Origin of the sequence: Streptomyces sp. CHD11 (assembly GCF_018638295.1) — a bacterium.
In the GTDB taxonomy this organism is placed as follows: Bacteria; Actinomycetota; Actinomycetes; order Streptomycetales; family Streptomycetaceae; genus Streptomyces.
Genome location: NZ_JABTTS010000036.1, coordinates 1 through 57,156 on the forward strand (window position 1 = coordinate 1; position 57,156 = coordinate 57,156).

A 57,156-nucleotide genomic window follows, 5' to 3' on the forward strand; every position below is an offset into this window, starting at 1 on the left:
GCTGGGCTGGCGTTTGGGCTTGGGCACGAGCGCGGGCGCGGGCGATTGCGGTGGCCACGGCCGAGGCGGGGGCAGGGGCGGGGGCGAGGATCGGAACGGGGGCGGGAGCGGGAGCGGGAGCGGGGGCAGGAACGGGGGCAGGAGCGGGAGCGGGAGCAGGGGCGAGGATCGGAACGGGGGCAGGAGCGGGAGCGGGGGCAGGAGCGGGAGCGGGAGCGGGAGCAGGGGCGAGGATCGGAACGGGGGCGGGAGCGGGAGCGGGAGCGGGGGCAGGAGCGGGGGCGGGAGCGGGAGCGGGGGCAGGGGCGAGGATCGGAACGGGGGCGGAGGCCGGAACTGGGGCGAGGGCGAAGCCCGTTGCGGCTCGGGGGCCGGGCTGGGGAGCCGGTTCCAAGGCCGGGGCCGTGATGTCGATCAGGGCCGGGTCCGGTCTGTCACCCGCCGCATCCGAGTCCAGGTCCAGGGCCAAGTCCGGGCCCGGATCGTCACCCGCCGCTTCCGGGCCCGGATCCAGGTCATCCGCCGACCCCGGGTCCGGTTCATCCGCCGTATCCGGGTCCGGCGAGAAGGGGCCGGTGGGGGTACGGACCTGGCTGGAGCCGTCGGGGAAGACCTGGAGGACGAAATGGGTGGTGCCGGGGCCGTCGTTCACCGTGGCCTCGACCGGGGCGCCCCGCAGCTCCGCGTACTGCTGCAGTCTGTCCAGTACGGCCTCGTGCACGGACCGGCCCGGGACGCCGGCCAGGGGTTCCCCGTCGATGTCGGCGACTCCTTCGTCGGAGAGACGCACTTCGAAGCGGGCCGTGGTCACTGTCACTGTCTCTGTCCTCCTCATGCGGTCGGAGCGGTGGGGCCGGAACCGGTGGGCTCCGGGCTCGGCGGTGTCGTCGTGGGTGTCGGGGGCGGAACGCCGATGCCCTGGTACAGGGCGAACCGGGCGCGGATGCCCAGGACGTAACTGGTCGCCTCCTGGGTGGACGGCAGTCCTCTGGCCTCCCGGACGGCGTCCATCCCGACGTGGTAGGCGGCCAGGCTCAGGTCCAGGACCGTGCCCGTCGCCTCGCCCGCGTCGATCATCTTCTGGGCCTCTCCGGCCAGATCGCACATGTAGCGCCCCTGGGCCATGATCGAATCGGCCGCGTCCAGGGCGGAGACCTCGTCGTTGTCGTCGTCGTCCTCGCCGTAACGGTCGAAGACGTCGGGCGGCAACTGCGACAGACCCTTCTCGCCGTCCTCGCCGGCCTTGGAGGCGTCGAAGCCGGACTCCTGCTCGATCTGGGCGGCGATGACGACCGGGCCGATGGCGTCGCACAGTTCGCCGGCATCCTCGATGGGGTCCGCCAGCCCTTGCGGGACGGTGGAGGGGTCCAGTTCCCCCGCGCCGTCACCCCGGGCGATACCGATCACCCGTTCTCCCTCGGGTACGTAGCGGGATGTGTCGCCGCCCCCCTGAAACAGCATGATCAGGGCGATGAGTGGGGCGAGTAGCACGCCGAACCCACCGAAAATGATCAGAATCACCACGGTGCCGACGACGACCAGGGGCGACAGGAGACAGCCACAGCCGACACCCGCGATCGCCGTGTCCCTGACAGCGGTCGAGGCGCCGCCTTCCGTGCCCGCGCTCACGTGTACCCGCCTTCTCCCTCACTTTGAACCGAGCCGCCCGAACGGCCCGTTGTGCTGCCCGACGAGCACGTCAGAACGCAACGGGCCCGCACGCCAATGGGTTCAAACCGATGGAAAACAGATGATCCAGAGCAGCCGAAGTTCAAGCGGAGAAGGGGGCGGAGCACCCATGGGCACTCCTGCCGCGTCGTCGCCGAACCCGCAGGCATGGGTGCGAGGGCCGCAGCCCGTGCAGCCGCGACCGTCGGCCCCGCCTCGCAGCGATACTTCCGGTCCCGGCCCCGTCGCGGCCCCGGCGGCAGGCGGGCCGGAGACAGCCGCTTCGCCGGTGCGGGGTGCGACCGCGAGGCCTGCCCGGACGGCCGGAGCGACGACGCCACCCGACCGCGGACCCGCGCGACGGCGGAACCCGCCACCCGCCGACGGAGCACCGTGGGCGGACCCGAAGCGTCGTACCCCGTCACGGACTCGGTCGCGGAACGCGGTGGGGTGGGTGAAGGCACACGGGGGCGCCGGCGCGACCTCGCTGGCCGAGTCACTCGGCGGGGTGGACATAGGCGCCCGCTGGCCGGAGCCCTCGCGGGGGGAACCCCGCCGGGTCATGCTGGTGGGCCGGACCAGTGCCCACGGGCTGCGATCGGTGTCCCGTGCCCTGGGCGCCATGAACGACGGGAAGGCCCCTCAGGGGCTCGACCTGCTGGGCGTGGTCCTCGTCGCCGACGCTCCCGGCCGGCTGCCGCTCAGCCTGCTGCGCCGTATCCGGGTGATCCGCTCCGTCACCCGTGTGCACCGGGTTCCGTGGATCCCGGCGTGGCGGGTGGGCGGAGACCCGAAGTATCTGCCCCGGCAGCTCACCGCGCTCACCGAGATCGTCGGCAGCGGCGGCGGCGAGGGGAGGGATTCATGACGACGCGCCTCGCGGGCCTCGTACAGGCCGACGACGTGACGTTGCCCCCTTACACCCCGACCTCCGACGCCCCGTACATCCTCGACGTCCTCGCCTGGTGCGTCTCGGCGGCGGGAGTCGCCGGGCTGCTCATCGTGGGCATGCAGATGGCACTCCAGCTGCGCCGCGGCGAGATGGGTGAGGGTGCCACGTACTTCCGGGGTGCCTTCTTCGCCGTCCTCGGCTGTGTGCTCGCATCGAGCGCCGGTCCTCTCGTCTCGTACCTCGGCGACCTGTCGCTCCAGTGAACAAGCTCGGTCCCCGGGCGCTCGTGTCCCGGACGGCCCGCCCGGTCTCCAGTCCCCCATGCCGTTGGTGACCACCACTGATCACACGGCACCACCCTCCCTCGGAGTTGCTCATGTCCCTGCTCGAAGTACTCGACCATGCCACCGCTCTGCTCGCCGCCGACCCGGCCGCGCCCGGCGGCGAGGATGGTGGTGGCGATGGTGATAACACAGTGCCCAACCCGGATCGCAACGCTCCGGCGCAGTTGACCGCGAAAGTCAACACGGTTCTGGGCATAGCCGCCTGGGCCGGTACCGCCGCCGGAGTCGCCGGAGTGATCATCACCGGCACGATGATGGCCGTCTCCCTCAAGCGCGGCGAGAGTTCGGAGCACATGAGCCGCCTCGGCATGGTGCTGGGCGGCTGCGTCCTGGTGGCCACCGCCGGGCACGTCGTCCAGTTCGTCTTCGCGTGAGCCGGCGGCGATGGGAATGTTCTTCAGCCAAGCACGCGGAGAACGGCGCCCAGAAGCGCCGGGGCCCTACTGGCAGCAGCGCGGCTGGCAGATGTCGGCAGTGTTCCTCGGGGTGGTGGTGGTCCTGAGCGGCATCGTGGCGCTGACGTCGGACGGGGACGCCGCCGGCGGCCGAGGCGACCCGGGCGGCACGAGAACGGTCGCGGGTCCGTCGGAGAGCCCCCTGCCGGGGGCCGGCCGGCCGGAGGGGTGCCGTACGGACGACAGCGCCGGGGACACGCTGCCCAAGGCCGTGCCCGACGACGTCGAGTGGCGTGCGCTCAACGTCGTGCGGTTGCCCGTGTCGGCGTCTGCCGGGCCCACCCGGACGGACGGCCCGCTGTGGTGGTGCTTCGCGCACACGCCCGCAGGCGCGGCGCTGGCCGCCCACATCATTCCGGCGCAGATGACCGGGCCCGACTGGCGGACCGTCATCGAGCGGCAGCTCGTGGCCGGCCGCGGGCGCGACATGTTCAAGTTCCAGCGCTCCCTCATCGGGGACTCCGCCGCCGACGCGTACGAAAGCTCGGAGTACGGCTCGTACAGCGGGTTCTCCGTGCTGTCGTACTCGGAGGAGAAGGCGTCCGTCGAGCTGGTCATGAAGAACGGTCAGTCGTACGGGAGGTCCACCATCACCCTGCTCTGGCACGGCGGCGACTGGAAAATCGTGCCACGCGGCAACGGTTCTCTGTATACGCCGGTGGAACAGGTACAGAGCCTCGAGGGCCGACTTCTCTGGGGGAGGCCGGAATGACGTGCGACACCGGCAATCCCCTCGGCAACTTCTTCAAGGACTTCTTCGCGTTCCTGGGCAATCCCGTCGGGACGATCCTCGACATCATCGCGAGAACCATCCTGGCCGCCGCGATCGATGTGTTCGGCGGGCTGGCCACGTCCATCCCCACCCTGCCGGGCAATGCCCAGGCCTCCCACGAGGTGAACTCCCAGACACAGTGGCTCGTCGTCTATCTCGCGGTCGGCTCGATTCTCTTCGCCTCCGCCCGCATGGCTCTGGAGCGGCGCGGCGACGCCGGTCAGACCGCGCTGAAGGGAATCCTGCGGGTCGTTCTCGTCTCAACTGCGGCCACCAGCATCGTCACGGCGGCCGCGGCGGCGTCGGACCACTACGCCGACCACTTGTTCAACGCCGCCCTGATAAAGACCCTCGAGGGGACGGGCGTGTGCAGCCCGAACCGCCTCGAGGGCTTCCTGCTGCTGATTCTCGCCTTCCTGCTGCTGATCTCCGCGATCATCCACACGATCCTGCTCTATGTGCGTCTCGGGGTCATGATCCTGCTGCTCGGCACCCTGCCGCTGGCCGCGGCGGCCTCGATGACGGACTGGGGTTCCGGCTGGTGGCGCAAGCACATCGGCTGGATGATCGCCTGGCTGTTGTACAAACCCGCGGCCGGACTGGTGATGTACGCCGGCATGACCATGACGTCAGTGGGCTCCGACCCGGTCAACGCCTATGGCGACGGGGCCCTGACCGATCTGGACACCGCCACGCATACACGGATCGCCGGTATCGCCGTGATGCTGCTGTCCGCCGTCGCCCTGCCCGCGCTGCTGAAGCTCGTCGTGCCCGCCACCGCCGCCCTCGGCGGGGCCTCCGCCATGTCGGGTGCGATGTCCTCGGCCGGCGGCGCCATGGCATCCGGCGCACGTTCGCTCGGCTCCCGGGCCTCGGGAAGCGCGGGCGGCGGAAGCGGCGGCACCGCGGGCCAGAGTGGTCCGCGCGGGGCGTCGGGCGCGTTGGGCGGGGGCGGCTCCTCCGGCTCGTCCGGCTCCTCCGGCTCCTCCGGTTCGGGCGGAAGGGCCGGGCCGACCGGTGCGGGTGTCGCGAGCGGGCCCGGTGCCTCGGGAGCGGGCGCGGGCGGTGGCGGCGCGGCCGGCGGTGCGGCGAGTGGTGCCGGGCGGGCGGCAGCGACCGCGGGCGGACCGGCCGGTGCCGCCGTGGCGGCGGCCGTGACCGCGGCGCAGATCGCCGGCCGGACCGCGTCAGGCTCCCTGGACGGCGCCGACGGGGACCGGGGGCACAACCGGTGACCATCTGACGGCGGGCGCCGCCCGCGACAGCCCGCGGCCCGCAGCCACCCGCCGTCCCCGGACCCCCGACCGCGACCGCCGTACCGCGGCGCCCCGCCACCGGTCTCCGGTCCGGGCCCCGAACCGGCCGTCGGACTCCCCCCTCCCGTCGTCACCGGGAGTCCGGCGGCCCTGTCCCGTCCCCGCCGCTCGTCCTTCCCGCCCCTTGTCCCCGTCCACCCCGTCCGCCCCGTACCCCCACACACTCCACGAAGGGAAACCGGACCTCCATGTCCACGGAAGCCGTCACCCATCCGACCTACGGGAACTGGCGCCGCCCGAGACGGCCGGGGCTCGGTCCGCTCGGGCTCGTCGGCACCTTCGGTGTCTTCGGCGGCCTGGTCGTCACCCTGCTCGCGTCGCTCATCTCGCTGTACGCGGCGCTGGTCGTGCTCGTCCCGGTCGCCCTGTTCGTGGCGCCGCTCGCCGTCCGTACCCAGGACGGGCGCAACGTCTACCAGTTGCTCGCCCTGCGCATCGGCTGGCGGCGGCGCAAGGCCAAGGGCGCGCACATCTACGTCTCCGGCCCGCTGTCCGCACGGCCCGGTGGACGGTTCCGTCCCCCCGGCCTGCTCAACAAGGTCACCGCGTCGGAGGGCCGGGACGCCTACGACCGGCCCTTCGGAGTGCTGCACCACCCGGCCCGGAACCTGTACACGATCGTGCTCGGCTGCGATCCCGACGGCGGTTCCCTGGTCGACCCGGACCAGGTCGACGTCTGGGTGGCGCTGTGGGGGGAGTGGCTGGCCCGGCTGTCCCACGAACCGGGTCTGCGGGGTGTGTCCGTGATCGTGGAGACCGCGCCCGACCCGGGCACCCGGCTCGCCCACGAGGTACTGCCCCGCATCCACGAGGACGCGCCCGCCGCCGCTCGCGCCGTGATGGAGGAGGTCGTCGAGCGCTATCCGTCCGCCTCGTCGGAGATGCACACCTACGTCAGCCTCACCTACGGCGTCCCCGCCGGACAGAAGCGCAAGAAGGAGGACGTGATAGCCGACCTCTCCATGCGCGTCCCGGGACTGCTCAGCGGGCTCGTCTCGGCCGGGGGCGGAGCGGCGTACCCGCTGTCGGCCGAGCGGATCGCCGAGGTGGTGCGCGTCGCCTACGACCCCGCCGTCTCCGCCGACGTCCTCGACGCCCGTGCCCGGCACGGCGGTACGGGCCTGGAGTGGGACGACGCCGGACCGGCCGCCGCCGTCGAGACCGTGGGCAGTTACCAGCACGACTCGGGGGTGTCCCGGACCTGGCTGATGACGCTGGCGCCCCGCGGCACCGTACGGTCCTCGGTGCTGCGGGGGATGCTGGAGGCCGCGCCCGGTACCCGCCGCAAGCGTGTCGCGCTGGTGTACCGGCCCGTCGATCCGGCCACCTCGGCCCGGATCGTGGAGGCGGACCGGCGCGCGGCCCAGTTCATGGCCACCTCCGGCAAGGGCATGGTGCAGGCGCGCGCGGCGTCCGAGATGCGGGCGGCGGAGCAGACCGCGGCGGAGGAGGCGTCGGGCGCCGGCCTGGTGGAGTTCTCCCTGATGCTGACGGTCACCGTGGACACCATGGAGGAACTGGCCGACGCGAGTGTGACCGTACGCAATCTGACCGCCGCCTCACGGGTGCTGATGCGGCCCGCCGACCGGATGCAGGCCGCGGCGTTCAGCTGCTGCCTGCCGGCCGGGATCCTCCCCTGGGAGCAGACCCTGATCCCGCACGAACTGCAGGAGGCGCTGTGAGCCGGCGGAGTGAGGAGAAGAGGGCCGAACGCGCCGACCGGCTGGCCGAGCAGCAGGCGGCCGAGGCGCTTCGCACAGGGCACCCCGGAGGGGATCCGTCCTTGGCCGGGAAAGCGGGAAAGACCGGGAAAGCCGGGAAGACCGGCCGGAAGGGATCTCCGGACGGGAAGGCCGGGAAGGCCGGGAAGGCCGGGAAGGCCGGGAAGGCCGGGAAGCAGCGGCGGGGCGCGGAAGGCGGGCCGGGCGGGATGGCGGCGTCCGAAGCCCCGCACGGCGGCGACGGGAAGCCGTCCCGGCGCCGGCAGCTGTACGTCCCCGACCGTGGCTGGTACGGGCCCGGTGGCGGACGCGTCGGCTACATGGATCCGCCCACCATGTGGCGTGCCACCACGGTGCAGGCGTGCGGCATGTGGCCCTTCGCCGCCGGTTCGGGTTCGCCCATGACCGGTGTGCCGCTCGGCCAGCACCTCTTCACCGGCGCCACGGTCTGCGGCGACCCCCTGAACTGGTTCACCCGGGCCCGCTACATCTCCAACCCCTCGCTGTTCATGCTCGGCATGCCGGGGCTGGGCAAGTCCACCCTCATCAACCGGATGCTGATCGGCCTGGCCGCGACGGGTGTCGTGCCGCTGGTCCTCGGCGACCTCAAGCCCGACTACGCCGACACCGTCCGCGCGCTCGGCGGGCAGGTGATCTCCATCGGCCGCGGCCGGGGCGGTATCAACGTCCTGGATCCCGGTGCCATGGGTGAGGCGGCGGCCAGGATCGGCGGCGAGGCGGGCGAGGTGCTGAAGGCCGAGACGCACGGCCGTGTGCTGAACATGGTGGCCGCCCTGATCACCATCGTGCGCGGCCGTCCGATGGACGACCACGAGCAGTCCGTGCTCTCCGCCGTCCTGCACCACCTGCGCGAGCGCACCTCGCCCGGACGACCCGCGCTGCTGCCGGACGTGCTGCGGATCCTGACCGAGGGCCCCGCTCGGGTGCGTGCGGTCACCCTCGACCGCGGCGACGACGCCCGCTACAGGGACGCCGTCGACCCCCTGCACCGTTCCCTGCTCGGCATTCTCGACGGCCCGCTCGGTGACACCTTCGCCTCACCGACGTCCACCCGCATCGACCCCTCCGCGCCCGCCGTGTGCATCGACATCTCCGGTATCGGAGAGGCCGACACCCAGCTCACCGCCGCCGCGATGCTCGCCGCCTGGTCCGACGGGCTCGGCACGGTGGCAGCCTCGCACGCCCTCGCGGACGCCGGGCTGGAGCCCCGCCGCTGGTTCTTCACGGTGCTGGACGAGCTGTGGCGCCCGCTGCGCGCCGCCTCCGGCATCGTCGACCGCATCGACGCGCTGACCCGCCTCAACCGTTCCCTCGGCCTGGGCGACGCCAAGATCACCCACACCCTCAAGGACGCCGAGGCCCTCGGCACCGACTCCGACCGGGCCAAGGCACGCGGCTTCGTCGAACGGGCGGGCATGGTGGTCTGCGCCGGACTGCCGAAGGCCGAGATGGAGGATCTGGGCAAGGTGGTCGGACTGTCCCGGCGCGAGATCGAACTCGTGTCGTCCTGGTCCTCGCCCCCCGGCTGGGGGGTCACCGGGGAGAACGAGGAGCCCCCCGGCCGGGGCCGGTTCCTCATCAAGGTCGGCGGCCGGCCCGGCATCCCCATCAAGGTCGCCATCACCGACGCCGAGCGCCGTCTGCACAACACCAACACCCGCTGGACGCCGAACGAGGAGGCCGTCGAGCAGGCGGTGGCCGGCACCGTCGCACAGGTCCGGCGCGCCGCCCAGCAGGGTGGCTTCGCCGTCCCGGGCGCTCCGGGGGGACCGGGTGCGCCCGGCCTGCCCGGACGTGCCGGGGCCGGGGCGGCCGGGGGGTGGACCGTATGAGCGCCCCCCGCGCCACCGGGATGCACGAGCAGCTGCCCTGGGCCATCGTGGCCCTGGCCGGCGCCGGACTCACCCTGTTCAGCCTCGTCTGGTCCGGCGGCACCCTGGGGGCCGGGCTCAGCGGTCACGGCTGGCAGGCACCGCCCTTCGCCATGTCGACGATCGCCCGGATGGCCGACGTGGGACCCGCGTCGATGTGGCCCCAGGCTCCGCCCGCCGCCGTCTACGCGGGTATGACCGGTCTGCTGGCGGTCCTCGCGGTCCCGGTCGCCCTCGTCGTCGGACTCCTGCTGAACCGCGCCGCCCGCCCCAAGGGGCTGGCCGGGCGGCGGGAACTGGCCGCCCTGTGTCCCAAGGGCATCGAGGCAAGGGCCCGCGAACTGCGGCCGTCACTCGAGGGCCGTGACCGGCTGCACCCCGACGAGACCGGCAACCTCCTCGGAAATCTGTCGCCCAAGGGGCCGGAGCTGCGCAGCAGTTACGAGGACGTGGAGCTCGATCTCATGGCTCCCCGGGCCGGCAAGTCCACCGGTATCGCCGTCCCGCGGGTCCTGCGCGCCCAGGGGGCCGTACTGTTCACCTCCAACAAGTCCGACGTGTACGCCGTCACCCGCGCGGAGCGCGAGAAGGCGGGCACGGTCTGGACGTTCGACCCGCAGGGCATCGCCCACGCCCCGCGCGCCATGTGGTGGAACATGCTCGGCGAGTGCCACACCACCGAGGGCGCCCGCCGTCTGGCCGGGCATTTCGTCGCGTCGGTCAACGACGACACCGCCAAGAAGGACTTCTGGATCTCGGCCGCTCAGAACACCCTCACCGCCCTGTTCCTGGCCGCGGCCCGCAACCGCGCCCCGGTGCAGGAACTGCTGGCCTGGCTCGCCGACCCCGCCGACCGCACGCCGGTCGACCTGCTCCGCGACGCCGGTCTGATCGCGATGGCCGAGCAGTTGCAGGGCACGGTGCGCGGCGCGGTGGAAACCCGGGACGGCATCTACGAGACGGCCCGGCAGACGGTCGCATGCCTGCTCGACCCCGAGATCCTCGCCTGGGTCACACCCGATCCCGAACTGCCCGAGTTCCGTCCCGGCCAGCATGTCCTCGGCCGGGACACCCTGTTCCTCCTCTCCAAGGACGGCGGTGGTTCCGCGGCCGGCGTCATCGCGGGCCTCGCGGACGCGACCCTGCGGGCGGGGGTGGTCGCGGCGGAGTACATGGGCGGCCGTCTCGACCCGCCTCTGACGGCGGTGCTCGACGAGGCGGCCAACGTCTGCCGGATCGCCGATCTGCCCGACCTCTACTCGCACTTCGGCTCGCGCGGCATCAGTGTCGTGACCCTGCTGCAGAGCTACCGGCAGGGGGCCCGGGTGTGGGGCGAGGTGGGCATGGACGCGCTGTGGAGCGCGGCGACCATCAAGCTCCTGGGCGCGGGACTGGACGACGCCGACTTCGTCCAGAAGGTGTCCACGCTGGTGGGCCAGCACGATGTGCGCACTCCCACGATCTCCCGCGCCAAGGACGGTACCTCGCGGTCCTACTCCTACCGCCTGGATCCGATCCTGCCCCCGGACCGCATCCGCGCTCTGCCCAAGGGCACGGCTCTGCTGCTGGCCACCGGCGTCAAACCGGCGCTGATCCAGTTGCGTCCCTGGTACAGGGAACCGGGTGCCGACGTCATCTCCGCGGCGGCGAAGGCGGAGACGGCGGCCATCACCGAACGGGCCGCACGCCGTCTGCTGCCGGGCGTGCACCTGTCGAAGCCGGGCTCCGACGACCGCTGGAACCGCGCCCCGAGGTGACCCCGCGCAGCAGCAGTTCGGCCGGACCGTACCGGGTCCGTGCCATGAGCCGTGAGCCCGCGCCGAGCTGGACGGCGTACAGCACCACGCAGCCCGCCACGACGGTGACGGTGCCGGCCCGGTCGTACAGCCCCAGGCCGTAGCCGGTGAACACGAGGGAGAGCACCAGTGACTGGGTGAGGTAGTGGCTGAGGGCCATGCGTCCGGCGGCGGCCAGCACTTTGGCCACTACCGGGCGGCAGGCGTCGGCCAGCAGGAGCACCCCGCAGGCGTAGACGACGGTGAGCGCGGGCGCGGTCAGTACCGTCACCGCCTGCCCGACGTAGAACCAGCGGCTGTCCAGCGGTCCGTTCGCACAGCAGGCGGCGACCACACCGCCCGCGAGTCCGGCCGGCAGCCAGCGCAGGGCCACGGCACGCAGCCAGGCCCGGTCCCGCCCCCGCCGCTCCGCCACGCCCGACCTCGCCGCCGCGAGCCCCGCCAGCATGGCGGCCAGATGGACGGGCGCGTACAGCACGTCCCTGCCGAGCGCCCCGCGCAGGTCACGCAGGTGGACCGCCACCACCGACGGCGCGTCACCGCGATGGGCGGCGATCCGTTCGGTGACCGCGGGCGGGTACGGGCCGGTGAGGGTGAACGGTTCGGTGAGCGCGACGGTCAGCAGCCCGTATCCGAGGAGGAGTACCGAGGGGACGGCCAGCAACACGGCCGCAAGGCGCAGCGCGGCCCGGGGGGTGAGCGTGCGCAGCCCGTACAGCACGAGCGCCAGCGCCCCGTACGTCATCAGGATGTCGCCGGTGTACAGCAGTACGGCATGGACGGCACCGATCGCCAGCAGGGCGGTGGCGCGCCGCAGATGCCGGGGCGCGAAGGAGGCACCGGCCCATTCGGCGGACCGCTTCTGGAGCACGAAGCTGTAGCCGAAGAGGAACGCGAACAGCACGTGGAACTTGCCGGTGACCAGCACGTTCACCACCCAGGCCGCCACCTGGCCGGACCGCGGGGCCCCCGGGCCGCCGCCGAACAGGGTGTACGGACCGGCCATCATCAGCGCGTTGACCAGCAGGATGCCGAACAGGGCGAAGCCGCGCAGCACATCGAGTCCGGGAACGCGCCGGGGGTCTTCGGGCGGGGCGGTACCGCCGCTCATCCCGAGACCCTGATCCCGGCGCCGAACACCAGGACCGAGCACACGAACCACCCGAAGGACGGTGCCAGCAGATGTCTGCGCGTCCACAGCCGGGCCTGGGCGGGGCGTCGGCGCGCGTAGACGACGGGGATGTGGCCCCCGACCGGCGGCACACCGTAGAACGGGCCCAGTCTGCCCAGTTCGAGGAGGTACTCCAGGCCGTGGTGATCGAAGAACATCACGTACCCCTGACGTCGTCCGCCGCCGGAGGCTCGGGCGGTCACCCTCCCCATCACACGCTCCCCCCGCGCCCAGAGACCCGCGGCCGTCACCACCGCCCGTACGCCGAGGCACAGAAAGCCAAGGCCGGCCCCCGTGCACAGCGCGAGCAGCACCACCTCTGTGTCCATCACTCCCCGCTCCTTGGCGTCCCGGCCTTCCGGTCTCACCGGCAGGCACCTCGGTGGACACAACGGGCCACGTCGCCGGGCTGGTTCACCCGCCCTTGAACCTCCGGGCCGCACCGCCGCGTTGTGTGGACATCCACCGCCGGACACGCAGGAAGGGAGCTTCGGCACCGATGAAACGGACCCCGCGCGCACGCGGCCTCCGCATGGCCACGACCGCCGCCCTGGTCTGCGCCCTGACGGCTTCGCTCCAGCAGCCCGCCGTGGCCGAGCCCGCGACGCTCCCCGCGGTACGCGCACAGCTCGAGGAGCTCTACCACGACGCGGAGGTCGCCACCGAGAAGTACAACGCCGCCGGGGAGAAGGTGACCCGGCAGGCGGAGCGGGTCCGCCTGCTGCAGACCCGGGTCGGCGTGACGAAGCGGAAGCTGGCCCGCCTGGCCTCACAGGCGGGGGCGGCGGCCCGCAGCCAGTACCGCGGTGGCGGACTGCCCGCTGAGGTGCAGTTCGTCCTGACCCACGACCCCGAACACGCCCTGGACAACGCGTCCCTGACCGCCCGGGTCCACTCGGGCACGCGCCGCTTGATGACCACCCTGGCAGACGCCCACGACGAGCTGCGCGGCCTCAGCGACGACGCTTCCGACGAGCTGGAGCGCCTGCGCGGGAACCGCCGCGCGATGGCATCCCACCGCAAGACGGTCCAACGCCGCATCGACACCGCCAGGTCGCTGGAGTCCCGGCTGGCGGTGGAGCAGCGCAGGCAGCTCGACGAACTGGAGCAGCAGGACGCCGCCGACGCCCAGGCCCAGTGGGTGAGCACCGGCATCCTCGACCACCTCGGCACCGAGACGGGCGCGGCCGGCCGCAAGGCCCTCGACTACGCGACCCGCCAGCTGGGCGAACCGTACGTCTGGGGCGCCGAGGGCCCTGACTCCTTCGACTGCTCCGGCCTCACCTCCCAAGCCTGGCTGGCCGCGGGCGTGACGATCCCGCGCACCTCGCAGGAACAGTGGCGGCTGCTCCAGCGCGTCCCGCTCGAGTCGATGCGCCCCGGCGACCTGATCATCTACCACGCCGACGCCAGCCACGTCGCCCTGTACATCGGCGCCGGCGACATGATCCACGCCCCACGTCCGGGCCGCACGGTGACGGTCGCTCCGGCGGGGTCCATGGAGATCCTCGGAGTGGTACGACCGGACGCCTGAACCGCCGCCACCGGCCCGCGGTACCGGGCAGCACGGCCGGTGCGACCCGTGAAACGACCAGCCGGACGCCCGACGGCAGCAGCAGGGAGAACCATGACCACCGTGCCAGCGGAGAAGAGCGGGGCCTCCGAAGCCCATAGTGACGCCACTTCCTCGCCCGAGGACACCGGCGCCGGGTCGGCCGACACGGCCGCCGGGGAGCAGCCCTCGCCCCCGGCGTTCATCCTCTACATGCAGGGGCCCGCCTACGCGAAGGAGCTGCGTCAGCTGACGCTGTGGACCCATCATGTGCTGCTGCCGGTGTACGGCAGGGAAGCCTCGTCCGGACTGCCCTGGTGCCCCGTCTGGTGGAACCACGCCGAAGCGGTCGCTCACCTCCACGGCCTCTGGCTGGCCTGGGGGGACCTGACCGGTCCCGGCTCCCCGCCGTCCGGACCCGCCCAGTGGCACCGCGACTACCTGCTGCCGGCGATGAGCGCCCTGAGGGACGCGGCGGGTCCCTTCGCCGGCTGCAAGCCCGGCATGCACCGCCCGAAGGAAGCTCCCCAAGTCGACGCCGTGGACCCGTTCGGTCCGCCGTCGGCGCCGTCATGACGGGGAGGCCGGGCCGGTCGTAGACGCGGCACGCAGCGGCGGCCTCGTCGGGAACCGCCGTCCCGGGCGGTCCGGGACGGGAGTCCATGCGCTCGGCGGCGGCCGCGGGCAGAACCGCACCGCTGATCCGCAACGCGGCGCTGCGCCGGCCGGCGTCTGAACCACATGAGGCGGCCCCGACGTTGCTCCTGTGCCATCACCCGCACCCTGAGAGGACAGCCTGTGTCGGACAACGACCGCTACCGGCGCCCAGCGAGCTCATCGACTCCGGACTTCAACGAGATCCAGAACGCCTCCATGGCGCTCGCCTTCCAGGCGGTCCAGGGCCAAGAGGACGACGCCGACAGAACCCCCACCCAGCCCTACTACACGAGCACCACCACACACAGCCCGATTCCCTACAGCGACCTCAACACCGCCGCACTGGCCAACCTTCGCCTGGACGACACCCCCACACAGCGCCCGAACTCCACCTACAGCTACCTCAACGACCCCAACACCGCACAGGCCTACCTCGACCAGCGCCCGAACTCCACCTACAGCCACCTCAACGACCCCAACACCGCACAGGCCTACCTCGACACGAGCAGAACCCCCACCCCGACCACCACGCAAAGCCCAGCGCAATACGAGGTACCGACGGGGGTCGGGTTGGGTATTTACGTGGCCCAAGAGTCAACCGGGTCCGCACAGGATGTGCCGACTCATGCCGGTGAAACCCCGCTCGGCCCCGAGGCACATGAACTCCTGCGGCGGGGAAGGACCGCGCAGAATGCCCGAAGCAGGCGCCCCGGTGCCTCCGGTGCTTCCTCCGATGCCCCGCACCAGTCTGCGGAGTTGCGCCGCCACGGTGTTATTCGGCGCGGCCGTGGGGGCGGCGGCAAGTGAACCGGCTGCTCGGGATCCGTCGTGAGGGTGCCGGCAGCGGGCCCGTCTGCCGACGCCATCACCACACTCATATCACCGGTCGAACCCACCCGCCCGAACTCGCTCGTCCTCACCGGAAGACGGCGGGGGGCATTCCTTCACTGATCACCAGAGACCCTTTGTCGGCCACGCCCTCATGCTCATGGAAGGACCCTCCGCGTGCCGTACTCGGAATCACGCCCATATTCATCCGCACCTGACCTGAGCAGCGCCGAACAAGGAATCACCTTCCGCACCGGGACGGAACTCCCCCGGGCTCCACTGAACAGAAACGAAACGGGTCAGACCTTTCCGTCCATTGTCCTCACCACTCCGGAGGGTTCCACTGTCGCGGTCACATCTGACGCCGACGGGAACTTGGCCGTGTGGACAGGACAGAAGGTGGGTGCGGCATGGCACTGGGTACGGGAACACCGACCGCAGGTCACGACCGGGATCAAGACGTTCGCCAGCGGCGTCATCGCTATAAGCCTGGCACTCAAAGCAGCCTCAAAGGGTGAGGAAAGTACGTCGACCCAGTGGGCAAAAGCCGCTGGCGAAATTCTGATGTCGGCGACACAGTTCTCCGACGTCGCACATTACACCCATTCTGCCTTCACGAACTGGAGGGCGGATCCGAGAGACTCGGCATACGACCTTTCCAAAGCCGTCGTGCAAGGCATCGCCGCAGCCGTGGGAATCTCGAACACGCTGGTCCCGATCTTCAAAGCAAGTGCGGAATCAGTCTGGGGCACGGCCAACGCGATCGCGGCCACCGCGGCTCTGTACGCGACCGGCCCAGCGGCCACGGAGAAGATAGCGGCCAGGAGGGTGGAGGATTTGGGGCGATCACACCATGGCGACCTCGAGCTTCGTCCGTTGTCACCCATACAGCCGAGCGCCGTCGAACAGGGCGTACTAGCGGGCCGTGGCGACGCCGCCGCAAGCTCCACAGCCGTTCCGTGGCCCGCCACGGCCCGGGCCGGCACCCAGCCCACGAGAAGAGCACCGGGACCATGAGCCGAAGTTCCGGGCACCATGGCGCAGGCACGACCGCGGCCGCGGACTGAACCGGTCACACCGCTCCGCACGTTGTCCCCTGAGTCATCAGCTCCGAGGCGAGAGGAACGACCAGTGGGCAACTCTGGGAAGAGACCGCAAAAACCCACAGACCTGCGGCGCGAAGTCCTGCGGCGCCAAGCCCTGCAGCACGCAAGCGCGCAGTTCACAGCCTCCCCGCAGCACCCGGCCCAGCAGCAGGACCCCCGGATGTCCGAAGGCCATCAGCCCGTCACAGCGGCCGCCCCCTACCAGCCCACGATCCCGGCCCACGTACCTCAGCAACCGGCGCATCCCGGGCTGTACCAGCCGGGTGGCTCCGCTCCGGAGACGATGCAGCCCTACGGTGCTGCCGGCTCCCCGGGCCAGTACGCCCAGAACCAGCCCCAGTTCGATGCCTGGAACACGCTGCCGTACATGCAGCAGGGGCAGCAGGGTGCCCCGCAGCCGACAGGCCCGCAGTACGCACCTCACCCGCAGTACCAGGCGAGCGACCTCCTGCCGCACACAGCCGGTACTCCGGGCCCCTCGGGCCGGAACACCCAGGGTGGGAATCCCGGAGTCTGGGCAACGTGGGAGCGCCACCAGCAGGGGCAACTGAACCAGCAACAGCGCAGGGGTCCCGGCGGTGGCGCCGGGGGCGGCGGCGGCAGGTGAACCGTCCGGCGTGGACATCGATGATCTGAACTCCGCGTGGCACGCCACGCGACGGCACGGCACCCCTCACCTACAACCTGAAGGGTCCAACCATGTCATCCCCATCACGCTATGAGCGGTCCGTGGACCGCGAAGCCCCAGCATCCGCCATCCCGGCGTTCGTGGCACCGCCCGGTATGTCACGACCGACGTCGTCCTCATCGGCCTCGACTCTTGTCGGGTCGGACAGCACGTCACTTCATTCGGACAGGACCCTGGTGAACCCGGTTGCCGGAGCGCACGTGGCGCGGGAGTCAGCCCCTGGCCCCTCCTCCCCGAGCGCGTCGGAGTACGGCACCACGCTCCGCCCGCCTCCAGGCCGCCATCAGGACCCGGCAGGCCGCGACAGGTATGGGTTCATCAGCACACCCGCGCAACCGGCGGATTCGCCCGATGCGAGCCACGCAGAGCCGCCGCCCGGGTTCTTGCGTGTCACTCAGACCACAACCGTGACCGTGGAGAATCGTCTCCAGCGCCAACGCGGCCGGGATCCGCTCCGGCCTGCCGATGGTGAGTCGCGCACAGGCCCGGGAGCCGATCGCTCGACAGTCGGTACCGACCGGAGCGCACGGGCCGCCGCCCTGCAACCCGCGGCCCTTTCCTCCACGCCTTCGCTCCGGCGCCAGACCGGCAGCAGCGACCTCCGAGGCCACGACGGCCGTCCGGCGCCTTCAGCGTCGCAGCCCTCTCGCCGGGGCCGGGGTGGCGGAGGCGGCGGAGGCAGGTGAACTGTCGTGCAGGGGCATCTCTCATGGGTGCGTGCGCGCCGTGGGAGCGCCGTGCCGGCCCTCACGGAGAGGCACTGTCCCTGCGCGGACGCACCCCTCGCCGTCGATGTCGATCCTGGTCATCGCCGGTGTGACAGACCACTCCGGTGATCCGGGATCAATGCTCTGACAGCGTGTTGCTTCAGGGGACGGTGGCCGCCGTCCCCTGAAGCACGTGTCCCCCGCTCAGCTGTGTCCGCGCCGGGGACACCGTCACAGTGGACGCGGCGGGCCGACTCGACGTCACCGTGACCGGCCCTTTTTCGCCTCCGGCTGTCGGCCGGACGCGGGGGAAAGGGCGCCGGTCGAGACGACGTCCGGCGTCGAAGGCGGGGATCCGCCGGAGCGCGTGGCGGTATGGTGCACGCTCTGCCGCCCCTCATGGCTGAGCAAGTCCGGTGGCGGAGTCAGCGGGCTTACCGGGCGCGCGTCACTCCGCGACGCCGCGTGGATCTCCGAGCTCCCCGTTCCTGAGTCGCCCGGCCCCGTCCGGTCCGCCTGCCCCGTCGTGCGCCGTTCCGGCGTCAACGCCGGCCAGGCCCCGACCGATGGCGTCGCCGGTGATGACCACAGGTCCGTCTCCCCACGTCCTGATCCGGGGGCCGACACGGACACCGGGTTCGACTCCCCCGACGGCCCCGCTGCGGACCGGTCCGATGCGGAGGTGTCCGGCTCCCTGCCGCTCACCCGCGCTCGCCCCGGGCCCGACGGAACCGGCGGTGCCGGCGTCACTGCGCCCTCCCTCCGCTGTCTCTCCGACTGCTCTGCCGCAGCGAGCCGCCGGCCGTCGGCGAACTCGTCCCCGCCGACCGTACTGGTCCTGGGAGTCGACGACGGCGACTCGGTCGCGGTCGGGCGTTCACGCTGGGACGGGCGGGTGAAGCGGTCGCCCGGTGTCGGTGCGTGCCGCCGGTCCGTCTCCGGCTCCTTCGCACGCTGGGCTCGGCGCACGTACCCGGCGGCGTGCGGCATGCTTCCGAGCCGCTGTTCCCATTTCCTGGAGGAGACCAGCTTCAGCAGCGCATCGTCGAAGGCCTTGCGCTCGGTGGCGGGCAAGGCCTGGATCCGGCTGTTCAGCCACCTCAGCTTCGGGAAATCCGGGCCGGGGCCGGACACGGGCTGCCGAAGCGCCTGCGGCGCCGGCCGGCTCCCGTCCGGAGCGGGCCGGGCCTGCGCCGGAGCGACCCCGGGGAGCCCCGCGCCTGCCTGGCCGTACCCTCCCTGGCCGTACGACTCTCCCCCGTAGCCGCCGTCGAAGCCCTGGCGAGACGGGCCGTACTCGTTCGCGGACTCTCCGGTGAATCTGCGCAGGAGATCTCGCAGGGCCCGTCGCAGGCTTCCTGCGGTGTCCGCTCGCTGCGCCCTGCGGGCGTACTCGCGGTTCTGGGCCCACTCGGTCCGCAGGAGCTCCCGGGCCAGGTCGGCCGGCTCCATGCGTTTGGCCAGCCGGTTTCCGCGCCGGGGGGCGGGTTGACTGTCGGCCATGCTCGCCCTCTCTCCTCGGTTCGCTCGCGGGCCCGACCTGTCGTATCGAGTCCGCCCGAGTAGACGCAACGGGCAGCCGCCGCACGGCGGTTCAACGCGGCGGGCCGGAGCACCCACCCCGCCGTACCGTTGCGCTGTCCCGGGGGCGCGCCGGGTGAACCGTCCGCCGTCCCCATCCGTCGTGCCTGCGCGAGCGTCCTCCGGGCGCCGCGTCCACACCCCGCGAGCCCGATGGAGAGGCACGATTCATGCGCAGACGCACCTCATTACTCCTGGCGTTGCTGCTGGTCATCGTGGGGGTGACCGGGACCGCCCTGCTGATGGAGGACCAGCGGTCCGACAACGTGCGCCTTCAGGGGACGCCGGCCGCCGATGCCGGGGCCGCCGAGCACACCGTCACCCTGCGGAACGAGACGGACAGCCGCATCTGGGTCGGCAGTTCGGTCAACGCGGACGGATCGGCCGAGCTGACCGGGCTGCCGGTGCTGGACCCGGGTCAGTCCGCCACCGTCACCATTCCCGAGCGTTCGGGCGCCGGGCACTGGCGGGGCAAGTTCTTCGCCCGGCAGGGCTGCACCGGCGAGGAGGGCAGCACATTCCACTGCGAGGTCGCAGACTGCGGACCGTACGCCGACCGGTGTGTGACCGGTGAGCAGCCGACCGGTCTGGCCGAGTTCAACTTCGATCCGGCGGACGGGAACGCGCCCTGGTACAACGTCAGCTACGTCAACGCCGTGTCGGAGCCGATCACCATCACACCGGACGGCATGACACCGCCGGAGACGGGTGAGTGCGCGGCGGCGGGCTGTGCCGTGGACCTGATGGCCGACTGCCCGGCCGACAACCTCGTCACGGACCCGGAAACGGGCCGCCCCCTGGTGTGCGTCAATCCGGACCGGGACGCGAAGACCGCGTACAGCGACGCGATCAACCAGAAGTGCACCACCGCGTACGCCTGGTCCAGGCAGGACCACGAACCGGGGAACCGGACCGTGTACCAGTGCGCCGAGTGTGCCGGTCTGACCGTCACCTTCCACGGAGCCGGTGACGGCTCTGCGAAGGAGCGTCTGGCACCCACACAGCAGTTCCCGCGCCAGGACCCGGCGCAGGAGCGGACCGCCCCGGAGCAGACCACCCCGGCCTCCACCCGCAAGGGCATCAGTCTCAACCCCGTGGACGGCGCCGGCCAGGCGCTGGCCGACTCCGGCGCGTCCTGGTACTACAACTGGGACTCGACGACCGAGGGTGTCACCAAGCCGGACGGGGTCGACTACGTGCCGATGATCTGGGGCCCCGGCTCCGTCACCGACGCCAGGCTCGGCCAGGCGGCCGCTCAGGGCACGGAGCTGCTCGGCTTCAACGAGCCCGACCATCCGGAGCAGGCCGATATGACGCCTGAGCAGGCCCTCGACCTGTGGCCCCGGCTGGAGGCGACCGGCCTGCGTCTGGGCGCTCCCGCGGTGGCCAGTGGCGGGGACGTCGCCGGAGGCTGGCTGGACCGGTTCATGCGCGGTGCGGACGAGCGCGGTCTGCGCGTCGACTTCATTCCCCTGCACTGGTACGGCGCGGACTTCGGCCCGGACGCCTCCGAGCAGCTGCGCGGCTACCTCCAGGCCGTCCACGACCGCTACGGCAAGCCGGTCTGGCTGACCGAGTACGCACTGATCGACTTCTCGCAGAACCCTCCTCGCTTCCCGAGCGAGCAGGAGCAGACCGCGTTCATCGAGTCGTCGACGACGATGCTGAACGGTCTGGACTTCGTGGAGCGCTATGCCTGGTTCACCCTGTCCACCTCGACCCACCCGGTCGGTCTCTACGACGGGCCGGCCGCCAACGCGAGCGGACGCGTCTACCGCGACGCGAGCTGACTCGCCGGGCCGGAGTTGAACGATCCTCATCTCCGGCCCGTTGTACGGGTGCCCGGCGGCCGTCCGCCCCGCGCGGTGGCCGGGCACCCGCCGAGGAAGGGAGTCAGCCCAGCCGGTCGAGCCGCTCACGGATCTTCTCGGCGTCCGCGTGGTCGCAGTCCGAGAAGATCGCCAGTGCCTCCGTCCAACTGCGGCGCGCCGCCTCGGGGGCCCCGGCACCCATATGGGCGTCGCCGAGATTGCCGAGGGTGTGGCCCTCCCCCCACCGGCTCCCGATGTCCCGGTGCGTCTTGAGGGCCTGGTGGTAGTACTCGATCGCCTCCTCGTAACGGCGCAGCTCCCGGTACACGGTGCCGAGGATGTCGAGGGTGACGGCCTCGACCCAGTGGTTGTCGTGGGTACGCAGGAAGGTCAGCGCCTGCTCCAGGCAGTCGATGGCCTCGTCGTACCGGCCGAGCCGCAGCAGGGCGTCGCCCAGGTTCGACAGGGTGATGCCCTGGCCCCAGGCGTCGCCCTGGATCCGGGCGATGGCCAGCGCCCGGCGGATGTACGCAACGGCCTCGTCGAGTCGGCCGGACAGCAGGTAGATGTCCCCCAGGTTCGCGACGACCAGCGACGTACCCGTCATGTCCCCGAGTGCGCGGTAGATGTCCATCGCCTCGTGCAGGGGGGCGACGGCCTCGTCCAGGCGGCCCGAGTCGCGAAGCGCCGCGGACCGGTCCGCGAGGGCCTGGGCCTCACCCCGGCGGTCGTGGGCGGACCGGGCTGCCGCCAGTCCCGTGGCGGTGGTGTCGAGCCAGTCGTGCGTATGGCTGCGGAGGTAGAAGAACCCCCACAGGACCGCGGGCAGCCGCCAGGCGATGTCCGGCCGCCCGGACCGTGCTGCCAGGTGCACCGCGCCGACCAGGTTGCTCCGCTCGCTCTCGCACCACCCCAGCGCCTCCTCGCGCGTGGCGAACTCCAGTGGCCGGCACCCGGCGGGCGGCGGGTCGAGCGGGATCCGGTGGCGGCTCGGGGTGATGAGCGGGTAGGCGGCGTCGGTGGTGTGCAGGTAGAAGGCCAGCAGCCGTCCGACGGCCGCGTCGCGGTCCCGCGCCGACTCCTCGGCCGCGGCCCGTTCCGCGGCGTAGACGCGCAGCAGGTCGTGCAGGGTGTAACGGCCCGGGAAGTGTTCCGTGATCAGATGCGCGCGGGTGAGTTCACCGAGCCCCGCGCGGGCCTCTCTCGGCGGCAGTCCGGTGAGCGCGGCCACGGCCGGTGCCGAGATGTGCGGTCCGGAGTGCAGACCCAGCAGCCGGAACAGGCGGGCCGCCGGGGCGGAGAGCGCTTTGTACGACCAGGAGAACACGGCCCGCACGTCGGTGGTGATGTCGTCGCCCCCGACGAAGGCGTCGAGGCTGCCGTGGCTGTCCCGTACGTCGTCGGCGATGGCGCCGAGCGGGAACCCGGGGCGGGCGGCGGCGTGGGCGGCGACGATGGCCAGTGCCAGCGGCAGCCAGCCGCACCGCGCGATGATCTCGCCGGCCGCGCCCGGCTCCGCCGCCAGCCGGCCGGTGCCGAGGCGGGAGGCCAGGAGATCGAACGCCTCGGTGGGCGTCATCTGGTCCAGGGTCAGCGGCCGGGCTCCGTCCGCCGCGACCAGTCCGGCCAGTTGATTGCGGCTGGTGACGATGACCAGGGAACCCGGTGACCCGGGCAGCAGCGGGCGGACCTGTTCGGTGTCGCGGGCGTTGTCGAGCAGGATCAGCATCCGTCGCCGCGCGAGCAGGCTGCGGTACAGCGCCACCTGGGCGTCCACGTCGGCGGGAATCCGTACCGAGGGAACGCCGAGTGCCTCGAGGAAGACCCGGACGGCCTCGTCGGGTGCCATCACCGAGCCGGTCGGATCGAAGCCGCGCAGATTGATGCAGAGCTGTCCGTCGGGGAAGCGGTCGGCGACCTCGTGGGCCCAGTGCACCGCCAGGGCGGATTTGCCGATGCCGCCCATGCCGCCGATCGCGCTGATCACCAGGGTGTCCGGCGCACCGCCGTCCCCGGGCAGCAGCGCGCGGAGACGGGCCAGTTCCGCCTGTCGGCCGGCGAACGCCGGCAGATCGGCCGGCAGTTGGGCCGGGCGGGCGGCGGGGTGGTCCTGGGCGTCCGGGAGATCGCCGGCGGCCGGATGGTCGTGGGCGTCCGGGGAGTCCGGCCCGGAGGGCCCGACCGGGCCCTCCGGGCGCTCGGACCGGTCGGCGGCCGGGTACGGGTCGGCGGGTGACCGCGAGTCGGGCAGAAGCGACGGGTCGGCGGTCAGGATGCGGTCGTGCAGATCCTTCAGCGCGGTGCCCGGTTCGACGCCCAGCTCCGCCACCAGGGCGTGGCGCGTCTTCTGGTAGGCCGCCAGTGCCTCGGCCTGTCTCCCCGACCGGTACAGCGCCAGCATGAGCAGGCGGCACAGCTGCTCGCGCAGCGGATGCCGGGGGGTCAGCGAGAGCAGCTCGGGAACGACCGCGTCATGGCGTCCAAGGGTGACATCGATGTCACACCGCATCTCCAGAGCGGTGAGCCGCTGCTCGTCCAGGTACGAACACTCCGACTCCGCCAGCGGGCCGGGCAGTCCGGCGAGGGCCGGCCCCTGCCATGCGCCGAGCGCGGTGTGCAGCAGTTCCGCGGCGGCGGACAGCTCGCCCTCGGCGCACCGCTTCTTCGCCTCCGCGACCCGCCGCTCGAACACGGCGAGGTCCAGGGCGTCCTCCGCGGTCCGGAGCAGGTAGCCGTCACCGACGGAGACGAGGAGCTGGGGCGGCTCGCCCGGGGTCCGTCCGGCTTCCAGGATCTTGCGCAGGCGCGAGGCATAGGTCCGCAGCACCGACACGGCGGCCGCCGGCGGCTCCTCACCCCAGACGGCATGGATGAGCGCGCCGAGGGCCAGAGGACGCCCCCGGCTCAGTAACAACGCCGCGAGCATCACACGTTGCTGCGGCGATCCGAGGTCCAGTTCCTGTTCACCGCGCCATGCCCGGACCGGTCCCAGCACGGAGAATCGAACCGTAGTTTCATCAGCAGGCACGTTCGGACTCTATTGACCGTCCTCCCCGCCGTAGCCACTTTGACGGAACGTGCCATTCCATCCGGAACGTCACGGTCACGGCTTATGGCGCGGTTGGTCACGGCGCCTGCGGCAGTCCCTCTCCGTTGAACCGTTTCCCCGCCGTTCCCGTTGCGGTACGCGAATCCGCCGTGGCGGGACCGACCGGCCCCACACGGCCGGGAACGTCAGAAGGGAACGCGTATGAGCCGGGGCGAGGAAGCGGACGAGCCCGACACGACGGGCCGCGACACCAGACCCGAGGAGGCATCCGAGCCGTCCGGCCACTTCACGGTGGTCATCTCGGGCGACGGCTCCGCCGACATCGACGGAGAGCCGGTGCCGGTGGCGGAAGGGGGGACGGTCGACACAGCGATCCTCGACCTGCTGGACGGATACGCACGCGACCGGGGCGCACCGGTGACGGCGGTCATCTCCGACCCCGCGGCCGGGTACACGGCCGTCGTCGAGGTCTCCCCGGACGGTTCGAGCGCCCTTCTGCGGCAGGAGGAACGGGAGGAGGCGCGACAGGAGGAGCGACAGGAGGAGCACCTCCAGGATCCGCCGTCCGGCCGTACCGGGCCATCGCCTTGGCCCCTCCCTGCCGAGGGCGGCTACGGCGACAAGGATGACGTCGACGATGACGACTACGACCGTGACCGCGACGGCCACGACGACGACCGCGATCACGACGACGACCATGATCACGATGACGGTGACGATGACGACTACGACCGTGACCACGATGACGACGACGATGACGACGACCCCGGGGGCCCGGTCCCGGCCCGTGTCCCCGCCCAGGCCCCGCCCCCGGCCATCGCCCGCGCTGCCGTCTCACGCCAGTCCGACGACGAGTACCGTCCACCGAAACTCTTCGGCAGGCCCCTGATCGTGGGACCGGCGGCCCTCGCCGTGGCCGCCCTCGTCGTCGTTCCGCTGGTGGTCCTCGGCAGTGGCGAGTCGGACGACGAGGCCGCCACCGAGCAGCAGGCCGCCCGTTCGGCCGTCGAGCCGGCCCCCACGCCTCCACCCGGGGACTGGACGACACCCACATCGGTCCCCGGCCCCCTGCCGCCCCCCTCCGCCCCGGGGTCCACCTCACCGACGGCCGGTCCGAAGGACAAGCAGAAGGCCAAGGAGAAGGACACGCCGGACGCGCAGGGCGGCGCGCGGAGCACCGTGACCGTCACGGCACCCGCCCCGAAGAGCACCACCGCGGCCCCCAAGAAGAAGAAGGCCCCCAAGAAGGAGACGGCCGCCACGGCGGTCGGACGCCTCGCCAGGAAGGACCCCTCCGGCCGGCACATCTGCTACCGCGCCTATGTCGCCGGACAGGGCTGGCAGAAGCCCGTGTGCGACGGCGCGGTGGCCGGTACGACCGGCCAGCACCGGATGATCAAGGCCCTCAACATCGCGGTGTCCGGCGTGGGGGGTTCGGCCGCCAACGCCTTCGTCCACTCCCCCGGGTCGACCGACGGCCAGGGCGTGTGGAAGCCGAAGTGGACGGCCGTCGCCGCCGACGGAAAGGACAACTACATCGGCAGCACGGCAAGCGGCGCGCCGAACATGATCGCCTTCGCGGTCAACATCGGCAAGGGCCAGATCTGCCAGATCGCCCATGTCCGCAACGAAGGCTGGAAGGACAAGGGCTGCGCCGGTGCCCGCCCCGGACTGACCTCCGGCGGCTCCTGGAACAACGACGTGTGGCTGGAGGCCGTCAGGTTCACGGTCTGAGCCGCGGCAGCGTGCCGCCGCGGACGGTGGGTTGGCCGGAAGTCGGTGACGTCGGCCGGATTACGAAGAGTCGCCGGTGTGCCGTATGGTGCCGTCGGTCATGGCCCGTAGGAACACTCACAAAGCAGGGGGACGGTCATGGGCGGCGCCGCGCGCATGGGGCACACACCGTTGCCGGGAATCGGTGTGCGGTACGACCTGAACACGCGGGAGGGGCGGCGGTTGTCGGTGATCGCCCATCTCGACGGGTCCCGGACGCTGAGCGAGTACCGCGCGGACGACCCGGACGCCACCGCGATGTCCCTGCGGATGACCGCCGACGAGGCGGGCGCCGTCATCGACGCCGTGATGCCCGCCCACCACAGCCCGAACCTGCTGGCGACGGCCGAGCTGGGACTGGTCGCCGAACGGCTCGAACTGCCGGCGATGTCCCACTGGAACGGCCGGCTGCTGGGCGACACCCGGATGCGCACGGAGACCGGCGTGTCCGTCGTCGCCGTACTGCGCCGGACGGAGGCGATCCCCTCCCCCGGACCGGACTTCCGGCTGGCCGGCGGCGACACCCTGATCGTGATCGGCACGCACGAGGGTGTCGGGGTCGCCGCCGGTATTCTCGGCCGGCGTTGATCCCCCGGGCGGCCCGGTCGTAGCCCGTACGCAGGGGTTGCGGCCGGCGCCGCGGACCCACCCGGAGGAGCACGGCGGGTACGGGGGTCACACCGGGGCACGACGCGTCACCTGAGCATCGCCTTCACCCGGTCATCCGTCCGTGACGCTCGGCGATCCGTGTTCACCGTGCCAGCGGGCCAGTTTGCCGCTGCGTCCGACGGCCCGCAGCCGGCGTTCCGCCGCCTCGCGGGTCAGCGGGGTCGTGATGAGCAGGAGCTCGTCGCCGGAGCGGAGCACGGTGTCCTGGTCGGGTACGAGGGTGACACCGCCACGGACGATCAGGGTGACGACGGTCGGGGGCGGCAGCCGCAGTTCGAAGACGGCGACGCCGTGCAGCCGGGACCCCTCGGGAATGCCGACGGTGAGCAGGTCGGCGTCGAGGACGTCGAGGGGCGCGGTCTCCACCTGGATCTCCCGCAGCGCGCCCGTGCGGACCAGGCCCAGGCGCCGGGCGACGGCGGGCAGGGTGGGGCCCTGGATGAGGGTGAACATGATGACGAGGACGAACACGATGTTGAGCACCTCGCCCGCCCCCGCGACCCCCGCGACGATGGGGAACGTGGTGAGCACGATGGGCACCGCGCCGCGCAGCCCCGCCCAGGAGATGAACGTCTGCTCGCGCCAGGGGATCGGGAAGGGCAGCAGGCAGAGCACGACCGAGATCGGGCGGGCGACCAGCAGCAGGACCGATCCGATGACGAGGGCAGGGATGATCGCGGCGGGCAGTTCGCTGGGGTCGACCAGCAGGCCGAGCATGACGAACAGGCCGATCTGGGCCAGCCAGCCGACGCCTTCGGCGAAGCTACGGGTGGCGGCGCGGTGTGGCAGCTGGGCGTTGCCCAGCACCAGGCCGGACAGGTAGGCGGCGATGATGCCGCTGGCGTTGATCGCTCCGGCGGCGGAGAAGGCGATGACGCCGAACCCGACCGTGGCCAGCGGGTACAGCCCTGTGGCGGGCAGGGCGATGTGCCGCAGCGCGGCGACGCCCAGGTAGCCGATCAGCACGCCGAGGGTGCCGCCGACCGTGAGCTGGTAGACCAGGTCGGCCACGAGCGGCCCGGGGCTGGGCAGGTCCCCTGCGGCGGTGGAGAAGACCAGGACCAGGATGATGGTCGGGGCGTCGTTGAAGCCGGACTCCGCCTCCACCAGCCCGCGCAGTTTCTGCGGCATCGGCAGGGCGCGCAGGACGGCGAACACGGCGGCGGCGTCGGTGGAGGAGACGATCGCCCCGAGCAGCAGCGCCAGCTGCCAGTCCATGCCCAGCAGGAAGTGCGCGCCGGTCGCGGTCACCGCGACCGAGAGCGCCACGCCCACGGTGGCGAGCACACTGGCGGGGGCCAGCTGGCGCCGTACGTCGTCCCACCGGGTGCTCAGACCTCCCTCGACGAGGATCAGGCCCAGCGCCGCGGTGCCCAGCGCCTGTGCCAGCTGGGCGTCGTCGAACTCCAGACCCAGCCCGTCCTCACCGGCGACCACACCGACCGCCAGGAACAGCAGCAGGCTCGGCAGGCCGACGCGGTGAGCGGTGCGGGCGGCGGCGATGCTGGCCAGCAGGACGGCGCCGCCGATCAGCAGCGTCACATACAGCTCGGACAACGTCATCGCTCGGACCCCGTGCCGCTCCCGGCGCCGCGGTCCGCTGACGCGCAGGCTGCGCGGCCGTCGCGGTCAGGAGTCGTGCGGCGGCCGCTCACCGCGGCACCGTTCACCGCGGTGCGGGTCGAACATCTCGCCGGCCACTCCGGCCAGGACCAGCCCGGCGGCGATGAGCAGCTCGTGAGCCAGGGCGATGCCGGTGCCCAGCACGGCCAGCGCGACGGCGAGCAGGAGCCAGGTACGGGTGTGCCGGTACTCGCGCGGCCGGCAGGGACGGCCGTGTCCGAGGGCGCGGGCGAAGCGGGGATCCTCACGGTGCAGCCTGGCCTCGATCTCGTGCAGCCGTTTGTCGTCCGGTCCGTCCATCGCCGTCTCCTCGACCGCCCGCTCACGGCTGGGGTCGGCGGGGAGGCATCGTCACGGAACGCCGGGGAGTCGTCGTCGAACAGTGCTCGGAAGGTGCTGTCGCGGTCGCCGGTGTGGTGCATCTGCTCTCCTTGCGCATCCGGTGCCCCACGATCACACCAGGACGAAGTAGCGCAGCCACACATACGCGGCCGCGACAGTGACGGTGACCGTGGTGACGATCAGTCCGTAGCGGCTGAACCGCCGGAAGGGGATGTCGTGGCCCTCACGCGCGCCGGTGTCGATGAGTACCACGCCGGATGCGGCTCGGTGTGCAGGACGAAGCAGGTCGTGACGCCGGTGCGTTCCGGCCCGGGGACGATCAGCATCGTGATGGGCGGCACCGTGCCGGGCAGCATCGTGATGGGCAGCAGGAAGACGACGTTCCCGTCGACGCCCGTGTTCCCGCACGAGGACGCGTGTCCGGCGCCGGACGGCCCGGTGACCGGCATCGGGACCGCGCCGGCCGCCCGGTGCGGTGGCGGCCCGGTGGACCCACTCCGTCGGGATCGGCACACGGACGGCGGCGCCGGCCTCGATCGCCGGCTGAACCGTCACGCTCACCGCGACACGCTCGGCGCTGACCCCACCCTCCCGGCGGCCTCGAGCGTTCGTGCGGCGGCGGCCGAGCGGCGCGGCGGCACCAGCGGACCCGGGTCGGACATCTCGTCGGTGAGACCGGTGCGCTGCGTCGCCGCGTGCATCAGGTCGCGGGCTCCTCTCAGGGGTCCGGCAGCCCGCGCGGTCCGTTCCGCGAGCGGTCCTCTGCGGCAGGACGGGAGCGGGGCAGGCCGTTAAGTGTGTTGATCACACTCTTTCCTGTCGGAGAAGCACAGACCATCGGTGACAACACCCAAATAGGGAGGGGGTGTGACCCGTACGGATATCGCCGTACGTGGGTGTCAGCCCCGATGGCCCCGTGCGGCGGGGACCGCCGGACCGGAGCACCGTGATCACGGTCCTGCCCCCGCCGCTCACCCGTCCGGGCCGGCGGTCGGAGACGGGGTGACGAAGCCCTCGGTGGCGGCGCCCTGGGAACCGCCGTTCTCCCCGGGCAGGGGGACCAGGGACGGAGTCACCGAGGGGCTCGGCGTCCGCGAGGGCCGGTCGGCGGGACCGGCCGGGCGCCCCGGATCGTCCTTCTCCACGACGAACAGTACGCAGGCGGCAGCCGCGGCCAGGCCGACCAGGCCGATGACGGTCCGGCGGACAGGAAAGGACCGTCCCGCCCCGGCGGGAGGGCCGGCGGGCCGCAGATGCTCCCAGTCGACACTGCCGGCCCGCGCCTCCAGGGCGTCGCGCAGGCGCTGTTCGTACGCCTCGTGGTGGTCCTGGCTGCGCCTCGTCACCGGTTCTCCGATCTCCGTAGGAACTCCTGGCTGAATGGCTCCGCGCCGACCGTGGCATCCGGCGGCTCACCGGCCGCGGAACGCGGCGCGGCGGGGACGGGACGCCTCCGGGTTCCGTCGGCGGACGCGGCCACGCCGAACCGGCCGTGCCGCAGCCGGCGGCAGCGGCAGAGACCTCGCCGAAGGGCGGGCCGGTGCGTTCCCAGGTCACGACGAGCCTCTGCCGACGGGTCCGCGGGGCCGGTACGGGCGGGGACGGGAATGCGGCTGCGAGGGGGGCCGGGTCATCGAGGTACGTCCAGTTGTCTGGCCAGGGCGTCCAGGGCCCGGCTGGCGGTTGACTTGACCGTGCCGCGGGAGATCCCGAGCGTGTCGGCGATCTGCGCCTCGCTGAGGTCCGACCAGTAGCGCAGGACCAGGACCTCGCGCTGTCTGCGGGTGAGCCGCTGCAACGCGTCGATCACTTCCTGATGGGTCTCGGCGAGGAGCACACTCCTGTCCGCGGACGGGGCATGGCGTTCACGCTCAGGAACGTACGCGCGTGCCGTGCGGCGGCGGCGCAGAACCGAGCGGGCCGCGTTGACCACACTGGTGCGCACGTACGCCTCGGGGTCGTCCAGGTCCGTGAACTGACGGCCGTGGCGGCGCAGGAGCATGGCGAAGGCGTCCTGCACCACGTCCTCCGCCGTCGGGAGATCGTCCACCAGAAGCAGGGCCAGCCGCACCAGCGCCAGCCTGCGATGGTGGTAGAGCTCGTTGAAGGCGTTCCCCGCCTTCGTCACGCCGGGGGACACCACCTCGGACAGGCGTCTCCCGCCGTCCGTCCGACTCTGCCGCGACCGCGGAGCGGGCCCGTCCAGGGCTCGGCGCATCAGCTCCACTCCGGCGCGGAGCCAGGGGTGCACGGGTCCGCACGCCCTCTGCCACCAGGCGAACGGCGGTGCGGCGGTCGAGATCGTCGCTGTTCTCACTTGTCTCCCGGACTTCGCGGTACCGGTCCGTCCTCCTGCCCCCGGGCGGACGGACCGTGCTGAGGGTGAGCCGTGATGGATTCCTTCACGTGTGTCTCCGGGCGGAGCCCGGAGTCATACGTCAGCCGGGGCGGTGAGAGCCTCACCGTGCCGGATTCGCGGGCCCCGCCTCCCTCGTGGGCGTCTGCCCTCGGCACCTCGCCGGGTGTCCACGCCCCGGACGGGGGAGACCGGGCCTGCTTCCCGGTGAGCCGCCGCAGCTCCACCGAGGTCCGGTGCGGTGCCCGGCGGGCACCCCGGTCACGGTGCGGGCCCGGTCCGGACGGGCGCTGCCGGGGGTGACGTGACGTACTGACATCTTCGGTCCTCGAATCCTTCGTCAGGCGGGTCGACGGATCGTCAGGGACAGCCGGTGGCCGGCTGCTGGAAGGGGACCCACCCACAAGGACGTCCGAGGGCTCCCGGGGTTGCAGGTGCCTCAGGAGTTTCAGGAGTCTCAGGAGTTTCACCGGGTGGATCGAGGACCGGTGGACAAGGACTGCCGACGTCCTGCGCCGCCACCACGTCGCCGCCCGGCCACACCGCTTGCCACTCTCCTCGTGCGGAGAGCCGCGGACGGAGAGCCACGGACGGACCAAGTCCAGTGACGCAGGTCACTGATCCTTTCCCGGGTGCGTCTCGACCGACCCGCAACCCCGGGGGCCCTCGGGCGTCCATCGGGATGAACGCGCCTTCGGCACGGAGCCGATGACGAAGGGCTTCCCGAAGTCCGGCTCCGCTCGTCGGCCCGTTGGGCGCGGCGCGCGTCCCAGCTCACTCCCCGACGTCCCGACCGACACCGTGACCGGGTGCGTCCCGGCACGAACCCCTCCAAGGAGCGCGAATGTTGCGTCCACTGCTCGCCGCCACGGCGGGTGTGATGCTCTTGGCCACGACCGCGGTCCTGGCCGACGCCGCACCCGGTTCACCCGGTTCACCCGGATCCGTCGACTGGGCACCGTGCGCCGACCGACCCGAGTTCGAGTGCGCCACTCTGGCGCGGCCGATCGACCGCGGCCGGCCCGACGGCGGCACGTTCGGCATGGCCCTGGCCCGCCACCGCGCGACCGACCCCGACCGGCGCATCGGTGTACTCGTGGTCAACCCGGGTGGACCTGGCATGTCCGGCGTCGACTTCACCTTCGGCTCACGGTGGAACTTCAGCCCCGAGGTGCTCGCCCGGTTCGACATCGTCGGTTTCGACCCGCGTGGCGTCGGGCTCAGCCAAGCGGTGCGCTGCTCGGCGGATCTGTACTTCGGCGGGCCCCCGGCACGTCCCACCGACCAGGCGGGGTTCGACGAACTGAGCGAGCACAACCGGCAGTTGCACGCGGACTGCGCCCGGCGGTCGGGGCCGATCGCGGACCACGTCTCCACCGAGGACGTCGTGGAGGATGTCGACGCGCTGCGCCGGGCGCTGGGAGAACCGGAGATCAGTTTCTACGGACTCTCCTACGGCACCGTGATCGGCCAGCGCTACGCCGAACGTCACGGCGACAAGGTCCGCGCGATGCTCCTGGACTCGGTGGTGGACCGGGGCCTCGACGCCGGCGAGTCGGCGGCCTCGGCCGCCCGGGCCGCCGCGGACTCGTACGAGGAGTGGAAGCGGTGGAACGCCCGCACCCCGTCCTCACCACTGCACGGGCAGGACATCGACGCGCTGTGGGACGGCCTGATGGCCAGGGCGGACCGCGGTGAGCTCGTCGACCTGGAGGGCTCGGGTGACCCGCTCACCCCGTACGACCTCAGCGCCGGCCTGACCATCACGGCCTACGGTCCGGACTGGGAGGACTTCAGCGCGTGGGTGCTGTCGCTGAACGGTGTCGGCGTCGGCGTCACCCCGCCCGCATCGGACGGCGAGGTCACCCCGCCGTCCGATGAGCCGGAGGACGGGAAGGACACCTCGCTGTACGCCGGCGCGATGGCCCACATCTCCTGCGCCGACCAGAGCTTCCGCGTGCGCACCTACGCCGAGTACGCCGAGTTGACGCGGCAGGCGCAGCGGATCTCCCCGCGGACGCTCGGTTCGGACCGCGGCAACACCCTGCTCACGTCGTGCGTCGGCCTGCCGGAAGCAAGTACCCCGCAACAGCCGGGGGCCATGCGCACGAAGGTGCCGACCCTGCTCATCAACAGCAGGCACGACCCCTCGACCTCGCACGAGAACGCGGCCTCCGTGCACCGCAGGCAGCGCGGGGCGACCGTGCTCGTGACCTACGAGGGGGCAGGGCACGGCGTATACGACCGCAATGACTGCACCCGGCGGGTCAGCGACGCCTACCTGGTGTCGCTCGACGTGCCGCGCGACGGGCTTTCGTGCCCTTCGACGGACCAGTGACACCGACAGCACCGACAGCACCGACAGCACCGACAGGAGAGACAACCGATGAACTTCGACAGGACAAGGACTCTGGCGCCGGCCACGAAGGTCCTCGTCGTGCTGGCCGCCCTGATGGCCGTCCCGTTCACCACTATGGCCGCCGAACCGGGCAGCGCCTCCCGGACGGACAGCGCCGCCCGGATCGAATACACCCTGGGGGACACGGCGTTCACGGTGCCGGGATTCCTCGACGCGGAGAGGGAGAAGACGGCCCAGATCGAGTTGACGGCTGTCGTGCACCATCCTCCGGCCATGAGCGGGCCACGCCCGGTGGTCATGCTCGCGCACGGTCTCTGGTACAGCTGCGCCGGTGAGACCATGGGCTGGCCCTGCCCCGCGGGATCACAGCCGACGCGGAGCTACACCGGATACGACTACCTCGCGAAGGAGCTCACCGAGCAGGGGTTCGTCGTCGTCTCCGTGAGTGTGAACGGCATCAACGCCGGTGAGTTGGGACCGCCCGCCGATATGGCGCGCGCCGCACTGGTGAACAGGCACCTGGAGATGCTCCGCGAAGCGAACGACGGAAAGGGGCCGCTGGCCACGCAACTGCGGGCGCTGCGCGGCAACTTGGACCTGGCCAACGTCGGGCTCATGGGACATTCCCGCGGCGGCAGGGGGGTGGTCTGGCAGGCGGCCGACACCCACGCGGCCGACCTGCCCCGCGGAGTCCGTCTGCGGGCGGTCCTCCCGCTCGCGCCCGCCGATTACCACGTCTCCGACCCGGACTCGCCCGAGCACCTCGACTACCGCATCACGCAGGTGCCCTTCGCGGTGATTGCCGGTGACTGCGACGGGGGCGCGGCCATGAACCGCCGCACCTTCGCGAAGAACGCGGACGGACGGAACAAGGTCCCCTTCTACGAGGTCGACTTCTCCGGAGCGAACCACAACTTCTTCAACTCCGAGTGGGCGTACGACAACGACACCAGCTGCGAGCCGGAGAACTCCTGGAGCGAGCTCGAGCAGCAGAGTGCCACCACCCGGTACATCGGCTCCTTCTTCCGGTACCACATGCTCGGCGACGCCTCCGCCGAAGACGTCGTCGTCAACGGATTCCCGGGCGCCCGGGTCACCCGGCACCAGCCGGTGAGCTGACGGCCTCGCGGCCTTCAGCCGCCGCCCCACCTGCTGCCGGCCGATTCCGGGGTGCTCCGGGGAACAGGGACCCGGCCGGCAGCAGGTGCACCACCACACGTGCGGGGAGGTCCCGTATCCGCTGCCGAGTCCTGCCGCGCCCCCCAGTGACCTTGCGTCTCCGATTCAGGTCACTGGCTCCCCCGACCGGTCCCCCGACGGGCCGGGCGGGGTCACCCACTCGACGAGCTGGACGATGACGCCGTTGGGGTCGGTGACCTGGACGAGCCGCTCGCCCCACGGCTCCTGGCGCAGCGGCATGGTGATGGCCGCCCCCTCCTCCCGCAGCCGCCGCTCCTCCTCCTCGATGTTGGTGACGGTGAAGGCCAGGACGACCCCGGCGGCATGCTGGTCGCGCCGGCCGGCGGGCAGGACCTCGTTGCCGCGGTGCAGCAGGACGATGTCGACGGCCGCGCCGCCACGGGTCAGTGACGCGAATCCGTCGGCGGAGGCGATCTCCTTGTATCCGAGGTGCGTGGTGAAGAACTGCTGCGAGGCGGTCACGTCATCGACGGTCAACGACACGGTGGAGACGGTGATCTGCACGGGCTTCTCTTCTCTCTCGGGGCGGTCGGGTCGGGCGTTCAGGTCCGGCCGGCTCCCCCGGCGTTTCCTTCCCGGGCATCGCTCACCCGGGAAGACTGTCAGCGAACGGGCCCCGTGCGCTTGTGCAGGGTGCGGCAGAGTTACGGGCGGTCACGTTGCCGACTGCCCCCACCGTCTGGTGTGGTGGTTCGGGGGCCCACGGCCCGGGAAGGATCGATGACATGATCATTTTTGGTACCAAGGGGTATCTGTACCAGCTCGCGATACTGACGCTGGTGTGCGCGCAGTGCGGGAATCCCGCCGCGCACACGCTCAGGAAGCGGGTCACGAAGTTCACCCTGTTCTTCGTGCCGCTCTTCCCGGTCTCGACGAAGTACGCCACGCAGTGCACCTTCTGCGGCGCCGAGCACAAGGTCACCGGGGAGCAGGCCGAGCAGCTCCAGGCCCAGGCCCTCGGCGGCGGGCAGTACCAGGACCGGCCGCACCAGCAGCAGCCCAACCAGTCCTAGCCGCTTCTCCTGTCCCCCCTCGTCACCGGGTCTAGCCGTTCCAGTCGTCGTACGGGTCCGACGGGGCCGGCACCGGTTCGGCGCGGGTGACCTCGATGTACGGGATCGGGCCGCCGTTGACCGGGTCCTCGGTACGGCGCGGAGTGTAGGTGCCGGTGATCCGCAGCCAGGTGTCCGGCCGCAGGACCGGGGGGATCGCGCCGGTGAGGGCGACCTTGACCGGCAGGCCGTCCGCGGCGCAGCAGTTGAGGCTCATCCGGACCAGGTACGGGGCGTCGGTGCCGTTCGTCGCCACGAATCCGGTGATGCTGATGGGCCGGTCGCGGAGCCGGCGGCCGTCGTCGTGGACCGCGCGGGCCGCGTACTCCACGACGCCGAGGCGCAGCGGCCCCCGGGCGGGGAGCTCCGGGAAGCCCAGGGGCTTCTGCAGCGCGGTACCCGTGTGGGTGGCGCTGTACGAGCCGAGGGCCGGCGGGGTGACCAGAATCAGGGCGAGGAGGGGGAGGGTGAGCAGCCAGGAGATGCGGGGTTCGCGGTGCGACTCCCCCGGGTGCGGCCGGCGCCGCCCTTCGTACCGGACCGTCGCCGCCGCGGTGACGATCAGTATCGCGCCGGACAGCAGGAGCAGCGGACGCAGGCCGGCCTTGACGTAGCGCAGGTGGAGGTCGGTCAGGCCGGCGTGCAGCACGGCCGCGCCGAGCAGGAACAGCAGCGCGGCCTGAGCCTGGCCGTTGAGACGTGTTCTCACAGCAGCACCGCTCCCGTCAGGGCCGACACCAGGACGGCCAGCACGAAGGTCGCGGGAGCGAAGCGCAGGGCGAAGGCACGGCCGAACGTGCCCGCCTGCATCGCGAAGAGCTTGAGGTCGACCATCGGCCCCACGACCAGGAAGGTGAGCCGGGCCGTCAGCGAGAACTGGGTCAGTGACGCCGCCACGAACGCGTCCGCCTCCGAACAGATCGACAGCAGCACGGCCAGGACCGCCAGCGCCAGTACCGACAGCACCGGGTGTCCGGCCGCCGCGCTCAGCCACTGGGCCGGCACCACCGCCTTCAGCGTCGCCGCCGCCATCGCGCCGACCACCAGGTAACCGCCCGCGTGCATCACGTCGTGCCGTACCGACCCCCAGAACGCCGCGCCCCTGCTCCGGCCGTCGTAGGGCGAACGGGCGGGCGGGCGGAGCCAGTCGGTGCGGCCGAGACGCTGCCACAGCCAGCCCATCGCACACGCCACGAGCAGGCTCGCGACGAATCGGGCGAGGACCATCTCGGGGTTGCCCGGGAAGGCGACCGCCGTCGCCGTCAGCACGATCGGATTGATCGCGGGGGCGGACAGCAGGAACGCCAGGGCCGCCGCCGGGGCCACCCCCCTGCGCACCAGCGCGCCCGCCACCGGGACCGACGCGCACTCGCAGCCGGGCAGCACCGCGCCCGCCGCACCCGCGACCGGTACCGCCAGCGCCGGCCGCTTCGGCAGGGCGCGGGCGAAGAACGACGGCGGCACGAAGACCGCGATCGCCGCCGACAGCAGGACCCCGAGCACCAGGAAGGGCAGGGCCTGTACGACGACGGCGACGAACACCGTCATCCAGCTCTGCATCACCGGGGCCGCCAGGGCACTACGGACGGGCCCCTGGAACATCAGGGCCGTGAGCAGGAACAGGATGAGGAGGAGGGGGGAGCTGAGACGGCGGGGTTCCTCGGGAGGTGTCTCACGGCCGGTCTCCTCACCCCCGGGCGGCAAGGTGAGGACCGGGGTGGGGGCCGGGGTGGCCGGGGTGGGAGACGCGTCGGAAGGCGTTTCGGGCAGCCCGTCGGACGCCGTCTCGCGGGGCCGTTCGGGTTCGGGCCCGTCGCTTCCGCGCGGGGGTGAAGTGGTGGTGGCCACGGGCCGGGTGCACCTCCGGATGCGCGCGCGAAAGAACGGGGCCGCTCGGGTCCCCGGCCCTCTCGTACGGAGAACACGGCCCCCGTGTTCAGTCGTCGTCTGGAACCACCCGCCACGATGAGGCAGTCTCTTCCCCTGTGGTGAGCCTCCTTCCCAACCCCGCCCCGCCCAGCGACCCTTCCGCGCACATGGTGGTGTGCGGGGACGACGGGCTCGCGCACCGGCTCGCGGGCGAACTGCGCGGTGTCTACCGCGAACAGGTGATCCTCGTGGTGCCCCCGGCCGGCCGCAGTGTGCGGCAGCCGATGACCGGGCGGGCCCGTGCGGCCTCCGCGGCCCTGCTCGACCGGGTCGTGACCGCGGTCAACCGGGGCAACGGCGGGTCCGACGACACCCTGGTGCCCGGTGAACGGGTGATGGAGGCCGCCGAGCCGACCGAGCGCGTGCTCGACGAGGCCGGCGTGGCGCGGGCCGCCGCGCTGGCGCTGGTGTACGACGACGACGAGACCAACATCCGGGCCGCGCTGACCGCCCGCCGCCTCAACCCCCGGCTGAGGCTCGTCCTGCGGCTCTACAACCGGCGGCTGGGGCAGTACATCGAGGAACTGCTCGATCAGGCCGCCGATGTGAGTGGCGGCGTGGTCGCGGGAGCCGACGTCTCCACCACCGTGCTGTCCGACGCCGACACGGCCGCGCCCTCGCTGGTCGCCACCGCCCTGGTCGGCACCAGCAAGGTCGTCGACGCGGAGGGGCTGCTGCTGCGGGCCGTGGAGCGCCGGCCGCCGGCGCCGGGCGAGGTGGCCGACCCGGGGCTCTGCACCCTGGCGCTGCTGTCCGCCACGAGCAACGACCCGGCCGGCGCCGAGGGTTCGGAGGACAGCGGCGACCAGGGGCCGCGTCTGCTGCCCGACGCGGCTGCGGTGGCGGCCGCCACCGGGCGGGGCACGATGGTTCTGGAGCAGTTGTCCTACTCCGGGCCGCCGCTGCCGGCCCGGCGGGGCGGGCCGCCGTTCGCCTCGCTGTTCTCCAGGCGGCTGCGCTGGTCGCTCGCCGGGCTGGTGGCGGCCGTGATCGCGCTCGCCGTGGCGCTGACGGTGGTGACACCGGACAGTCCGCTGCACGCCACCTACGTCACGCTGCTGGACCTGTTCGCGATCAACGAGCCCGCACACCACGAGTCCACCGGCCGGCAGATCCTGCAACTGCTCTCCCTGCTCGTCGGGCTGCTGCTGCTCCCGGTGCTGCTGGCGGCGGTACTGGAAGCGCTGGGGACGTTCCGCACGGCGTCGGCCCTGCGCAAGCCCCCGCGCGGGCTGAGCGGGCATGTGGTGCTGCTCGGACTGGGCAAGATCGGCACCCGGGTGCTGACACAGCTGCGGGAACTGCACATCCCGGTGGTGTGCGTCGAGGCGGACCCGGAGGCGCGCGGGATGGCCGCCGCCCGCCGGCTCCGGGTGCCGGTGGTGCTCGGAGACGTCACGCAGGAGGGCGTGCTGGAGTCCGCGAAGATCCATCGCGCGGACGCGCTGCTCGCGCTGACCAGCGAGGACGCCACCAACCTGGAGGCCGTGCTGTACGCGCGCTCCGTGCGGCAGGATCTGCGGGCGGTGCTGCGGCTGTACGACGACGACTTCGCGAAGGCGGTGTACCGGACGCTGCGGACGGCCCACCCGGACGCGCTGACACGCAGCCGCAGTGTGACGCACCTGGCGGCGCCGGCCTTCGCCGGGGCGATGATGGGGCGCCAGATCCTGGGGGCGATCCCGGTGGAACGGCGGGTGCTGCTGTTCGCCGCGGTGGTCGTGGACGGGCACCCGCAGCTGGAGGGCCGGACGGTGGGGGAGGCGTTCCGCGCGGGGGCGTGGCGGGTGCTGGCGCTGGACACGGCGGCGCGCGGGGATGCGGCGGTGGCGGACGCGCGGGGGTCGGGACTGGTGTGGGACCTGCCGGACACCTACGTGCTGCGGGCGGGGGACCGGGTGGTCCTGGCGGCGACCCGGCGCGGGCTGGCGGAGTTGCTGGGGCGGCGGACGCGTAGCGCCACCTGACCGGCGCCCGGAACGAGGGCGAGCGGGGCGAGGGCGGGCGGGGCGAGGGCGGGCGGGGTGAGCGCTCCACCCGCCCGCGCTCCAGAAGGCCCCCGCGCCCGCACGGGCGCCCGGCACATCACTGGGGCGAGGGCGGGCTTCACCGGCCCACGCCCGAGGGGGCGCCTCCCCCGGGGACCGCCCGTGCCGTCACGCCGCCCAGGGGGCCGGGCACCCCGCTCCGAGGCGGCACGACGTCCCGCGCGGCCGGGAAGCCGCGGGAGCGGCGCCGGGCCCCGGCGGGACCCCACGCCGCCGGGGTCCGGCGGAGGCCGCGGTCACGCCGGGAGGTGTCTCCTGGCGAAGTCGAGCTCCAGGTGGATCTGTTTGATGCGTTCGTCGACCACCAGGGAGCCGTGACCGGCGTCGTAGCGGTAGACCTCGTGGACCGCGTCGCGGGATTCGAGGCGCTTGACGTAGTTCTCGATCTGCTGGATCGGACAACGGGGGTCGTTGACGCCCGCGGAGATGTAGACCGGGGCCGTCACCCGGTCGACGTAGGTGAGGGGGGACGACGCCTCGAAACGCTCCGGGACCTCCTCCGGGGTGCCGCCGAGCAGCGTACGGTCCATCGCCTTCAGCGCTTCCATCTCGTCGTGGTACGCCGTGACGTAGTCGGCGACCGGGACGACCGCGATGCCCATCGCCCACGTGTCCGGCTGCGTGCCCAGGCCGAGCAGGGTGAGGTAGCCGCCCCAGGAACCGCCGGTGAGGATCAGCCGGGCGGGGTCCGAAAGGCCGGAGCCGACCGCCCACTCCCGCACCGCGGCGATGTCCTCGAGCTCGATCAGGCCCACCCGGTGCTTCAGGGCGTCGGTCCAGGCGCGCCCGTACCCCGTGGAGCCCCGGTAGTTGACCCGGACCACCGCGTAGCCGTGGTCGACCCAGGCCGCCGGGCCCGCCGCGAAGGAGTCGCTGTCGTGCCAGGTGGGGCCGCCGTGGATGTCGAAGACGGTGGGCAGCGGTCCGGTCGCGCCGGCCGGCTTCTGGACCAGGGCGTGGATACGGCCGCCGGGCCCCTCCACCCACACGTCCTCCACGGGCACCGACCCGGGCGACTTCATCCCGGGCGGGTCGAGGACCACGCCGCCCGTGGTGGACCGCACCGCCGGCGGCTGCGCCGCCCACGACCACAGGTACTCCACGCTGCCGTCGGGGCGGGCCGTGGCGCCCGAGACCGCGCCGCGCGGGGTGGGGATCCTCACCAGCCGGCGCTCGGTCAGGTCGTAGCGGAACAGCTCGCCGCGGGCCTCGAAACCGTGCGCCACGAGCAGCCCGGTGCCGTCCGGGTACCACTCGGCGCTGACGTCGCCGGGCAGGTCCAGCGCGAGGTCCGTCTCCTTCCCCGTCGCCACGTCCCACACCAGGGGCTCCCAGCGTCCGCGCCGCTGGTGCCCGACGAGCAGCCGGGTGTCGCCGGCGACCGGCGCGAAGCCCAGTACCTCCAGGCCGGACTCCCGGGTGCCGCCCGCGGTGTCGTCGAGTTCGGCGACGGTCGTCCCGTCGGGGCGCATCACCCGCAGCGCGGAGTGCATCGCGTCCCCGTGCTCGGTGTGCTCCACGGCGATCAGCGAACCGTCGTAGGAGAGGTCGCCGACGCCCGCCGACTCACGGTGCCGGTACAGCTCCACGGGTGGCTCGCCGGTGCGCGCGAGGTGGATCGTCGTACCGTCCTCGTCGGTGGAACGGCCCACCACCGCCGTCCGGCCGTCCCTGCCGAGCGCGAGACCGGCGGGGTAGGACGGGTCCAGGCCCGGTGCCGCGAGCTCGTCCTCACCGCCCGGGAACCGCTGCCGGCGCCAGACGCCGAACTCGTCGCCGTCCTTGTCGTCGAACCACCAGATCCACTCGCCGTCCGGGGAGAGCACGCCGTCCGTCGTGCCGTTGGGCCGGTGGGTCACCTGACGCTGCTCGTCCGTCGAGCGGTCCCACGCGTACAGCTCGTACGTCCCGGTCGCGTTCGACACGAACAGGGAGCGCTCCGGGGCGTCCTCCGCCCAGTCGGGCAGCGACACCCGGGGCGCCCGGAAGCGCTTCTCCCAGTCGGGCATGCCCGCGCCCTGTTCCACTCGCTCGGTCTGGTGGTCCGCCCGGCCCGGCGCGTCGGACCCGTTGCTCACAGTCATGAGCCCATACTGCCCGTCCGGCGGGCATTCCGGCGACACGGTCGCCGGCCCTGTGGACAACCTCCACCGGATCCGTCACCGTCTCCGCACCCACCGTTTCCCTCCGCAGGTCGGGACGGGCGGCCCGCGGGCGCCGGCGTCCGCGGGCGCGGGCCCGACCCCGCGGGCGGGGAACCGGGCGCGGGCCCGTACCGTTGGGGGTGTGTACCGGTTTCTGCTGACGCCCCGCTGGTGGGGGATCAACGTCTTCCTGCTGCTGTCCATCCCCTTCTGCATCTTCATGGGGTCCTGGCAGCTGGGCCGGTTCGAGGACCGGGTGGACAGCCACCGCGACGCCGAGGAGCGCGTCGCCACCGACCAGCGGGAGCAGCCCAGGCCGCTGGACGGCCTGCTGCCCGTGACCAAGGCCACCTCCGGCAAGCAGACCACCGCCAGCGGCCGCTACGACACCCAGCTGCTGGTGCCCGACCGGCAGCTGGACGGTGCGGACGGCTACTACGTCCTCACCCTGCTGCGCACCGACACCGGCCGCGCGCTGCCCGTCGTACGGGGCTGGCTGCCCGGCACCGCCGACCCGGCCGAGGTGCCCGCCGCCCCCACCGGTGAGGTGACCGTCACCGGCGCGCTCCAGGCGTCCGAGACCCCGGGGAGCAACGGCGTCAGCTCCCGCAGCGGCCTGCCCGAGGGCCAGACGGCCGCGATCAGCACGGCCTCGCTGGTGAACCTGGTGCCGTACGACGTGTACGACGCCTGGATCACGCTCAACCGCGGGGACCCGGGGATGCGGGCGGTACCGGCGTCCGCGCCGGGCGGCACCGGGCTGGACCTGAAGGCGTTCCAGAATCTGGGCTACACCGCCGAGTGGTTCGCCTTCGTCGGGTTCGTCATCTTCATGTGGTTCCGTCTGCTGCGCCGCGAGGTGGAACTCGCCCGCGACGCGGAACTGGGCCTGGCCGCGGAGGAATCGGAAGGGGACGGGGCCGGGAGTGCCGGCGACGACGTCCCCCGTCAGGCCACCGGCGTCAGCAGCCCCGTCCAGTAGACCGTCCCCGCGCAGGCGTTGCTCACCGTCGTGGTGGCCGAACTCGTCCCCGTCGACGCCGTGTACGTCACCGCCACGCTGCCCTCGGTCCCGCCGTCCTCCCGGAGCAGCTGGGTGGCCGTGCCGTCCTCCGCACCCGCGGACGCGCCGCCGGTCGACGTCGGAGGGGCGCTGGAGGACGGGTCGGGCGTGGGCCCGCCGGTAGTGCCGCCCGTGGGGTCGCCCGGGGTGGGGCACGTCTCGGAGGGCACCCAGGCGAACCGCACCTCGTAGGCCGCGCCCGGCTCGAGCACCAGCCGCGCCGCCTCCTGGGAGGGGTCGGGCAGACCGGCCGCCGCGTCCCCCGCCACATGCCGCGCCGTGCCCACCCCGGCGGTGGAGGCCGCGCCCTGCGGGGTCACGCTCACCCCTCCGGCGCCCTCGACGGCGCAGTCGGCGGAGGAGACGTTGGCGACCCGGAAGGAGCCGTAGACCGTGCCCGTCGATTCGGGGGCGGCGCTGCTCGCGGCCGCCGGTCCGAGCTGTGCGGCGGTGCAGGCGCGCACCGCGTCGGAGACGCCGGCCGTGGGGTCGGCCCCCTCGGTCGCGCCGGCGCCGGAGCCGGTACTCGCGCCGCCCTTGTCCTCGCCCCTCTTGTCGCCCTTGCCGCCCGCGTCCACCTGCTCGGAGGCGCCGCCCGCGGTGCTGTCGCCGCCGCCCGGGTCCTCGCCCTCTCCGGCGCCGCCCTGCGTCTGCGAGGCGTGGCCGACGGCGGAGGGGTTGGCGTCGGCGCCGGAAGTGCCGGAGACGTGCACGGCCGCCGGGACCGCCGTACCGAGGAAGAGGGCCGCGGCGGCCACGCCGACGAGGGCCTGACGCTTGCGTGCCCGGCGGGCGGGGACGGCCCGGCGCAGCTGCTCCAGGGCGCCGTCGCCCGGCTCCACCCCGCGCACCGCCTGGTGCAGCAGCGCGCGCAGTTCCAGCTCGTCCGAGTCGAGCCCTTCCGGACTGCGGTCGTCCAGGCCGTGGTTCACTGTTCCGTTCCCCGTGTGCGTGTGCGTCAGCTCTTGCTCGTACGGCGCCCCGGGGCCGCGCGGCGGTGCGGACCCGTCCTCGGACTCCCGGGCGCCTGCGGACTCCCGGGCGCCGTCCGCCTCCTGCCCCGCGCCGGGCTCGCCCCCGCCCGCGGGACCTCCGGCGCCCACCGGCGCCGGGCCGTCTCCGGGTTCCCGGGCCGCCTCGGACCCCGGCCCGGCGTCGGACGTCCTCTCGCCCTCGGACTCCTGTGCCCCTCCAGCCGCGTGCGCCGTACCGGACCCCTGCGCGCCGCCGGACTCCGGGCCGGCGTCGGGTTCCGGGCCGGCGTCGGACTCGGGCCCGGCGTCGGGTTCCGGCACGACCTCGGACTCCGGCCCCCTGTCCGGCCCCGTCCCCGCCTCCGGCGCCCGCGGACCTTCCGGCTCGCGCTCCTCACGCCGCGCGTTTGCGCCGTCGCTCATGCCGACGCCCCCATGGCGATCCGCAGCGCCGCGATGCCGCGTGAGCCGTACGCCTTCACCGAGCCCAGTGAGATGCCGAGCGTCTCGGCGACCTGCGCCTCGGTCATGTCCGCGAAGTAGCGCAGCACCAGCACCTCGCGCTGGCGGCGCTGGAGGTTCTTCATCGCCTTGATCAGGGAGTCGCGCTCCAGCTGGTCGTAGGCACCCTCCTCCGCGCTCGCCATGTCGGGCATGGGCTTGGGGAGCAGCTTGAGGCCGAGGATGCGGCGGCGCAGCGCGGAGCGGGAGAGGTTGACGACGGTCTGGCGCAGATAGGCCAGGGTCTTCTCCGGATCCCGGACGCGTTTGCGGGCGGAGTGGACGCGGATGAACGCCTCCTGGACGACGTCCTCGCAGGAGGCGGTGTCGTCGAGGAGCAGGGCCGCGAGTCCCAGGAGCGAGCGGTAGTGCGCGCGGTAGGTCTCGGTGAGCTGGTCGACGGTGGTGCCGGCCGTGACGGCGCCGTCCGCGCCGTCACGCTGACCTGGGACGCGGGTGGGGCGCGCTGCGGGCATGGGCGCGATCACCGGCATGCCGCCGCCGGGCGCGCCGGACGTGCGGGGTCGGAGCGCCTGGCGAGGCGGTCGGAGAACGGTGCCACGCGGCGCTGTGAAGTCGAGTACCTCAGCCACGCCAGTTGGACACGCTTCCCCCCGTAAGGGTTGTACAGGCCGGGCGTCACGTTTGCGGCTACCGGTTCCAGCGGCCGGCCGCCCGCGTCAGGCAGCATCACCGACAGCACATCAAAGGCCCTCATGCGTCCCGCTCTTCCCCTGTGCTCCATATGAACGGGCGCCCCCACACCCGGTTCCAGACGTCCCCACGCCTGAAAGGCCGCGTCCCCACGACCCGGAAGGGTGACCGCAAAGACGCTCCCCGCCCTGCGCGTGGTTGCGGAGGGCGGGGAGGTAAATCCTCGGACAAGTCCTGGTGCCATCTTCGATCGCCGGACCTGCAGGTTCAAGTGGTCCCGACCGAGAATCCGGTGCACAGGGCTTACACAGATCCTACAAACGAATCCTCTGCGATCCAGAACTTTTTACAGTTCAACGACCAGGAGTTCGGCGATCTGCGCGGTGTTGAGGGCCGCCCCCTTGCGGAGGTTGTCACCGCACACGAACAGCTCCAGCGCCGTGGGGTCGTCCAGGGCCCGTCGTACCCGCCCGACCCACGTCGGGTCGGTGCCGACGACATCGGCGGGGGTGGGGAACTCCCCCGCCGCCGGATTGTCGAAGAGGACGACGCCGGGTGCGGTGGCGATGATCTCCCGCGCCCTGTCGACGGTGACCTCGCCCTCGAAACGGGCGTGCACGGTGAGGGAGTGGGTGGTGACCACCGGGACGCGAACACAGGTGACGGCCACCGGGAGGGTGGGCAGGCCCAGGATCTTGCGGGACTCGTCCCGGACCTTCATCTCCTCCGAGGACCAGCCGTCCCCGCGGTACGACCCGGCCCACGGGACCACGTTCAGCGCGACAGGCTCCGGGAAGGGCCCGGTGTTGTCCCCCACGGCGCGCCGCACGTCACCGGGGCTGGTGCCCAGTTCGGTGCCGGCGACCAGGGACATCTGTGCGCGCAGGGTCCGCACGCCCTCGTGTCCGGCGCCGCTGACCGCCTGGTACGAGGAGACGACCAGCTCGCGCAGGCCGAACTCGGCGTGCAGCGCGCCGAGCGCGACGATCATCGACAGGGTGGTGCAGTTCGGGTTGGCGATGATCCCGCGCGGGCGCGTGCGGACCGCGTGCGGGTTGACCTCGGGCACCACGAGCGGCACGTCCGGGTCCATGCGGAAGGCGCCGGAGTTGTCGACGACCACCGCGCCCCGGGCGGCGGCGACGGGCGCCCACCGCTCGGCGACCTCGTCGGGTACGTCGAACATCGCGACGTCGACCCCGTCGAAGGCCTCCTCGGTGAGCGCGACGACCTCGGTCTCCTCTCCGCGCACGGTCAGCTTGCGGCCGGCCGAGCGCGGGGAGGCGATGAGCCGGATCTCGCCCCAGACGTCCGCCCGCTGGGACAGGATCTGGAGCATGACCGTGCCGACGGCCCCGGTCGCTCCCACGACCGCGAGCGTCGGCCGACCCGGACGTCCGGGCCTTGCGGTGCCGGTCATCAGCGGCCGGTGCCTCCGTAGACCACGGCCTCGTCACTGTCGGAGTCCAGTCCGAAGGCGGAGTGCACGGCACGGACGGCCTCGGGCACGTCGTCCTTGCGGGTGACGACGGAGATCCGGATCTCGGAGGTCGAGATCAGCTCGATGTTCACGCCCGCGTCGCTGAGCGCCGTGAAGAAGTCGGCCGTGACGCCCGGGTTGGTCTTCATTCCCGCGCCGACCAGGGAGATCTTGCCGATCTGATCGTCGTAGCGCAGGGAGTCGAAGCCGATGGCGCCCTTGTTCCGTTCCAGGGCCTCGATGGCCTTGCGGCCCTCGGTCTCCGGGAGGGTGAAGGAGATGTCCGTCAGTCCGGTGGACGCGGCGGACACGTTCTGCACGACCATGTCGAGGTTGATCTGGGCGTCGGCGATCGTGCGGAAGATCGAAGCCGCCTCGCCGGGCTTGTCCGGCACACCGACGACCGTGACCTTGGCCTCGGACGTGTCGTGTGCGACACCGGAGATGAGAGCCTGCTCCACCTGCTTGTCCCCTTGCTTCATCGGCTCGCTGCTGACCCACGTGCCCTGCAGTCCGCTGAAGGACGAGCGGACGTGGATCGGGATGTTGTACCGGCGGGCGTACTCCACACAGCGGTGGAGGAGCACCTTGGAGCCGGAGGCCGCCAGTTCGAGCATGTCCTCGAACGAGATCCAGTCGATCTTCTTGGCCTTGGTCACCACACGCGGGTCGGCGGTGAACACACCGTCGACGTCCGTGTAGATCTCGCACACCTCGGCGTCGAGCGCGGCGGCGAGGGCGACGGCGGTGGTGTCGGAGCCGCCGCGGCCGAGTGTGGTGATGTCCTTGGAATCCTGGCTGACGCCCTGGAAGCCGGCGACGATGGCGATGTTGCCCTGGTCCACCGAGGTCTTGATCCGGCCCGGCGTGACATCGATGATGCGGGCTTTGTTGTGTACGGAGTCGGTGATGACACCTGCCTGGCTGCCGGTGAAGCTCTGGGCGTTGTGACCCAGGTTCTTGATCGCCATGGCCAGCAGGGCCATGGAGATCCGCTCTCCGGCGGTCAGCAGCATGTCGAGCTCGCGCCCGGCAGGGATCGGGGAAACCTGCTCCGCGAGATCGATCAGCTCGTCCGTCGTGTCGCCCATCGCGGAAACCACGGCGACCACCTGGTGGCCGTTCTTCTTGGCTTCCACGATCCTCTTGGCGACGCGCTTGATGCCTTCGGCATCGGCTACGGAGGAGCCTCCGTACTTCTGCACGACAAGGCCCACGTGCGCTCCTCGCTCATTCCGTCGTTTTCCACAGTCCGCACACACCTGTGTGCGCCGCGGTCGGTTCAGTCTATCGAGCGTCCGAAAAACCCCTCCGCGATATCGCATCGTGAGACTCCCGGCGCCCGTGCAGGGGGGCTCATGCCCATCCCGGCGCAACCCACTCGGAAAAGTGCCCCGCGTCACACCCACGCGGGCCGGCGAGGCCCTCGAGGGGTGCGGTGCCGAGCGGGATGCCCACCGGGCCGGGGAACGTCACGGGGCCCATGCGGTGGGCGGAACGCGCCCGTCAGGTGACCGGGCGCACGCCCAGTGGGGCGCCGATCTCCTCGGCCATGACCTTGCCCGCCTCGAACTCCAGGGTGTCGTCGCCCATGCCCTGGTCGGTGTCGAGGCCGTCGAGCTCGGCGAGGGGCTGGTTCAGGCGGACGTGCGCCACGACGGACTGGAGGGCGCGCAACGCCGCGGACGCCGTGGAGCCCCAGTTGGAGAAGTAGGAGAACTGCCACCACCACAGGGCCTCCGACGTACGGCCGGCCCGGTAGTGGACCATGCCGTGCCGGAGGTCGGTGATGATGTCGGTGAGGTCGTCGGAGATCCGGGCCGGGACGGGCGCCTTGCGGGGCTCGTAGGGGTCGAAGACCTCGGAGTAGACGTCGATCGGCTCGAGGAGACGGGCCAGGTTCTCGCGGAGCAGGTCCACGTCCGGCTCCGGACCCGGGTCGGGCTCGTACCGCTCGTCGGGGACGATGTCCTCGTGGGCGCCCAGACGGCCGCCGGCCAGCATCAGCTGGGAGACCTCCAGGAGGAGGAAGGGCACCGCCGAGTCCGGCTCGTCGCCCTTCGCGACCTCCGTGACGGCGACCAGGAAGCTCTCGATCTGGTCGGCGATCTGGACCGCGAAGTCGTCGGGGTTCTGGTGCGTCGCGTGCAGCGTGGCGTCAGACATCTAGGAGTCGTCTCCCCTCGAAGGCGCGGCCGAGCGTGACCTCGTCCGCGTATTCCAGGTCGCCGCCCACCGGGAGGCCGCTGGCCAGGCGGGTGACCTTCAGGCCCATGGGCTTGATCATGCGGGCGAGGTACGTCGCCGTGGCCTCGCCCTCGAGGTTCGGGTCCGTGGCCAGGATCAGCTCGGTGACCGTGCCGTCGGCGAGACGGGCCAGGAGTTCCCGTATCCGCAGATCGTCGGGGCCCACCCCGTCGATGGGGCTGATCGCGCCGCCGAGGACGTGGTAGCGGCCGCGGAACTCACGGGTGCGCTCGATCGCCACGACGTCCTTCGGCTCCTCCACGACACAGATCACCGCGGGGTCGCGGCGGACGTCGCGGCAGATGTTGCACAGCTCCTCCTGCGCGATGTTCCCGCACGTCGCGCAGAAGCGGACCTTCGCCTTGACCTCCATCAGCGCGTGCGCGAGGCGCCGCACGTCCGTCGGTTCCGCCTGGAGGATGTGGAAGGCGATCCGCTGCGCGCTCTTGGGACCGACGCCGGGCAACCGCCCGAGCTCGTCGATGAGGTCCTGGACCACGCCTTCGTACAACGGACTGCCGTCCCTTCCTGATGCTGCTTCAGTACGTACCGTAGAGGCCCGCGGGCCGTCTTAGAAAGGCTGGAAAGCCGGAAGGGTCAGAAGGGGAGACCGGGGATGCCGCCGCCGCCCAGACCCTGGGCCAGCGGGCCGAGCTTCTGCTGCTGCAGCGTCTGCGCGTTCTCGTTGGCCGCCTGGACCGCCGCGACGACCAGGTCCGCGAGGGTCTCGGTGTCCTCCGGGTCCACCGCCTTCGGGTCGATCTTCAGCGCGCGCAGTTCACCGGAGCCGGTGACGGTGGCCTTCACCAGACCGCCGCCCGCCTGGCCCTCGACCTCCGTACGCGCCAGTTCCTCCTGCGCCTGGGCCAGATCCTGCTGCATCTTCTGGGCCTGCTGGAGCAACTGCTGCATGTTGGGCTGGCCACCACCGGGGATCACGATTCAGCTCCTTGGTCGGTCCGTCGGTCAATCGGTCCATGGGTCAATCGGTCCATGGGTCCGTGGGTCCGTGGGGTTCGTGTTTCACGGTCCACGGCACACGGTTCTCGCGGTTTTGCCGTTCGGCACGAGCCTACGTGGTCGGGACAGCCGTCGCCCCAGCACTCTTTCGGGTGAGTCCTGACGAAGGCCCTATACCTGATCACGGCCTTCTTCCGGGGGAAAGAGCGCGCGAACCCCCGACGCCGCCACCCGTTGGGAGGTAGGAAGGGTCAAGCGCGTGAGCACTGTGTGTCACGCGCCATGTACGGACCGTACGCACGGGTGAGGGATCAGCAGGGAACCGCAGGGGTCGGCAGGGTCTGTTCAGTAGGGAGATACCGGGTGGGTCAGCCGGAGATGCAGCCCGAGGGTCGGTCTCAGGACCGGTGGGGCGAGGGGGCGGCCGGACCGTGGCCGGGCGATCCGGCCGGGCGGGAGTTCCCGCTCGGGAACTGGGGTGACCCGGCGACGCGGCTGGACGAGCTGTACCGGTGGGTGGAGCGCGGGGCGCTGGACACCGCCGCCTGGTACCTCGCGGACCGCGCGTGGAAGCGGCGGTGCGCGTGGACACTGCGGGCCGGGACGGCGGCGGGCGCGCTGACCGGGGCCGCGCTGCCGCTGCTCGATCTGACCGGGGTCGCCGACGGGTCCACAGCCTGGGGATATCTGGCGCTGCTGCTCGCGGTGGCGTGTGTCGCCGGGGACCGGTACTTCGGGATGACCTCCGGCTGGATGCGGGACCTCGCGACCGCGCAGGCGCTGCAGCGGCGGTTGCAGACGTTCCAGTTCGACTGGGCGTCGGAGTGCATCCGTGAGGTGCTGGGCCCGGCGGAGGGAACGGCGAGCGAGGCGGCCGAGCGGTGCCTCACGGTGCTGCGCCGGTTCTCGGAGGACGTGACCGAGCTGGTGCGGGTGGAGACGGCCGACTGGATGGTGGAGTTCCGCAGTGGGGGCGCGCCGCTGGGGGTGCGGACGGCGGTGGCGGGCGAAGGACGCCCGGAGAGCTCCCCCCCGCACGGCCGTTTCCCGGCGCCGCAGGGACCTGCCCGGCCGAACATGCCGAGGCAGCGCCCACCGGATCCCCGCTGACCCGGCACTGACGGGCCGGCCGCACCGGCACGCGACAAGTTCACCGAGTGTCCCCGTACGGACGGCCGGCCCGTCAGTCCCGGGTGTACGTGAGCTGTTCGCCGGTGCCGGTGTTGACGCGCTGGAGGGAGCCGCCGGGGAGCAGAACGATGCGGCTGGCGGCTCCCGGGGAGCAGGCGCCGCCCGGGCCCACCGTGACGGAGGACGGGCCGAGGTCCAGCCGGCCGCCGGAACTGCCGGTGAGCCGGGCCTCGAAGACGCAGTGGTAGGTGCCGTTGCCGGTGGGCCCGTCGGCGACGAGGGACATCACCGTGTCGCCGACCTCGCCCTGCCGCACGGTGAGCCTGCGGCTGTGCTGCCCGCTCGCGTTGTCGATGGTGGCGGACCAGTCGCCCAGGAACTCCGCGGGGACCGTGCCGTCCGCCGGCGCGGAGGTCTCCGGTCCCGGTGTCGCCGGCGGCTGCTTCGCGTCCGGTGTGCCCGAGGCCGGGTTCCGGGGCGCGTCGCTCGGCGTGGAGGACGCCGACGCGCCGCCCCCGGCGCGGTCGTCCTCGGCGCCACCGCTCATCAGCGCGTACACGGTGCCGCCGGCGGCGAGCGCGACGACTACCGCGATCACCACGAGCAGTGCGGTGGAACGGCTGTCCCGGCGCGGCTCGGACGCCGGCCCGTACGGCGGGGGTCCCTGCCCGTACGGGGACCCCTGACCGTACGGCGGCGTATGGCCGACGGCGCCGTAGCCGTTGTACGGGGGGACGTACGCCGGGGGCTGCGGGTGCTGATGTGCCTGGCCGTACGCGCCAGGGGCCGGGCCGGGTGGCGGAGTGGGGACGGCACTCGGGCCGTTCTGGACGTTCTGGCCGTTCTGGCCCGCGACGAGGGTGGGGAGGTGGTTCACCCCCGCGGGCGGGGGCTCGGCGGGCGGCGTCGCGGGGGGTGACGGCGCGGCGGAGTCGTCGGCGGCGCGGGCGTGTTCGGGGGCGGCTCCATGCCGCTCCGCACCGGACTCGCCGGAACGGGACTCTCCGGCGGCACGCTCCGGCCCCGGTGGCACCGGCTCCCCGGCGCCCGCCGCGCCGCCCGCCGCGGCCGGAGCCGCCGGCCCGTCCGGCGCGGGTGCCTCCGGGTCCTCCGCGTCGAGCAGCCGCACCGCGTGGCGGCCCAGCTGGGCGACCAGGGCACTCGGCAGCCAGGGGTCGCGGGAGCGGCCGCCGGTCACGGTGTCCTCCACGCCGGTGCGTTCCAGCACCTGGTCGAGCGTGGGCCGTGCCGCCGGGTCCTTGCGCAGACAGTCGCGTACGAGCTCGGCGAGCCCCTCGGGCACCCGCTCCAGGCCGGGTTCCTCCTGGGCGATGCGGAACATCAGGGCGTGCACACCGCTGTGGGCGGTGCCGAAGGGGAGTTCACCGGTCGCGGCGTAGGCGAGCACCGAGCCGAGGCAGAACACGTCGCAGGCGGGCGTGATCCGGTCGCCGCGCACCTGCTCGGGCGCCATGAATCCGGGCGAGCCGACGAGCGCCCCGGTGCGGGTGAGCCCGCCGTCGGTCACCGTCTCCAGCGCCCGCGCGATCCCGAAGTCGATGACCCGCGGACCGTCGATGGTGACCAGCACGTTGGACGGCTTGAGGTCGCGGTGGACCATCCCGGCGCGGTGGATGTCCTTCAGCGCGTGCGCGAGACCGGCGGCGAGGATCCGCACCGACCGCTCGGGCAGTGCCCCGTGGTCGTGGCCGACCACCTGCTGGAGGCTGGGGCCCGCGACGTAGCCGGTGGCGACCCAGGGCACGGGCGCCTCGGTGTCCGCGTCCAGCACCGGGGCCGTCCAGTCACCGCCGACCTGCCGGGCGGCCCGCACCTCCTGGCGGAAGCGTGCCCGGAACTCCTCCACCCGGGCCAGCTCCTCGCGGACCAGCTTCACGGCGACGGTGCGTCCCCGGTCGGAACGGGCGAGGTAGACCTCTCCCATCCCGCCGGCCCCGAGCCGCGCCAGCAACCGGTACGCCCCGATCCTCTGTGGATCCCCGGGCCCGATCTTGTCCATCGCCGCGTCGCCTCCCCCCTCAGTGAGCAACAGCCCGAGGATAGTGCGGGGCCGGTATCGGGTGAGCTGGGCGTTGTCTACGGTTGCGTAACAGGCGGGCCGAGTCTGTCAAGAACCCCGGACAGCCGTACTCCTTCTCGTACGCCCGTGTCAGCCGCTCGGCGAAGGCGGGGTCGCCGGGGTCGATCCGGCCGACCGCGGTGTACCCCGCGTCGGTCGGTGCGAGAAGTCCGGCGCGGCGGCGGGCGGGGTCGGGCCGGTAACCGCAGCACACTGTCAAGCGGCCTCGGGTGACCGCTGTGGACAACCTGTCGCGGAAAGCCGCCGACCGCAGACATGCCGCCGATGTCGCGCACCCGTCGCCCCCGCTTACCCTCGGCGGCATGACCCCTCAGCCGAACCCCGAGGCCGGCGCCGCCGTCAAGGCCGCCGACCGTGCGCATGTGTTCCACTCCTGGTCCGCGCAGGAGCTCATCGACCCGCTCGCCGTCGCCGGGGCGGAGGGGTCCTACTTCTGGGACTACGACGGCCGGCGCTATCTCGACTTCTCCAGCGGGCTGGTCTACACGAACGTCGGCTACCAGCATCCGGAGGTCGTCGCCGCGATCCAGGAGCAGGCGGCCCGGATGACGACGTTCGCGCCCGCGTTCGCCGTCGAGGCCCGCTCGGAGGCGGCCCGGCTGATCGCCGAGCGGACCCCCGGCGACCTGGACAAGATCTTCTTCACCAACGGCGGCGCCGACGCCGTCGAGCACGCCCTGCGCATGGCGCGGCTGCACACCGGGCGCCCCAAGGTCCTCTCCGCCTACCGCTCGTACCACGGCGGCACCCAGCAGGCCGTGAACGTCACCGGCGACCCCCGCCGCTGGGCCTCCGACAGCGGCACCGCCGGGGTCGTGCGCTTCTGGGCGCCGTTCCTGTACCGCTCGCGCTTCTACGCCGAGACGGAGGAGCAGGAGTGCGCGCGGGCCCTGGAGCATCTGGAGGCGACGATCGCCTTCGAGGGGCCGTCGACCATCGCCGCCGTCATCCTCGAGACGATCCCGGGCACGGCCGGGATCATGCCGCCGCCCGCCGGCTATCTCGCCGGGGTCCGCGAGTTGTGCGACACGTACGGCATCGTCCTCGTCCTCGACGAGGTCATGGCCGGGTTCGGGCGGACCGGCACGTGGTTCGCGGCGGACCTGTACGACGTCGTGCCGGACCTGATGACCTTCGCCAAGGGCGTGAACTCCGGCTATGTGCCGCTGGGCGGTGTCGCCCTCTCCGGGGCGATCGCCGAGACCTTCGCCACGCGGCCCTACCCGGGCGGACTGACGTACTCGGGGCACCCGCTGGCCTGCGCCGCCGCTGTCGCCACGATCAACGTGATGGCCCAGGAGGGCATCGTCGAGAACGCGGCGGCACTCGGCGCGTCCGTCGTCGGGCCGGGACTGCGGGAGCTGGCCGGGCGGCACCCCAGCGTGGGCGAGGTCCGTGGCGTCGGCATGTTCTGGGCGCTGGAGCTGGTGCGCGACCGGGAGACCCGGGAGCCGCTGGTGCCGTACAACGCGTCCGGGGAGGCGAACGCCCCGATGGCGGCCTTCGCCGCCGCCGCGAAGGAGGGCGGTGTCTGGCCCTTCGTCAACATGAACCGCACGCATGTGGTGCCGCCGTGCAACGCGAGCGAGGCCGAGCTGAAGGAGGGCCTGGCGGTGCTGGACGCGGCGCTGACCGTGGCGGACGGCTACGTGGCGTAACGGGCTGGGCGGGCCGGCGTGACCCGGCGGGAGAGCGGGCGCGAAGGTCCCCTCACTCCGCACCCGTTCGAACACTCCCCGCCTGATCCCACGGCGTAAGGTGGCGTGCCCGCGCACATGTGCGGGTACGCCGTTCGAACGCGATGAGGGAGACGCCCCGACCATGCCCGGCATCAGTGGCCATGGCGCCGTGACCCGCAGCACCCTGCGGCAGCAGATCGCCGACGCGCTCCGTGACGAGGTACTGGCCGGGCGGCTCCAGCCGGGGCAGGGGTTCACCGTCAAGGAGATCGCCGAGCAGTACGGCGTGTCCGCGACCCCGGTGCGGGAGGCGCTGGTCGACCTGTCGGCGCAGGGGCTGCTCGACGCGGACCAGCACCGCGGGTTCCATGTGCACGAGTACTCCGCCGACGACTTCCGCGGCATGATCGAGGCCCGCAGCCTGGTGATCGACGGGATGTTCCACGCCCTGAACAAGGGGCACCTGGCCGATCTCCGGCCGGACGAACCCCGGATCGCCGCCGCCCTCGCCGGGGTGCGCCGACGGGGCGAGGAGGCGCAGCGCGCCGCCCTGGCCGGCGAGGTCACCGTCCTCATCGGTTACGACCTGCGCTTCTGGCGCGAACTCGCGTCCGCGTACGGCAACCCCTATCTCACCGACTTCCTGCACCGGCTCCGCATCCAGGGGTGGGTGTACGCGGTGCAGCATCTGCGGCGTGCGCCCGACCTCCGGGGACGGCTGTGGTCCCGGCACACCGAACTGGTCGACGCGCTGGTGCGCCGTGACACCGAAACCGCCCGCCGCATCGTCGAGGCGTACAACGCGCACTCGCTGTCCGTGGTCGAAGGGCTGACAGCCGGTGCGGATGGGTAGGGGACCCGCACCACGGTCCGCGCGGGGGGAGCCGTCCGGCCCGGGCGCCGATACCCTTCCCTGGCCAGGACGACCTGACCAGAACCATCCGACCAGGACGACCGTCCCGACGACCGCGCGATGCGAGGAGCCCTCTTTTGGCCTGTGACCTGTGGCTGGTACCGCTCGTCGACGTGTTGTGCCACACGCCCGACAATCCGTTCGCCGACGAGCTCGCCCAGTACAACGCGGTACTCGCCGAGGCGGGACTGCCCCCGGTGCCGGTGTACCAGTACATGCCGGGACTGACCGGCGAGGTGGCCCCGGTCGCGGGATTCGACTACGACGCGCTGCACTTCCTGCGGCGTGTGTACCTGCTCCAGGTGTGCGGCCTCCCGGTGACGCCGGTGGACGAACTGGGCGGCGACTACGAGCAGTTGCTGGAGATGTTCGAGACGACGGCCCAGCAGTCGCATCTGGTCTGGCACTACGACCACGCCGGCGCCTACGTCCCCGTCGACTTCCCGCACCCCCTGGCCAGCGACGAACTCCTCGCCGGCGGCGGCCCGCTGGGTTCCTCCCACGCGCTGCTGCGCGAACTGGAACTCGTCGCCCCGTCCATCGGCGTCGACCCGGCGAACCCCCCGGCGGCCCCCGAGCCCCCGCGCGGACCGACGGAACTGGAGGAGCCGGCCGTCCCCGCCCCGTACGACCCCAGCCCCTTCGCCCGCGAGCGCCACGTCTGGCTGGGCCTGCACGCGGCGGCGACCCGGAGCCTGGCCCAGGGCTCGATGATCGTCTTCAGCTGATTTCGTCCCGGTCAGCCCAGTCCGGAGAGCCCCTTGCGCAGATCGTCCACGTTCATCACCGGGGTCATCTCGACCTCGGCGTTCATCTGCGAGAAGAACGGCTCACCCACCGGGGGCACCTCCGAGCTGTCCTGCATGTGGAGGACCAGCACCATCGTCCGGCGCCCGCCCAGCGGACCGAAGTAGGCCGCTTCCGGCTGCAGCCGGTCGAGGATCTCCTTGACCCGCTCGGGCATCTTCCCGCTGCGGAGCAACTCGTTCGACTTCTCGGTGTCCAGCGTCGCCTTGAGCATCACGCGCATCGCACTCACCCTCTTCCGTGTCGATGCGGCGTTCCCTTTCAGCCTATGCCCGGCCGGCGGATCGCGTGCGGCGCGTCAGGACGGGGCGAGTACGCAGAAGGCGTGGCCCTCCGGGTCGGCCAGGCACGTCCACGGGACGTCGCCCTGCCCGAGGTCGAGGTCGGTGGCGCCGAGGGCCCGCAGCCGGGCCGCCTCCGCCCCCTGATCGTCGCCGGGACGGGGCAGCAGGTCGAGATGGACGCGGTCCGCGGCCGCCGGCCCGCCGGGCGTCCGGAGGAACTCGAGATACGGCCCGGCACCGTCGGCGGAGCGCAGCACCGCGCTGCCGTCGGTCACCTCGTGCAGGGTCCAGTCCAGCGCCGCGTCCCAGAATCGGGCCATCGCCCGCGGATCCGCACAGTCGACCACCACGTCGGCGACCGGTCCGGTGCCCCGGTAGATCTCGCGGGGCTCCAGCACGCAGAACTCGTTGCCCTCCGGGTCGGCGAGGACCGTCCACGGGACGTCGCCCTGGCCCACGTCGGCGGGCGTCGCACCGAGCGTCCGCAGGCGTGCCACCAGCTCCGCCTGATGGGCGGCGGAGGTGGTGGCGAGGTCGAGGTGCACACGGTTCTTCGCCGCCGTCCCGGGTTCCGGGACGGGAACGACATCGATACCGAGGGCGACGGGGTCCGGCCGCACCAGCCCCCCGGCGGGCCCCACGCGGGTCGTCGCACCGGGGCTGTGGACACTCCAGCCCAGCGCCTCCGCCCAGAACCGGCCGACCGCCGGAGGGTCGACCGCCTTGATGTTCACCTGCACGGGTCGCAGCGCCATGCGGGAAAGCCCAGGTGCACCGGGTGCGCACCGGGGGGCGGCCGGGTGTACGAGCGGGCGGCGGCAGCGGTGCCGGACTCCGGGCCCCGGGGCGTGCTGCTCACCG

General features: G+C 72.3%; 47 protein-coding genes and 2 pseudogenes. 24 read left to right on the plus strand and 25 right to left on the minus strand.

Annotated features, from left to right (window positions below; genetic code table 11):
- A pseudogene (locus HTV45_RS34925) lies at positions 1-817 on the minus strand (hypothetical protein); the annotation flags it as partial.
- A 14-nt stretch (positions 818-831) separates the two neighbouring features.
- Entirely contained in the window at positions 832-1,629 is a 798-nt protein-coding gene (locus HTV45_RS29290; protein ID WP_215208917.1) for a transglycosylase SLT domain-containing protein, read from the minus strand.
- Between the two features lie 493 nt (positions 1,630-2,122).
- On the opposite strand from HTV45_RS29290, the gene HTV45_RS34560 reads away from it, so the two are divergent.
- The 8 genes from HTV45_RS34560 to HTV45_RS29330 all read left to right on the plus strand — a co-directional run bounded on the left by HTV45_RS34560 (position 2,123) and on the right by HTV45_RS29330 (position 10,817).
- On the plus strand, positions 2,123-2,536 hold the full coding sequence (locus HTV45_RS34560; RefSeq protein WP_251693009.1) for a hypothetical protein: 414 nt from the start codon (positions 2,123-2,125) through the stop codon (positions 2,534-2,536).
- The gene (locus tag HTV45_RS29300; protein ID WP_251693011.1) at positions 2,533-2,823 is read left to right on the plus strand and encodes a hypothetical protein; all 291 of its coding nucleotides are present in this window, start codon (positions 2,533-2,535) and stop codon (positions 2,821-2,823) included. The genes HTV45_RS34560 and HTV45_RS29300 overlap by 4 nt, the downstream gene beginning before the upstream one ends.
- A 113-nt stretch (positions 2,824-2,936) precedes the next feature.
- Complete coding sequence (locus HTV45_RS35095; protein WP_308309780.1) at positions 2,937-3,278, plus strand: hypothetical protein; 342 nt, start codon at positions 2,937-2,939, stop codon at positions 3,276-3,278.
- Positions 3,279-3,288: 10 nt separating this feature from the next.
- Complete coding sequence (locus HTV45_RS29310) at positions 3,289-4,071, plus strand: hypothetical protein (protein WP_251693013.1); 783 nt, start codon at positions 3,289-3,291, stop codon at positions 4,069-4,071.
- Positions 4,068-5,366 (plus strand): hypothetical protein, encoded by a 1,299-nt coding sequence (locus tag HTV45_RS29315; protein ID WP_215208919.1) that lies wholly within the window; start codon positions 4,068-4,070, stop codon positions 5,364-5,366. The genes HTV45_RS29310 and HTV45_RS29315 overlap by 4 nt, the downstream gene beginning before the upstream one ends.
- Positions 5,367-5,635: 269 nt before the next feature.
- On the plus strand, positions 5,636-7,129 hold the full coding sequence (locus tag HTV45_RS29320; protein ID WP_215208920.1) for an SCO6880 family protein: 1,494 nt from the start codon (positions 5,636-5,638) through the stop codon (positions 7,127-7,129).
- Positions 7,126-9,021, plus strand: a complete 1,896-nt coding sequence (locus tag HTV45_RS29325; protein ID WP_308309781.1) for an ATP/GTP-binding protein — start codon at positions 7,126-7,128, stop codon at positions 9,019-9,021. The genes HTV45_RS29320 and HTV45_RS29325 overlap by 4 nt, the downstream gene beginning before the upstream one ends.
- Positions 9,018-10,817 (plus strand): type IV secretory system conjugative DNA transfer family protein, encoded by a 1,800-nt coding sequence (locus HTV45_RS29330; protein WP_215208921.1) that lies wholly within the window; start codon positions 9,018-9,020, stop codon positions 10,815-10,817. Before HTV45_RS29325 ends, HTV45_RS29330 begins: the two co-directional genes overlap by 4 nt.
- Here HTV45_RS29330 and HTV45_RS29335 read toward each other — a convergent pair.
- A complete protein-coding gene (locus HTV45_RS29335; protein ID WP_215208922.1) occupies positions 10,729-11,967 on the minus strand; it encodes a DUF418 domain-containing protein in 1,239 nt (412 codons plus the stop codon). The two genes, HTV45_RS29330 and HTV45_RS29335, sit on opposite strands and share 89 nt — an antisense overlap.
- Positions 11,964-12,356 carry a DUF3592 domain-containing protein gene (locus HTV45_RS29340; RefSeq protein ID WP_215208923.1) on the minus strand — a complete coding sequence of 131 codons (393 nt, stop codon included), beginning with the start codon at positions 12,354-12,356 and terminating at the stop codon, positions 11,964-11,966. Before HTV45_RS29340 ends, HTV45_RS29335 begins: the two co-directional genes overlap by 4 nt.
- A 170-nt stretch (positions 12,357-12,526) precedes the next feature.
- Here HTV45_RS29340 and HTV45_RS29345 point away from each other — a divergent pair, with 170 nt between their 5' ends.
- The 5 genes from HTV45_RS29345 (at position 12,527) to HTV45_RS29365 (ending at position 20,936) form a co-directional block, all read left to right on the plus strand.
- On the plus strand, positions 12,527-13,561 hold the full coding sequence (locus HTV45_RS29345) for an NlpC/P60 family protein (protein WP_215208924.1): 1,035 nt from the start codon (positions 12,527-12,529) through the stop codon (positions 13,559-13,561).
- Positions 13,562-13,792: 231 nt separating this feature from the next.
- The gene (locus HTV45_RS29350) at positions 13,793-14,155 is read left to right on the plus strand and encodes a DUF4913 domain-containing protein (RefSeq protein WP_251693023.1); all 363 of its coding nucleotides are present in this window, start codon (positions 13,793-13,795) and stop codon (positions 14,153-14,155) included.
- A 222-nt stretch (positions 14,156-14,377) separates the two neighbouring features.
- Positions 14,378-15,043: a hypothetical protein gene (locus tag HTV45_RS29355; RefSeq protein WP_215208926.1), complete on the plus strand. Its 666-nt coding sequence runs from the start codon at positions 14,378-14,380 to the stop codon at positions 15,041-15,043.
- 1,287 nt (positions 15,044-16,330) lie between these two features.
- A complete protein-coding gene (locus HTV45_RS29360; protein ID WP_215208927.1) occupies positions 16,331-16,777 on the plus strand; it encodes a hypothetical protein in 447 nt (148 codons plus the stop codon).
- 2,539 nt (positions 16,778-19,316) lie between these two features.
- A complete protein-coding gene (locus HTV45_RS29365; RefSeq protein ID WP_215208928.1) occupies positions 19,317-20,936 on the plus strand; it encodes a glycosyl hydrolase in 1,620 nt (539 codons plus the stop codon).
- A 103-nt stretch (positions 20,937-21,039) separates the two neighbouring features.
- Here HTV45_RS29365 and HTV45_RS29370 read toward each other — a convergent pair whose 3' ends face one another.
- Entirely contained in the window at positions 21,040-23,952 is a 2,913-nt protein-coding gene (locus HTV45_RS29370) for a BTAD domain-containing putative transcriptional regulator (RefSeq protein ID WP_308309782.1), read from the minus strand.
- A gap of 255 nt (positions 23,953-24,207) precedes the next feature.
- On the opposite strand from HTV45_RS29370, the gene HTV45_RS29375 reads away from it, so the two are divergent.
- A complete protein-coding gene (locus tag HTV45_RS29375; RefSeq protein WP_215208930.1) occupies positions 24,208-25,740 on the plus strand; it encodes a hypothetical protein in 1,533 nt (510 codons plus the stop codon).
- Between the two features lie 156 nt (positions 25,741-25,896).
- On the plus strand, positions 25,897-26,367 hold the full coding sequence (locus tag HTV45_RS29380; RefSeq protein ID WP_215208957.1) for a cation:proton antiporter regulatory subunit: 471 nt from the start codon (positions 25,897-25,899) through the stop codon (positions 26,365-26,367).
- A 132-nt stretch (positions 26,368-26,499) separates the two neighbouring features.
- Here the strand turns inward: HTV45_RS29380 and HTV45_RS29385 are convergent, their stop codons facing one another.
- The 5 genes from HTV45_RS29385 to HTV45_RS29405 all read right to left on the minus strand — a co-directional run bounded on the left by HTV45_RS29385 (position 26,500) and on the right by HTV45_RS29405 (position 30,565).
- Positions 26,500-28,011, minus strand: coding sequence for a potassium/proton antiporter (locus HTV45_RS29385; protein WP_215208931.1), 1,512 nt, complete (start codon positions 28,009-28,011; stop codon positions 26,500-26,502).
- Positions 28,012-28,077: 66 nt separating this feature from the next.
- Positions 28,078-28,371, minus strand: coding sequence for a DUF3040 domain-containing protein (locus tag HTV45_RS29390; RefSeq protein ID WP_215208932.1), 294 nt, complete (start codon positions 28,369-28,371; stop codon positions 28,078-28,080).
- Between the two features lie 153 nt (positions 28,372-28,524).
- Complete coding sequence (locus tag HTV45_RS29395; RefSeq protein WP_215208933.1) at positions 28,525-28,665, minus strand: hypothetical protein; 141 nt, start codon at positions 28,663-28,665, stop codon at positions 28,525-28,527.
- A gap of 719 nt (positions 28,666-29,384) precedes the next feature.
- A complete protein-coding gene (locus tag HTV45_RS29400) occupies positions 29,385-29,759 on the minus strand; it encodes a hypothetical protein (RefSeq protein WP_215208934.1) in 375 nt (124 codons plus the stop codon).
- A gap of 284 nt (positions 29,760-30,043) precedes the next feature.
- Positions 30,044-30,565, minus strand: coding sequence for a SigE family RNA polymerase sigma factor (locus tag HTV45_RS29405; RefSeq protein WP_251693031.1), 522 nt, complete (start codon positions 30,563-30,565; stop codon positions 30,044-30,046).
- Between the two features lie 1,048 nt (positions 30,566-31,613).
- Between HTV45_RS29405 and HTV45_RS29410 the strand changes: the two genes are divergently transcribed.
- Positions 31,614-33,107 (plus strand): alpha/beta fold hydrolase, encoded by a 1,494-nt coding sequence (locus HTV45_RS29410; RefSeq protein WP_215208935.1) that lies wholly within the window; start codon positions 31,614-31,616, stop codon positions 33,105-33,107.
- 48 nt (positions 33,108-33,155) lie between these two features.
- Positions 33,156-34,247: a hypothetical protein gene (locus tag HTV45_RS29415; RefSeq protein ID WP_215208936.1), complete on the plus strand. Its 1,092-nt coding sequence runs from the start codon at positions 33,156-33,158 to the stop codon at positions 34,245-34,247.
- 165 nt (positions 34,248-34,412) lie between these two features.
- Here the strand turns inward: HTV45_RS29415 and HTV45_RS29420 are convergent, their stop codons facing one another.
- Positions 34,413-34,832, minus strand: coding sequence for a VOC family protein (locus HTV45_RS29420; protein WP_215208937.1), 420 nt, complete (start codon positions 34,830-34,832; stop codon positions 34,413-34,415).
- A 221-nt stretch (positions 34,833-35,053) separates the two neighbouring features.
- On the opposite strand from HTV45_RS29420, the gene HTV45_RS29425 reads away from it, so the two are divergent.
- Positions 35,054-35,341, plus strand: a complete 288-nt coding sequence (locus tag HTV45_RS29425) for a zinc-ribbon domain-containing protein (RefSeq protein ID WP_215208938.1) — start codon at positions 35,054-35,056, stop codon at positions 35,339-35,341.
- Between the two features lie 31 nt (positions 35,342-35,372).
- Here the strand turns inward: HTV45_RS29425 and HTV45_RS29430 are convergent, their stop codons facing one another.
- A complete protein-coding gene (locus HTV45_RS29430; RefSeq protein ID WP_215208939.1) occupies positions 35,373-36,089 on the minus strand; it encodes a TIGR03943 family protein in 717 nt (238 codons plus the stop codon).
- Positions 36,086-37,084: a permease gene (locus tag HTV45_RS29435; RefSeq protein WP_215208959.1), complete on the minus strand. Its 999-nt coding sequence runs from the start codon at positions 37,082-37,084 to the stop codon at positions 36,086-36,088. Before HTV45_RS29435 ends, HTV45_RS29430 begins: the two co-directional genes overlap by 4 nt.
- 332 nt (positions 37,085-37,416) lie before the next feature.
- Here HTV45_RS29435 and HTV45_RS29440 point away from each other — a divergent pair, with 332 nt between their 5' ends.
- Positions 37,417-39,276, plus strand: coding sequence for a TrkA family potassium uptake protein (locus HTV45_RS29440; RefSeq protein ID WP_215208960.1), 1,860 nt, complete (start codon positions 37,417-37,419; stop codon positions 39,274-39,276).
- Positions 39,277-39,593: 317 nt separating this feature from the next.
- Here HTV45_RS29440 and HTV45_RS29445 read toward each other — a convergent pair whose 3' ends face one another.
- Positions 39,594-41,441 (minus strand): prolyl oligopeptidase family serine peptidase, encoded by a 1,848-nt coding sequence (locus tag HTV45_RS29445; RefSeq protein WP_215208940.1) that lies wholly within the window; start codon positions 41,439-41,441, stop codon positions 39,594-39,596.
- Between the two features lie 202 nt (positions 41,442-41,643).
- Here HTV45_RS29445 and HTV45_RS29450 point away from each other — a divergent pair, with 202 nt between their 5' ends.
- On the plus strand, positions 41,644-42,483 hold the full coding sequence (locus HTV45_RS29450; RefSeq protein ID WP_215208941.1) for an SURF1 family protein: 840 nt from the start codon (positions 41,644-41,646) through the stop codon (positions 42,481-42,483).
- Here the strand turns inward: HTV45_RS29450 and HTV45_RS29455 are convergent.
- The 7 genes from HTV45_RS29455 to HTV45_RS29485 form a co-directional block, all read right to left on the minus strand.
- Entirely contained in the window at positions 42,450-43,961 is a 1,512-nt protein-coding gene (locus HTV45_RS29455; protein ID WP_251693015.1) for a hypothetical protein, read from the minus strand. The two genes, HTV45_RS29450 and HTV45_RS29455, sit on opposite strands and share 34 nt — an antisense overlap.
- Positions 43,958-44,533, minus strand: a complete 576-nt coding sequence (locus tag HTV45_RS29460; protein ID WP_251693017.1) for a SigE family RNA polymerase sigma factor — start codon at positions 44,531-44,533, stop codon at positions 43,958-43,960. The genes HTV45_RS29455 and HTV45_RS29460 overlap by 4 nt, the downstream gene beginning before the upstream one ends.
- A 506-nt stretch (positions 44,534-45,039) precedes the next feature.
- Positions 45,040-46,113 (minus strand): aspartate-semialdehyde dehydrogenase, encoded by a 1,074-nt coding sequence (locus tag HTV45_RS29465; protein ID WP_215208943.1) that lies wholly within the window; start codon positions 46,111-46,113, stop codon positions 45,040-45,042.
- The gene (locus HTV45_RS29470; protein WP_215208944.1) at positions 46,113-47,390 is read right to left on the minus strand and encodes an aspartate kinase; all 1,278 of its coding nucleotides are present in this window, start codon (positions 47,388-47,390) and stop codon (positions 46,113-46,115) included. Before HTV45_RS29470 ends, HTV45_RS29465 begins: the two co-directional genes overlap by 1 nt.
- 289 nt (positions 47,391-47,679) lie before the next feature.
- Positions 47,680-48,339, minus strand: coding sequence for a DUF5063 domain-containing protein (locus HTV45_RS29475; RefSeq protein WP_215208945.1), 660 nt, complete (start codon positions 48,337-48,339; stop codon positions 47,680-47,682).
- Entirely contained in the window at positions 48,332-48,931 is a 600-nt protein-coding gene (gene recR, locus HTV45_RS29480; protein ID WP_215208946.1) for a recombination mediator RecR, read from the minus strand. Before recR ends, HTV45_RS29475 begins: the two co-directional genes overlap by 8 nt.
- Before the next feature lie 86 nt (positions 48,932-49,017).
- The gene (locus tag HTV45_RS29485) at positions 49,018-49,359 is read right to left on the minus strand and encodes a YbaB/EbfC family nucleoid-associated protein (protein WP_190096373.1); all 342 of its coding nucleotides are present in this window, start codon (positions 49,357-49,359) and stop codon (positions 49,018-49,020) included.
- 384 nt (positions 49,360-49,743) lie between these two features.
- On the opposite strand from HTV45_RS29485, the gene HTV45_RS29490 reads away from it, so the two are divergent.
- The gene (locus HTV45_RS29490) at positions 49,744-50,490 is read left to right on the plus strand and encodes an SLATT domain-containing protein (RefSeq protein ID WP_215208947.1); all 747 of its coding nucleotides are present in this window, start codon (positions 49,744-49,746) and stop codon (positions 50,488-50,490) included.
- Positions 50,491-50,563: 73 nt separating this feature from the next.
- On the opposite strand, the gene HTV45_RS29495 is transcribed toward HTV45_RS29490, so the two are convergent.
- A complete protein-coding gene (locus HTV45_RS29495) occupies positions 50,564-52,531 on the minus strand; it encodes a serine/threonine-protein kinase (protein ID WP_215208962.1) in 1,968 nt (655 codons plus the stop codon).
- Between the two features lie 77 nt (positions 52,532-52,608).
- Positions 52,609-52,793: pseudogene (locus HTV45_RS34565) on the minus strand (MarR family transcriptional regulator); the annotation flags it as partial.
- A 121-nt stretch (positions 52,794-52,914) separates the two neighbouring features.
- Between HTV45_RS34565 and HTV45_RS29500 the strand changes: the two are divergent.
- The 3 genes from HTV45_RS29500 to HTV45_RS29510 all read left to right on the plus strand — a co-directional run bounded on the left by HTV45_RS29500 (position 52,915) and on the right by HTV45_RS29510 (position 55,932).
- Complete coding sequence (locus HTV45_RS29500; protein ID WP_215208948.1) at positions 52,915-54,270, plus strand: aspartate aminotransferase family protein; 1,356 nt, start codon at positions 52,915-52,917, stop codon at positions 54,268-54,270.
- 163 nt (positions 54,271-54,433) lie between these two features.
- Entirely contained in the window at positions 54,434-55,144 is a 711-nt protein-coding gene (locus HTV45_RS29505; protein ID WP_215208949.1) for a GntR family transcriptional regulator, read from the plus strand.
- 137 nt (positions 55,145-55,281) lie between these two features.
- Positions 55,282-55,932 carry a hypothetical protein gene (locus HTV45_RS29510; RefSeq protein ID WP_215208950.1) on the plus strand — a complete coding sequence of 217 codons (651 nt, stop codon included), beginning with the start codon at positions 55,282-55,284 and terminating at the stop codon, positions 55,930-55,932.
- Between the two features lie 11 nt (positions 55,933-55,943).
- On the opposite strand, the gene HTV45_RS29515 is transcribed toward HTV45_RS29510, so the two are convergent.
- Complete coding sequence (locus tag HTV45_RS29515; RefSeq protein WP_215208951.1) at positions 55,944-56,234, minus strand: hypothetical protein; 291 nt, start codon at positions 56,232-56,234, stop codon at positions 55,944-55,946.
- A 75-nt stretch (positions 56,235-56,309) separates the two neighbouring features.
- On the minus strand, positions 56,310-57,050 hold the full coding sequence (locus HTV45_RS29520; RefSeq protein ID WP_215208952.1) for a VOC family protein: 741 nt from the start codon (positions 57,048-57,050) through the stop codon (positions 56,310-56,312).
- Between the last annotated feature and the right edge of the window lie 106 nt (positions 57,051-57,156).

Bases quoted from the DNA above. Each gene is read 5' to 3' on its own strand.
- HTV45_RS29300 (WP_251693011.1), top strand. From the start codon at position 2,533: ATGACGACGCGCCTCGCGGGCCTCGTACAGGCCGACGACGTGACGTTG.
- HTV45_RS35095 (WP_308309780.1), top strand. From the start codon at position 2,937: ATGTCCCTGCTCGAAGTACTCGACCATGCCACCGCTCTGCTCGCCGCC.
- HTV45_RS29310 (WP_251693013.1), top strand. From the start codon at position 3,289: ATGGGAATGTTCTTCAGCCAAGCACGCGGAGAACGGCGCCCAGAAGCG.
- HTV45_RS29315 (WP_215208919.1), top strand. From the start codon at position 4,068: ATGACGTGCGACACCGGCAATCCCCTCGGCAACTTCTTCAAGGACTTC.
- HTV45_RS29320 (WP_215208920.1), top strand. From the start codon at position 5,636: ATGTCCACGGAAGCCGTCACCCATCCGACCTACGGGAACTGGCGCCGC.
- HTV45_RS29330 (WP_215208921.1), top strand. From the start codon at position 9,018: ATGAGCGCCCCCCGCGCCACCGGGATGCACGAGCAGCTGCCCTGGGCC.
- HTV45_RS29335 (WP_215208922.1), bottom strand. From the start codon at position 11,967: ATGAGCGGCGGTACCGCCCCGCCCGAAGACCCCCGGCGCGTTCCCGGA.
- HTV45_RS29340 (WP_215208923.1), bottom strand. From the start codon at position 12,356: ATGGACACAGAGGTGGTGCTGCTCGCGCTGTGCACGGGGGCCGGCCTT.
- HTV45_RS29345 (WP_215208924.1), top strand. From the start codon at position 12,527: ATGAAACGGACCCCGCGCGCACGCGGCCTCCGCATGGCCACGACCGCC.
- HTV45_RS29350 (WP_251693023.1), top strand. From the start codon at position 13,793: ATGCAGGGGCCCGCCTACGCGAAGGAGCTGCGTCAGCTGACGCTGTGG.
- HTV45_RS29360 (WP_215208927.1), top strand. From the start codon at position 16,331: ATGTCCGAAGGCCATCAGCCCGTCACAGCGGCCGCCCCCTACCAGCCC.
- HTV45_RS29365 (WP_215208928.1), top strand. From the start codon at position 19,317: ATGCGCAGACGCACCTCATTACTCCTGGCGTTGCTGCTGGTCATCGTG.
- HTV45_RS29375 (WP_215208930.1), top strand. From the start codon at position 24,208: ATGAGCCGGGGCGAGGAAGCGGACGAGCCCGACACGACGGGCCGCGAC.
- HTV45_RS29380 (WP_215208957.1), top strand. From the start codon at position 25,897: ATGGGGCACACACCGTTGCCGGGAATCGGTGTGCGGTACGACCTGAAC.
- HTV45_RS29385 (WP_215208931.1), bottom strand. From the start codon at position 28,011: ATGACGTTGTCCGAGCTGTATGTGACGCTGCTGATCGGCGGCGCCGTC.
- HTV45_RS29390 (WP_215208932.1), bottom strand. From the start codon at position 28,371: ATGGACGGACCGGACGACAAACGGCTGCACGAGATCGAGGCCAGGCTG.
- HTV45_RS29410 (WP_215208935.1), top strand. From the start codon at position 31,614: ATGTTGCGTCCACTGCTCGCCGCCACGGCGGGTGTGATGCTCTTGGCC.
- HTV45_RS29415 (WP_215208936.1), top strand. From the start codon at position 33,156: ATGAACTTCGACAGGACAAGGACTCTGGCGCCGGCCACGAAGGTCCTC.
- HTV45_RS29425 (WP_215208938.1), top strand. From the start codon at position 35,054: ATGATCATTTTTGGTACCAAGGGGTATCTGTACCAGCTCGCGATACTG.
- HTV45_RS29440 (WP_215208960.1), top strand. From the start codon at position 37,417: ATGGTGGTGTGCGGGGACGACGGGCTCGCGCACCGGCTCGCGGGCGAA.
- HTV45_RS29445 (WP_215208940.1), bottom strand. From the start codon at position 41,441: ATGACTGTGAGCAACGGGTCCGACGCGCCGGGCCGGGCGGACCACCAG.
- HTV45_RS29455 (WP_251693015.1), bottom strand. From the start codon at position 43,961: ATGAGCGACGGCGCAAACGCGCGGCGTGAGGAGCGCGAGCCGGAAGGT.
- HTV45_RS29460 (WP_251693017.1), bottom strand. From the start codon at position 44,533: ATGCCGGTGATCGCGCCCATGCCCGCAGCGCGCCCCACCCGCGTCCCA.
- HTV45_RS29465 (WP_215208943.1), bottom strand. From the start codon at position 46,113: ATGACCGGCACCGCAAGGCCCGGACGTCCGGGTCGGCCGACGCTCGCG.
- HTV45_RS29475 (WP_215208945.1), bottom strand. From the start codon at position 48,339: ATGTCTGACGCCACGCTGCACGCGACGCACCAGAACCCCGACGACTTC.
- HTV45_RS29495 (WP_215208962.1), bottom strand. From the start codon at position 52,531: ATGGACAAGATCGGGCCCGGGGATCCACAGAGGATCGGGGCGTACCGG.
- HTV45_RS29500 (WP_215208948.1), top strand. From the start codon at position 52,915: ATGACCCCTCAGCCGAACCCCGAGGCCGGCGCCGCCGTCAAGGCCGCC.
- HTV45_RS29505 (WP_215208949.1), top strand. From the start codon at position 54,434: ATGCCCGGCATCAGTGGCCATGGCGCCGTGACCCGCAGCACCCTGCGG.
- HTV45_RS29515 (WP_215208951.1), bottom strand. From the start codon at position 56,234: ATGCGCGTGATGCTCAAGGCGACGCTGGACACCGAGAAGTCGAACGAG.
- HTV45_RS29520 (WP_215208952.1), bottom strand. From the start codon at position 57,050: ATGGCGCTGCGACCCGTGCAGGTGAACATCAAGGCGGTCGACCCTCCG.